Source organism: Agrobacterium larrymoorei, assembly GCF_013322225.1.
Classification (GTDB): Bacteria; Pseudomonadota; Alphaproteobacteria; order Rhizobiales; family Rhizobiaceae; genus Agrobacterium; species Agrobacterium larrymoorei_A.
In genome coordinates, this window is the sequence record NZ_JAAMFB010000005.1 from 57672 (window position 1) to 113792 (window position 56121).

Below are 56121 nucleotides of genomic sequence, written 5' to 3' on the forward strand. Positions count from 1 at the left end.
GACGGCGGCATCCTCGACGACGTCATGGACATCTCCATCAGCTCCGCGTCCACCCAGACGAACGTCGACAGCTTCCTTGACGACGTACAGACCGCTCTCGATAACCTGACCGACGGTGCTTCGGCTCTGGGCGCATTGTCCAAGCGCATCGACTTGCAGGAAAGCTTCGCAGGCAAGATTTCTGACGCTATCGAAAAGGGCGTTAGCCGCCTGGTCGACGCGGACATGGAAGAGGAATCGGCTCGACTATCTGCTCTGCAGACGCAGCAACAGTTGGCGATCCAGTCTCTGTCGATTGCGAATTCCAGCTCGCAGAACATCATGTCGCTGTTCCGTTAATTCGGTTTCAGAAGCTAAAAGGAGCCGGGTCGAAAGACCCGGCTTTTTTATTAATATAGTATTAATATCTTTTTTCTGAAATTAATTATTTATTTACTAAATATTTCAGCATCATTAACCTTAATGATGTTAGCTAAAATCATCGAAACGGCGGGCTGAAGATTTTTAACAAGCTCGGTAGGCATGAAGCTGACCGTCGTTTCCCCGGTACGTCCGGAATGTCCCTTCATTTATACTTGCCAAAGGGGCAATTAATACTATGACCAGCATTTTGACCAACACCTCTGCTATGTCCGCACTCCAGACGCTGCGGAACATCAACTCCAACCTTTCCCAGACGCAGGACCGCGTTTCTTCCGGTGAAAAGGTTGGTCAGGCTTCTGACAACGTTGCCTACTGGTCTATTTCCACGACGATGAACTCCGACAACAAGGCTCTGAACGCAGCTTCCGACGCTCTCGGCGTTGGCGCGGCAAAGGTCGATACGGCCTATGCAGCCATGGAAAGCGCGATCGACGTCGTCAACGAAATCAAGGCAAAGCTGACGACTGCCAGCGAAACCTCGGTCAACAAGGACCAGGTCAACCTCGAAATCGAAAAGCTTCAGCAGCAGCTGTCGGCAATCGGTAACGCGGCTTCCTTCTCCGGTGAAAACTGGACGGTTCAGTCCACCGGTTCCACCACGACTGTCGTTGACGGCTTCATCCGCAACAGCGACGGAACGGTTGAAATCACCACTGCCGAATTCGACTCCGGAACCTATGCGCTGTTCTCTTCGATGACCAACGGCACCGGCGACGGCGGCATCCTCGACGAAGTCATGGACATCTCCATCAGCTCCACATCCACCCAGACGAACGTCGACGGCTTCCTTGATCAGGTTCAGACTGCTCTCGATGAACTCACAGACGGCGCTGCTGCTCTGGGCGCTTTGAAGACTCGTATCGACCTTCAGGACACCTACTCCAGCAAGCTTTCCGACGCGATCACCTCCGGCGTTAGCCGCCTGGTCGACGCGGACATGGAAGAGGAATCGGCTCGACTGTCCGCACTGCAGACGCAGCAGCAGCTGGCGATCCAGTCTCTCTCCATTGCGAACTCCAGCTCGCAGAACCTGATGACCCTCTTCAGAGGCTAACAGGCACCAAGCATAGTTCCGCTGATGTGATATCACGGATACCGCAGGAAGCCGGGTCGCAAGACCCGGCTTTTCTGTTAACGGAGTATTAATATCTTTTTTCTGAAATTAATTGTTTTTTTACTAAATATTTCACTCTTGTTAACTATAATAATATTAAATGAAAAACATCGAAACGACGGACTGAGGGTTTCCAAAGAAGCTCGGTAGGCATGAAGCTGACTGTCGTTTTCCCGGTACGTCCGGAATGTCCCTTCATTTATACTTGCCAAAGGGGCAATTAATACTATGACCAGCATTTTGACAAACACCTCTGCTATGTCCGCACTCCAGACGCTGCGGAACGTCAACGCTAACCTTTCTCAGACGCAGGACCGCGTTTCTTCCGGTGAACGGGTTGGCCAGGCTTCTGACAACGTTGCCTACTGGTCTATTTCCACGACGATGAACTCCGACAACAAGGCTCTGAACGCAGCTTCCGACGCTCTCGGCGTTGGCGCGGCAAAGGTCGATACGGCCTATGCAGCCATGGAAAGCGCGATCGACGTCGTCAACGAAATCAAGGCGAAGCTGACGACTGCCAGCGAAACCTCGGTCAACAAGGACCAGGTCAACCTCGAAATCGAAAAGCTTCAGCAGCAGCTGTCGGCAATCGGTAACGCGGCTTCCTTCTCCGGTGAAAACTGGACGGTTCAGTCCACCGGTTCCACCACGACTGTCGTTGACGGCTTCATCCGCAACAGCGACGGAACGGTTGAAATCACCACTGCCGAATTCGACTCCGGAACCTATGCGCTGTTCTCTTCGATGACCAATGGCACCGGCGACGGCGGCATCCTCGACGAAGTCATGGACATTTCCATCAGCTCCGCATCCACCCAGACGAACGTCGATGATTTCCTCAATGACGTACAGTCCGCTCTCGATGAACTCACAGACGGCGCTGCTGCTCTGGGCGCTTTGAAGATCCGTATCGACCTTCAGGACACCTACTCCAGCAAGCTTTCCGACGCGATTACCTCGGGCGTTAGCCGCCTGGTCGACGCGGACATGGAAGAGGAATCGGCTCGACTTTCCGCGCTGCAGACGCAGCAGCAGCTGGCGATCCAGTCTCTCTCGATTGCGAACTCCAGCTCGCAGAACCTGATGACCCTCTTCAGAGGCTAATCGCTGCTCAAAAAGCATTAAGAAAGCCGCGTTTTTACGCGGCTTTTTTTATTTTCTGATTTTACAAATTTATCTATTATTAACAATAGTTTAGATGGTGTTAACAGCGCTTGTCGGCGTTAACCGGAACTTCATTTTAATGAAAATTTCCTTACCTTTAAAGTTTTGTTAACCATAAAGCTGTTTTCTGTGGTCATCGAAACAGCGCACCGAACGAGAAGATCGGTAAGCATGAAGCTGCCTGCCGCGTTTCCCGGCCTTAACCGGAATGTCCCTGCTTTAAGAATTGCCGAAGGGGCGAATTACGATGACGAGTATTTTGACGAACACCTCCGCGATGTCCGCCCTCCAGACGTTGCGCTCCATCAACGCCGATTTGTCCAATACGCAGGACCGCGTCTCCTCCGGTCAAAGGGTTTCGCAGGCCCGCGACAACGTTGCCTACTGGTCCATCTCCACCACGATGAACTCCGACAACAAGGCGTTGAACGCTGCTTCGGACGCTCTCGGTGTTGGCGCGGCAAAGGTCGATACGGCCTATGCGGCCATGGAAAGCGCGATCAGCGCCGTTAACGAAATCAAGGCAAAGCTGGTAACCGCCAGCGAAGAATCCACCGACAAATCGCAGATTCAGCTGGAAATCGGCAAGCTTCAGGAACAGCTTTCTGCGATTGCGCAGGGCGCCTCGTTCTCCGGTGAAAACTGGATGGTCCAGTCGGTAGGCTCTACGACCAACGTCGTCGATGGCTTCATTCGCGACAGCGACGGTAACGTCAAGGTCACGACCGCCGTATTCGATGCAGGCACCTATGCCATGTTCTCCTCCATGTCGGCGGATGGTGAAGGTCAGGGCGGCATTCTCGGCGATCTGATGGATATCGAACTGTCCAGCACTTCGGTTCAGGGCGATATCGATGGCTTTATGACGACTGTTGAAGGTGCGCTCAGTAACCTGACGAATTCCGCAGCGGCTATCGGTGCGCTCCAGACCCGTATCGACCTTCAGGACACCTACTCTGCCAAGCTTTCCGACGCCATCGAATCCGGCGTCAGCCGTCTGGTAGACGCGGATATGGAAGAGGAATCAGCCAAGCTCTCGGCAATTCAGACCCAGCAGCAGCTTGCGATCCAGTCGCTCTCGATCGCCAACTCCAGCGCGCAGAACATTCTCTCGCTCTTCCAGCAGTAAGCTTCGCTTTGAAGCGCCAGATAATCGCCGCGCCTTAACCGGGCGCGGCATTTCTATTTGAACGAGAATTTCGCGCGTTTTGCGCTGCCCAATCCAAGTTTACGCAAGCTTCGCCATAGGTTGAATGCGTAGGTTACAATCCGATGAGGTTCTTGCCGCGACCAGCGCGCATCCTGCCTCGATAGCACGACCTCTTCATGATGACAGAGGGTCTCGCCAGAACGTCTGGCATGCTTGTTTTCCCTGTGTAGATATCGGTGCCATGACAAAAATCATTTCCTCCGGCAGCATTCAAAGCGCGCTTCAGACCCTTCTTTTCACGGATGAAACCTTGAAGAAGACGCAGGAGAGGGTCACGACGGGAATGAAGGTCGGGGAGGCGGCTGACAATGCCGGTTACTGGTCGACAGCCAGCAATCTCCGCTCGGATGGTGTCGTGTTCAGCAATGTGGGAGATGCCTTGAACCTCGGTGCGTCCAAGGTGGACACTGCCTATGAAGCGGTAACATCGATGGTCGATATCGTTGACCAGATCATGGGGCAGCTGACCACCGCGCATGAGACCGGTACGGACAGAAATACCATAAATCAGGCGATATCCGGCCTGAGAAGCAACCTCTTTTCCGTTGCGCAGGCTGCCAGCTTTTCGGGAGACAACTGGCTTTTCAACTCCGCAGCGCAGGTCGCGGACACGAAATCCATTCCATATTTCTTCGAAAAGAGTTCAACCGGCGCCGTGTCGCTCAAGCATCTGAGCATCAACACTTCCGATCTGACGATGGTCGATACCAGCGATCCCGAGCGTGGTCTGCTGACCAAAGGTCTGGATGCCGGTGCTCTGAAGGGCGAGGCATCTGACCCATCGCGCATTTACAGCCTGATCGGAAACTCCGGAACGCCGATATCCGTCTCCGACTCTACGACACCTGATGAACTGGACGACATGGTTACGGTTGTTGGCGAAGTCGCCAAGCAGCTCAACCAGTTGGCCAGCTCTCTCGGCACGATGTCCGGCCGCATCGAGCAGCAGTCGACATTCGTCAGTGCATTGGGCGATTCCCTCGACAAGAGCGTCAGCCGTCTTGTCGATGCGAACATGGAAGAGGAATCCGTGAAGCTCGCAGCCTTCAAAACGGAACGGGATCTCGCGGTGCAGGTGGTGTCGATGGCGAATGATCATCGCAGAAGCCTGGCGCGTCTGTTTGGCTGATCCATCGCTGGAGCGCTCACCCGTTTCTGGAAGCGCTCCAAGGTTCATCCTCGCACAAGTTTGGCGCTCTAGTCTGATTTCCAAAGTGCTATCGTTGTTTCCTGTTTCGCCTTGCGGAGCGAAACGCGAAGCGTGCCATTTGCCTCGCGGGACATTCATGACGTTCTTGGATTTTAGAAAACAGTGGCTGTTGCCCAATGCCGTGTCCTTTGTCGGGCCCAATGGCGGCCCCCATGCAGGGATATGCTCATGAGCCAACCTTTAGCGAGATATCTCAAGGACTTCAGCCAGTTCATCCCGCCGGAAGAACCAGGCGCATCAACATCTGCGGATTTTCCATCGGCCGATTTCGATAGCGACTGGTTGTCTGAGCCGGAAGAAGCAGTCGATTTGGAGGAAGAGAAGCGAAAAGCCTTTTCCGAAGGCGAAGAGGCTGGCAGACAGGCCGCGGGCAACATGCATGCGGAAGAACTCGAGAGATTGCGGGTTCTTCACGCAGATGAGCTGAGCCGGATGAAGGCCCGGTACGAGGAAGAAATCGCGGGCCACCTCGCGACCTCCGTTATTTCCATGAAGCAGATGATATCGCAGCAGGTCGATACCGTTTGCGTGCGCCTTTTCGTTTCGATCACGGAAGAACAACTTGCTCGCAAGGCAGCGGCCGATCTTGCCGCCCAGATCATCCGTGAAATTGAAGGCGGCTTCGCGGGCATCATCAAGGTTCAGGGTCCCGAAACTCTGATTTCCACCATGCGGATGAAGCTTGAGGGCGTCGAAAACCCGATCGACTACGATGTAACCAACGATATCGATATCCAGGTGCAGTTGGATAATTCCGTCATGATGACGAGGCTGTCCGAGTTTTTCCAGAGTATAAGAGGGCTGGCAGATGAGTGAAAACGAAAATCACCATCACGGCAAAAACGAGATCATTATCGTCAAGCGGCACAAGGGCGACCACGATGGCGCACATGGTGGCGCGTGGAAGATCGCCTATGCCGACTTCATGACCGCAATGATGGCCTTCTTCCTCGTCATGTGGCTGGTAAATGCCGCCAACGAGGAAACGAAGGCATCCGTCGCCAGCTTCTTTAATCCCATCAAGCTCACGGATGAAAAGCCGGCCGATCGAGGGCTGAAGCAGCCAGCGAAAAAAGCGCAAGGGGAGCAAACCCAGCAGGAATCCGACAGCAAGCAGGACAAGCCGACGGAAGGGGCCGCTGCTGCAAGTGGCGATGACCAGACGTCTTCTGCCGGAGATCAGACCGCCTATTCGGAAGCGAACTTCTTCGAGAACCCCTATGCGGTGCTTGCGGAAATTGCCCAGGAAGTGGGCCAGCAGGCCAATGTCAGCGTCAAGGGTGAGGGCGGTGCAAGCGAATCCGGCCCATCGACCGGTGCGTCCGGCGGTGAAGCCTACCGTGACCCGTTCGATCCCGACTTCTGGAGCAAGCAGGTCGACGTACCGGAACAGACCGGTCGCGTCGCTGTGCAGGATACCTCGCTGCCCGAGAAAGAACAAAAACCGCAGGATGCCCAGACAGCCAGCGCCTCGCAGCAGGATATCGCAAGTGTCATCAGCGATGCCGAGCCAGCGGTCATTGAGAATGCGCAGAAGGCGAAGCCTTCGGAAAGCTCCGCTTCCGCGGATGGTTCAAGCAAGGAACTTGCCTCGAAAGAAAATTCTGCAAAACAGGCACCTGCGGACACTGCTGCAAAAGAAGACAGCACGACCGAGGAATTGCGCGACGAAATCGCCAAGCAGGTCTCGGGCGTTGCCGGAAAACTGGCTGAGGGGATCGTCGTGACACCCGCCGAAGGCGGAACTCTGATCACGATTTCCGAAAAGGCCAATACCGCTATGTTCAACATCGGCTCCGCCGTTCCCGAGCGGGAACTGGTGCTGGCCATGGCCAAAATCGGTGAGGTTCTCGGCAAGCAGCAGGGTGCGGTGATTATCAGGGGCCACACGGACGGACGCGCATATAGCAGCGGCGGGAAGGATAACTGGACTCTATCCATGGATCGTGCGCACGCCGCTTATTACATGCTCGTCCGGGGTGGTCTCGATGAAGGACGGATAAAGCAATTGTCCGGCTTTGCCGACCGCCGCCTCCAGACTGCGGACGATCCTCTGGCAGGCTCGAACCGACGCATCGAAATCCTTCTCGAGGATAGCTGAGGCACGGTATGATGAGAAAGACCGGCATCGCCGCCCTATGTTTTGGCTTTTCATGGATGGTGCTCCCTGATCTGGGGCGCGCGCAAAGCGATTTGCCGCCGGCAAAGATCGTGCGGTCCTTGCAGTTCGTTCAGGACTCCGTCGTGCGGGGTGACCATGCGGCGCGTGAGATGCAGAAATACCTGCTGGAAACGATCGACACATCTCTCAGAACTGCGGACACCTCCATTTTCTCCGACTCGAAGAATGCGGATGCGGCGCTGACCTACATCATGAGTGGCGGCAATCCGGCCACGCTCGATTATCTGCTTGCACGCGATGTTCAGGGTCACTTCGATTCGCGCATCACCAACGTGCTGCAAAAATATTTCAACGGGCGCGGGGCTCAGATCGAAAAGATCGTGGCGGACCTCATTCCCGAATACAGAAACGGCGTCCTTGGACCCTATCTCATGCTGATCGCTGGCAACATTGCCATCAATCGCGATCCCGCGCCATCATTGACGTTCTTCGACGATGCACGATTGTCGGCACCCGGCACCATCATTGAAGAGGCGGCGCTACGCCGGTCCATCGTTGCCACGATGCAGGCCAAGCAGCCTGAGAAGGCACTGATCTATCTGCGGAAATACGCGGTCAGGTTCATCCATTCTCCTTACGCCTCCCAATTCGCCGATCTCTTCGTAAGCTTTGCCGTCGACAATTACGGGGTGGCTTCAAACGACCACATTGCGGAAATCACCGCGCTGATGGACGACGAGCGGGCAGAGGAAATCTATCTCAGGATCGCACGACAGGCATCCTTGCGCGGACAGACCGAGCTTGCGCGTTTTGCGACGGAAGAGGCCCAAGCACTTTTGCCGCAAACAGGTGACGTTGCGCGCGCCTCTTTGTCCAAGCTCTATTCCGGCCTCGCTACGGTTTCGAGCGACGCCGTTTCGAGTGCGAGGGAATCCCTGGCGAACATCCCCAACGAAGAATTGTCGCCAAGGGATCTGGCGTTAAGGGATGCCGCCAAATCGATTGCGGACCAAATCATGCGTGAGCCGGTGGCGGGAGCCGCGGCCCCCGCAGATCCGGAAAGCCCTTCTGCCGATAGCGCCGCCGAGGCACCGATAGCCACCGCCGTTGCGCAAACCGGATCATCTGCGGATGCGCCGATGGTAGATTTTTTTGACAAAAGCCGAGCCCGTCTGAATGAAATCGACACTCTGCTGAAAAAGGAGGAGTAGTGGCTATGAATGTTGTGAGGACTCCCGTTTCGAGTAATTCCGAGCCGTTGAATCTGGCCAGTCGTCAGGACAGAAATGCATCCGGCAAGGGAGAAAATTCCGGTTTCGCGCAAACGCTCGAGGTAGTGGACAAGGCTGGCGCGACCAAGCAAAGCGGGTCAAGCGCACCCGCTGACCCGGCTTCGTCGCAAGCGGCCACCACGGAGGATGCGGCGGTAAACGAACGCGTGACGGGCGGTGCTGTCGTCGACCAGCAAAACGGCGCTGATCAGCAACAGGCCCTGACGATATCCGATCTGATCCCGCCGGCCCTGTCGGACCTGAACGGCATCGCAAACGCCGCTCTCGATAACGGCGTGAAAGTTCCGGGAGAAGATACCGAGGTTGCGGCTCAAGCGACAGACCTTGAAGCCATGCTGGAGACCCCGGAAGGGATGAAAGACCTGGTGGAACTGGTTCATGCGCTGACGAAGGGCCCATCCGAGCCAACCAGCAAGTCGGCAGATGCCAACCTTACGGACGACGCCGAAGCGGATGATGGCCAGACCGCGGATGGAAATCCGGCGGCAGACGCCGATCTCCTGACCCTGCTTGCCGCCAATGCCGCATTGAACGGCCAGCCTGCCGATACGCAAGCACAGCCCGCAGTCGGCAATGCTGCCATCAAGCCTGGAAACGCGGATGCAGTGGAAGCAGCAGGTGACGGTGTGCTCGATGCACCCAAGGCAAGCGCTCCCACGACGGTAAGGCTGGAAAAGCAGGATGCGAGCGGCATCGATCTGCATATCGACACGAATGAAGACGGCTCCATGAAGCTGGATGTCTCGGCAGCCTCCGGCAATGCCACCGACGTGGTTCAGGTCGTTGAGAGCAGACGCTACATCGGGCTCGCGCCCTCAACCAACGCCGCGACGGTGACTGCTGCCATGACGGGTGACCCCGACTGGTCGACGGCGCTGTCCAGCCAGACAACTGGCAAGCCGTTGATAACGAGTACGGGCGAAGTCGTTCACACATTGAAAATCCAGATGAACCCGGTCGAGATGGGGCATGTCACGGCTGCGATGAAACTGGTGGGCGATCAGCTCAGCGTTCATCTGACGGCCCATACCCTGAAAGGTTACGCAGAGCTCCAGAAGGACAGCTCAGCAATCCTCGAATCCCTGAAGTCTCAGGGCTTCATGGTGGAGCAGGTGACCGTCAGCATGACGAACTCTATCGAACGGCAGGACACGGGCGCTGGTAACAGGCAGCCGGCCGATCAGGGTCAGCAGATGGGTGCTCAGCAGGGCAATCAACGCGGCAACGGAGAGCGCTCACAGGAGCAGTCCTATCGTCAGCAGCAAACCGGTATCAGTGAGGAACTGACACGCCATGACAGCACGATTCAGTCTACGCCAGTTGCTGACGGCTCCGCTCCTCGTTCTGGTCAGCTTTATCTCTGATGCTGCCTATGCCGCATCGCGGATCGACTGTGAGCGGCAGATACAGGCTGCGGCCGGTCAGTATGCCATTCCCGAAGGTATTCTATATTCGGTTGGCCTGACGGAAACCGGTCGCAAAGGCTCTCTGAGCCCCTATGCGATCAATATCGAGGGCAAGGCATATTTCCCCCAAAGTCTGCCAGAAGCTTATCAGCTGGTGGAGCAGGCGCGGTCGAACGGTGCCAAGCTGATCGACATCGGCTGCATGCAGATCAACGTTTATTTCCATGGCGAGGAATTCAATTCCATTGCCGAAATGTTCGACCCTGCGAAGAACGTGGCCTATGCGGCCAAGTTTCTCCGACGCCTGCACGACCGCCATGAAACATGGACCATGGCAGTGGCGAGATATCACGCAGGCCCCAACAACGACCCTGCACAGCAGCGTTACGTCTGTCGTGTCATCTCCAATCTGGTCGCCACCGGGTATGGTCAGTGGACGCAAAATGCGCGGAACTTTTGTCTGAGTTAGCAATCACTGGTTGCGTTACGTCAGCCATTTTAGGCTTCAAAACAATGCGGCGAGATTCAGTCGAAATTTGTCAATCAAGTGGCAGGGCTAATTTATGAGAGTTTTCCACTGCAAAAAATATCCCATTTTGAGAATTGCTATACTAAATGTAGATCAAATCGGACCATTATGGTTAATCAATTATTAATTAATACCTGTGTTTTTCCGTAATTGTGAGGGATTCGTCCGATTCGTACATCCTCTAATGTAGGCAGGCTACACTGATTCGGAGGCGGACGAATGATCGTGGTAGTTGATGAGCGAAAGCTCGTTAAGGACGGGTACACAGCCCTTTTTGGGCGAGAGGGAATTCCCTCGACTGGATTTGATCCAGCAGAATTTGGCGAGTGGGTAAATACGGCTGCCGATGCTGACATCGCGGCCATCGAAGCATTTCTCATCGGGCAGGCGGAAACAACCCATGAGTTGCCGCGCACCATTCGCGATCGATCGCAGGCTCCTGTGATTGCGGTCAGCGACCAGCACTCGCTGGACGCCACACTCGCTCTCTTCGATTGCGGTGTGGACGATGTCGTGCGCAAGCCGGTTCATCCGCGAGAAATCTTGGCACGGGCGGCAGCCATTCGCCGCAGGCTTCAGGTCATCACGCACTTCACCGATGTCGGCCCGATCCGGGTCTTCTCGGACGGTCGCGATCCGGAAGTCAACGACGAGGTATTTCCACTTCCTCGGCGCGAGCGTCGCATTTTGGAATATTTAATTGCCAACCGTGGCCGTCGCGTTTCCAAGACGCAGATTTTCAATGCGATCTATGGCATTTTCGACGAGGAAGTCGAAGAGAACGTCGTAGAGAGCCACATCAGCAAGCTGCGCAAGAAACTGCGCAAGAAACTGGGCTTCGACCCAATCGATTCCAAGCGGTTCCTCGGATATTGCATCGACTGGAGCTGACGGCATCGCGGGCGAAAAGTCCCGCGAGGCGACCAGCACTCAAGATACTCAAAACATTGTTTTTGCAGAATGACCGGCGTTTCGCCGGTTTTTTTGTCTCTGGCTGACCGCTCGCTTTTCGCGCAAGATTTTCCATCGCGGGTGAAAACAGACAGCCTCACGCAAGGCCCGTATCCTACCTTCGGGGCACACAGGAACAGAGGATTCGAAATGAGCCTTTTTGGAACGATGAAAACCGCCGTGTCCGGCATGAATGCTCAGGCTAACCGCCTTGGAACCGTCGGTGACAACATCGCCAACGCAAACACCACCGGTTACAAGGGTGCGTCTACTTCGTTTTCGTCGTTGGTCCTGTCTTCCAATAGCGGCAGCTACAACTCCGGTGGCGTCAACACCAAGGTGAATTACGCCATTTCACAGCAGGGAGCGCTGCAAGCCACACAGTCTTCCACCGATCTTGCTATTCAAGGCGAAGGCTTTTTCGTCGTACAAGACGCTGGTGGCAATATCTTCATGACCCGTTCCGGCTCTTTTACGCCGAATGATGAGGGTGTTCTTGTAAACGACGCTGGCTTTACTCTGCTCGGTTACGAATACAACGGTACGACACCGACTACGGTGATCAACAGCTTTGATGGACTTGTCCCTGTCCAGATCGGTTCTAACGATTTGACGGCAAATCCATCCACGACGGGTATGCTCAAGGGAAATTTGAGTGACTCTGCCGCAGTCGTTGATCCCACTGATTTACCAAGCCAGAACCTTGCAGGCACCGAGGCAAACGGCACGAGTATTTTGAAGACCTCACTCACCGGTTACGATGCGCTCGGCAACTCGCTGAAATATGACTTCTACTTCTCAAAGACTGATGCCGGAGAGTGGGAAGTTTCAGTATACAACGCCGCAAATGCGACCGCGCCAGGAACATTCCCGTACTCATCCGGCCCTATCACCACAGCCACCCTTGAGTTCGCTGACGGACGTCTATCCGGTATCGACGGTGACCCGGACGCAACCACGATCAGCGTCGCTGGGATAACGATGGACCTGTCCGGAATGACCCAGTTCGGTACGCCGCAGTCATCGGTTTCTGAAGGCAGTGTCAACGGCAACGCAGCCGAAGCCGTTCAGTCCATTTCCATTAGCGCTGACGGAACAGTTTCCGCCACCTATGCGAAATCACCATCTCGTCCCCTGTTTCGGGTACCCCTTGCAGACGTCGCCAGCCCCGACAATCTCAGTGTGCTTTCAGGAAACGTTTTCCAGACCAGCGCCGAGTCAGGCGTCGTCACACTCGGCTTTGCGGGTAGCAACGGCTTTGGAAGCATCGCATCCAGCCAGCTTGAATCATCCAACGTCGATATCGCCAACGAACTCACGGAAATGATTCAGGCTCAGCGGAGCTACACTGCCAATTCCAAGGTCTTCCAGACGGGTTCCGACCTGATGGACGTCCTCATCAACCTCGTACGGTAAGGTCAGGGGACAGTTGAATGTCGCTTACTTCGGCGCTCAATACGACAAAGGCCACTCTTAGCAACACCGCGTTGCAGAGCGGCGTCGTATCAACAAACATCTCGAGCGCCAGCTCGTCGGATTACAATCGTCGCGCGGCGATAACCACCAGCAACAGCTCTACTGGGGCAATTACGGTAAAAATCGAACGCGCGGAAAATACGGCGTTGCTGAAGCAGACGCTTGCAGCAACGTCCGATGATGCGGGTAAGCAAAAATTTCTTGAAGGAATGAATTCGCTCAGCGTCGTGCTTGGTGGTCAGGAATATTCTGCTGCGCCTGCAACATATCTGTCTGCGCTGCAGACCGCGATGCAAAGCTACGCGGGCTCACCCAGTGACGTGACGCTTGCGTCGGCTGTCATCAGCGCGTCTAAAGATGTCGCCAACTCTTTGAATACCTCAACGTTGGCGTTGCAGCAGCTCAAAAGAGATGCGGACGATGAGATCACGTCGACGGTATCGAAACTGAACCAACTGTTGTCGGATTTCGAGCAGGCCAACAACGCGGTCGGCGCGGCAACTGCGGCTGGGACAGATCCCAATAATGCACTGGACAGGCGCGAATCTCTTCTCAAGCAGATTTCCGGCATCGTCGGCATATCGACTGCGGTTCGTCCGGGTAACGACATTGCAATTTACACGACTGACGGGACGACCCTGTTCGAGACGACGGCGCGAAACATCTCATTCGAAGCGCGTCCGGGTGGCTACGAAGCCGGAGCTAAAATCTATATCGATGGCGTTCCCGTTCGCCCAGGCGAGGGTAGCAATACCGACGCCAAGGGTACCCTTCCAGCACTCCTCCAACTGCGCGATCAGGTTTATCCAACTTATCAGTCGCAGTTAGACGAAATCGCGCGTGCTCTGGTCGTCAATTTCGCCGAGAAGGATGGCAGCGGTAATCCTGTTGCCGGTCTTTTCACCGTGCCGGCCACATCGGACATTCTCGATACGTTCGATTATGACCCTGCCGCACCGCAGCTTCTCACCGGTCTGGCAGGACTGATCACGGTTGCACCGGATGCCGCGGCTGATCCCAACAAGCTGCGCGATGGCAGCATTGCGGGCGTTACGCAGAACGCGGATGACTTCAGCGGATATTCGGACGTCCTGTACGGTTACATTGCAGGCATGAACAGCCAGGTCGCATTCGACCCGCGCGCAGGGACCTCGAACAACGTCACCTTGTTGAGCTTCGCTACCGACTCCGTTGGTTGGGTCGAGGAGTATCGCAGCAATGCGACGACTGCCGCCGAAACGACCTCTGCGATGCTGTCCAAGTCCAAGGAAGCCTATTCCAACGTCACGGGCGTCAATCTGGATGAGGAGCTGATCCAGCTTCTGGATATCGAACAGTCCTACAAGGCCGCTGCAAAACTGATGTCCACGATCGATGAACTTTTGAGGACACTGATGGAGGCCGCGAACTAATATGAAAACGACAGGGATTTCTTCTCTTTCAATCAGCACTTCAATGCAGCTGACAGTGTCCAACGCACAGACGGAAATTGCCAAGCTACAGAAGGAAGCTGTCACCGGTACCTTCGCGGATACGGGCATCGAGCTGGGAACGCGGACCTCGACGAGCCTGGATTACACGCGCGAGAGCACGCGGCTTCAGTCGATTATGGACTCCAACGCTCTTGCGGAACAGCGCATGGACGCCTCGCAGCTTGCGATGCAGAACATGTCCACCTCGGCCCAGAGCCTCCTGAATTCCGTCATCGCACTGAGCGGAAATACCGACGCGAGCAGCTTGAGCGTTGCCTCAACGACTGCCAACTCGGTGCTCGAAAACTTTGCAAGCTACGCGAACACGGCTGTCAACGGGGAGTATCTGTTCTCCGGCATCAACACCGATGCGCAGACTTTGAACAACGACTTCATCGCCGACGTGACGACCAATCTCAAGAATGCCTTCGATACCGTCTTTCCCGATCCATCATCGGTAACAGCCGCGGATATGAAGTCTTTCCTCGATGATTATGAAAGCAACTTCGATTGGTCAAACTGGAATAACGCTTCCGACCGGGTGATGAGCAGCCGCATTAGCACTTCGGAAACCGTATCGACATCGGCGAGCGCTACCGCGGACGGTTTCAAAAGCCTTGTCCTTGCGAGTGTGATATCGTCACAGCTGGTAAATACCGACCCCAGGTTGAGTGCTGCGGCGCTCGGTGAGGTTAACAGCAAAACGACCGCTCTCGCAGGCTCTGCGATTGCGGGCATCGATACCGAGCGTGCAAAGATCGGCCTTTCCCAGGAGCGTGTGGAAAAAGCCAACACATACATGAGTGCGCAGAAAACGATTATCGACACGCAGCTCACCGAGCTTGTCGGCGTCGACCCCTATGAAGCATCGACGCGACTGACGACCCTGCTCAACCAGGTGGAAACTTCCTATTCGATTACATCCAAGATCAGCGGATTGAGCCTCGTAAACTTCCTCTGATTGCCGCCGATGAAGGGCGGAAATGAAGCCATGAAGGAAAGATAAATGTTCCAGTTTTCGTATGCGGAGATAATGGAGGATGACCCCAATATCGCCCGCGATCGGGAAAGACAGATTTTAGAAAGATCGATTGAGCTTCTTAAAGTCGCCAAGGAGCGTGACAACTACGGCAAGGATGCCATCGAAGCGATTTTCTACACAAGACGCGTCTGGACGAGGCTCGTCGACGATCTCAAGCAGCCCGAGAACGAGCTTCCTGTAGAACTGAAAGCCAACCTTATCTCCATCGCTATATGGATTCTCAAGGAGTGCGAGCAGATACGCAAACGCAACTCCCGGAATTTCCAGGGCATCATCGACATTACCACCATCATCAAGGATGGATTAAAATGAAAAGTACGCTGCGGATCTCCCTCAAGTCTGGTGAAAAGATTTTTATCAACGGCGCTGTTTTGCGTGTTGATAGAAAGGTGTCGCTGGAGTTTCTGAACGATGTGACGTTCCTCCTGGAAAATCACGTGCTGCAACTGGAAGACACCACGACGCCTCTTCGGCAGCTCTACTTTATCGTGCAGATGATGCTCATCAATCCGGAAGGCAAGGAGCAGTCGCTCTCCCTGTTCCGCAAGTCGATCACAATGTTGCTCGCCACGTTCAAGAACGAGGAAATCCGTTCCGAACTGAAGCGCATTGACGCCACGGTTTCGTCCGGTCGCCCATTCGACGCGCTTAAGACCATTCGCGGTCTCTACGCAAAGGAAGAGGCCATCCTCAACAGTCACGAGATAACGCCTGCGGTCGTCAACGAGCTGAGAAGGGAAATTGCACCATGGTAGATTCCGTTACAGGCGCAACCGCTGCAGCCAACGCCGCGTCCACGACTTCCGCCTCGAAGACGGATGCGAAAAAAGCCACGCTGGATTACGACAACTTCCTTCAGCTTCTGATCGCCCAGATGAAAAATCAGGATCCGACGAACCCGATGGATGCCACCGAGCAGATTTCGCAGCTCGCGACGTTCTCCAACGTCGAACAGTCGATCAAGATGAACACCAACCTTGAAACGCTGATCTCGAATTCGTCACTGGCCAACGCTTCGTCTTATATCGGCAAGACGATTACCAGCGCTGATGGCAAGACATCCGGTACCGTCGAGTCCATTCAGGTGACGTCCAGCGGCTTGAGCGCGACGATAACATCGGGTGCGACCATCGCAATCGGCGAAGGCATCAAAATCTCTGCGCCGAAAGCTTAACGGCTGGCCTCGAATCGAGTATGAAGACATATCAAGCGCCATGAAACCGCCGATGATCGGTCGTTCGTGGCGCTTGTTAGATTGAGCGGACTGAAATGAACGAAGCTGACGCGCTCGACATTATGCAAAATGCGATCTGGACCGTCCTGATCGCCGCAGGCCCGGCCGTAATCGCCGCCATGGTCGTCGGGATCATCATCGCACTGTTGCAGGCGCTGACTCAGGTGCAGGAAATGACGCTCACCTTCGTCCCTAAGATCATCACGGTCATGGTGGCTATCGGCCTTTCCGCACCTTTCGTTGGCGCACAAATTGCCATGTTTACAAATCTGGTTTTTTCGCGCGTACAGTCCGGCTTTTAGCGTACTATGACGCCGTATTGGACCCCGCCGGTGGCAACCGGATAGCGGGGGCGGTCATAACCGCGCCAACCTCGGCGATCACGCCAGTCTCTCCGGTCGTTCCAGTCTCTACGATCGCCCCAGCGTCGATCATAGTCACGATAGTAACGATCACGGTCGTAGGTGCGGTAATAGACGCCGGTTGCATAATAACCGCCGCCGTAACCGCGGTCATCGACGCAACCGCTTAAGACACCAACTGAAATCAGGCAAATTGCTGCGGTCAAGAGCTTCATGATTTCGATCTCCCAATGACGGACTTCAACGTGCATTGACGTCGTCAGTTCCATTGAGAAGAGAATGTCGCTTCGCCAATTAACCGAAGCTGAACGCAGATCCTGAATACAGATATCCAACAAGCCGCGCTAAGCCGGATTAAGGTGTCAGCAACAGTGCGAAAATCATTTTTGGGAAATGGTGCTGCGAAAGAGGATTGAACTCTCGACCTCTCCCTTACCAAGGGAGTGCTCTACCACTGAGCTACCGCAGCATTTGTCGCCGAAGCGGTGCGCCTCGACATCAGGTGGGCGCCTATTGCCATAGGTTTTTGATGAGTGCAAGCCGCAAATGACGACTTCATCATTCCGTGGGGCAAAAATTCGCAATGGCTGTTGAAAAGCCGGAAATTCGGTTATGAGACCCTTCATGGACGATCTACACGAAAATTCCCCGCAAAAACCCGATGCAACGGCCCAGAGCGGGCCGGGCGAAAAAGCGAAGCAGCGCGAGGCCGAGCGCAAGGCGCGGGCGGCAAAGAAGCTGCGTGAAAATCTGGCGCGCCGTAAACAGCAATCTCGCGCGCGCCGCGCGGGCGATGCGGATGAAACAATCGGATTGCCTGCCGCAAAAACGGACGAATCGTCTCTACAAGAAACAAAAGACGAAATTTGAATTAGGACGGGGTTTCGTCTACTGCATGATTTAACAATTGTGCAGCATCATATCTTTTTCAGCGGCGCTGAGGGCGGCTTCCAGTCAAGCGCCGGTCAATGCTTCCGCAAAGGCATCAAGGAAAGGCGGGCAAAAGCCCGTAGGGACGCATGGATCGCATCAGAATTATCGGCGGGAACGAGCTTAACGGCGTCATCCCGATTTCAGGCGCAAAGAACGCGGCTCTGCCGTTGATGATCGCTTCGCTGATGACCAGCGATACGCTGACGCTGGAAAACGTGCCGCATCTGGCAGACGTCGAGCAGTTGATCCGCATTCTCGGCAATCATGGCGTCGATATTTCCGTCAACGGTCGCCGTGAAAGCCAGGGCGAAAGCTATTCCCGCACCGTGCATTTCACCTGCCGTACCATTGTGGATACGACTGCACCTTACGAGCTGGTCTCCAAGATGCGCGCAAGCTTCTGGGTCATCGGGCCGCTGCTCGCCCGCGAAGGCCGTGCTCGCGTTTCGCTGCCGGGTGGCTGCGCCATCGGCACGCGCCCGGTGGATCTCTTCATCGAGGGTCTGGAAGCGCTGGGCGCGAACATGGAAATCGATGGCGGCTACATCAATGCAACGGCTCCCGCCGGTGGCCTGATCGGTGCGACCTATACCTTCCCGAAGGTGTCCGTCGGTGCAACGCATGTGATGCTGATGGCGGCATCGCTGGCACGCGGCACGACTGTCATTCACAACGCGGCGCGTGAGCCGGAAGTTGTCGATCTTGCAGACTGCCTGAAGGCGATGGGAGCGAAGATCGAAGGCGCTGGCACCTCCACCATCACGATCGAAGGCGTCACCTCTCTTTCTGGCGCACGTCACCGCGTTCTGCCGGATCGCATCGAAACCGGTACCTACGCAATGGCGGTCGCAATGACGGGTGGTGACGTGGTTCTGGAAGGCACCCGCGCATCGCTGCTGGACAATGCGCTTGATACGCTGAAGCTTGCCGGTGCGTCCATCACCGAAACCGAAAGCGGCCTTCGCGTGGTGCGCAACGGTAATGGCATTCACCCCGTGGACGTGGTGACGGAACCTTTCCCCGGCTTCCCGACCGATCTTCAGGCCCAGTTCATGGCGCTGATGACGCGTGCGCAAGGCGTATCGCACATTACCGAAACCATCTTCGAAAACCGTTTCATGCACGTGCAGGAACTGGCACGCCTCGGTGCGAAGATTTCGCTGTCCGGCCAGATGGCTCGCATCGAGGGCGTATCGCGTCTTCGCGGCGCACAGGTGATGGCGACGGATTTGCGGGCCTCGGTGTCGCTGGTCATCGCCGGTCTTGTTGCCGAAGGTGAGACGATGGTATCGCGCGTCTACCACCTCGACCGGGGCTTTGAACGGCTGGAAGAAAAGCTCACCCGCTGCGGCGCGCAGGTCGAGCGCGTCAGCGACTGACGGGCTGGATGCTTATCGAAGCCTGTTGCAGAACGGGTCCTGACTGCCTATCTCCAGACCAAGGACTTCAAGCATGTCGCGCAACAGCGGCATGCGTCGGGAATTGTAACTGGACATAGCGGTTTGTCCGCAACATGAGGACATGGAAACGATGAGCGGCCTTAAATTAATGGCGCTGGACGGAGATGATCTCTCCGTCATTTCGACCCACATGCAGGACAGCGTCTTCAAGCTGAAGGACGTGTCTTTCGATGGCAAGCACCGGCAGTTCGTGCTGTCTGCCAACCGTTTCGTCTGGGAAACCGGAAACAAAAGGAACCATCCCGCCGAACGTTGCCGCAGCGCTCTGGCATTGAAGCGCGTTTCTGCCGTTCGCTCCAGCGGTATCAACCGCACGAATGGGGAAGAGGTGCACTCACTGCTTGCCGTTCGCTTTACCCAGAAGGACGATGGTCCGGATGGAACCGTTGAGCTGATCCTTTCCGGCGGCGGCTGCATCGCGCTCGATGTGGAATGCATCGAGGCGCAGTTGACCGACCTGAGCGGTGCCTGGGAAACTGAGTCTCGACCCCATCACCCGGCAGACTAAACACCAACCACATGCGGGCAGGGAATTGCCTTGCCCGCATGTTTGGATTTATGCCACATACCCATATGCCGACGATGTTTCCGGTCGGCAAAGCAGCTTTGCTCCGCATGATATGCGGGGCCATGAAGAGGGTAAGTGCAGTGGCAATCTGGCTGGAGCAGTCGTCATCCGATTTCGAACAGGCTTTCGCAGCGTTTCTGACGACCAAGCGCGAGGTTTCGGAAGACGTGAACGCGGTGGTGCGGGATATCATCAATGATGTCCGCGCGCGTGGCGACGAGGCCCTGGCGCATTACTCTCTGAAATTCGACGGGCTGGACTTTGCCAAGGTTTCGATGCGCGTGACCGAACAGGAAATCGACGCCGCGGTTGCCGCGGTCGAGCCCGCCGTTCTGGACGCCCTGAAGCTTGCAGCCCAGCGCATTGAAAAGCACCATGCGCGCCAGATGCCGAAAGACGATATTTATGAGGACGATATCGGCGTCGGCCTCGGCTCCCGCTGGACAGCCATCGAGGCTGTGGGCCTTTATGTTCCCGGCGGCACTGCGAGCTATCCGAGTTCGGTGCTGATGAACGCTGTTCCGGCAAAGGTCGCGGGTGTCGAGCGTATCGTCATGGTCGTGCCTGCCAACGGCGGCAGCATCAATCCCGCCGTTCTGGCAGCGGCGCGCATTGCGGGTGTGGAAGAAATCTACCGGATAGGCGGCGCGCAGGCTGTCGCGGCGCTGGCTTATGGAACGGAAACCATTGCGCCGGTCGCAAAGATCGTCGGCCCCGGCAATGCCTATGTGGCCGCCGCCAAGCGTCAGGTGTTCGGAACGGTCGGCATCGACATGATCGCCGGTCCGTCCGAAGTTCTCGTGATTGCAGACAGGAACAACAATCCTGACTGGCTTGCCGCCGATCTCTTGGCACAGGCCGAGCACGACGAAGGCGCGCAGTCCATTCTTATCACGGACGATGCGGAACTTGGACATGCCGTGGAAAAGGCCGTTGAAGGGCAGTTGAAACAGCTTTCACGTTCCAGCACAGCGACTGCAAGCTGGCGGGATTTCGGAGCGATCATTCTCGTTGATGACCTGGCAAAGTCGGTTCCGCTCGCAAACCGGATTGCGGCGGAGCATCTGGAGCTGGCCGTTGACGATCCCGATGCGTTGATGGTGGGTGTCCGTAACGCGGGCGCGATCTTCGTCGGACGCCACACCCCGGAAGTGATCGGTGACTATGTGGGCGGCTCGAACCACGTTCTGCCGACTGCGCGTTCGGCGCGTTTCTCGTCCGGTCTTTCGGTGCTGGAATTCGTCAAGCGTACATCCATCCTGCGGCTGGGGCCGGAGCAGTTGCGCAAGCTCGCGCCCGCCGCCATCACGCTCGCCAATTCGGAAGGGCTGGATGGACATGCAAAATCCGTTGCCATCCGTCTCAATCTGGAAGGATAGGATATGGCGGCTGGCGATTTCAGGCTTTGCGATGTGGTTCTGGACGAGAGCATCGGCCGGTCCACGCCGGATGTGGAGCATGAACGCGCCGTCGCGATCTTCGACCTGATCGAGGAAAACAGCTTCGAACCGCTGGGCCATGAAGGTGGCCCTTACAAGTTGGATATTTCTCTGGTCGAGGCGAAGCTCGTCTTTTCAATCAAGACCGAGGACGGAATGGATGTGGCGACCCACATTCTCTCCCTCACACCGTTCCGCCGTATCATCAAGGACTACTTCCTGATCTGCGAAAGCTATTATGAGGCTATCCGCTCCTCTACGCCAAGCCAGATCGAGGCCATCGATATGGGGCGGCGTGGCATCCATAATGATGGTTCGCAAACGCTGATGGATCGTCTCTCCGGTAAGATCAATGTAGACTTCGATACGGCACGTCGCCTCTTCACGCTCGTCTGTGTACTCTATTGGCGGGGCTGAAGATGGAGGCCACGGGTGTCGTTGACTTGAAAGACGCCGACTTGAAAGCGAAGGCACCCCGCGCCATATTGTTCATGTGTGGCATGAACTCCATTCGCTCTCCCATAGCCGAAGTCATTGCCAAGCAGCTGGTCGCGCCGGGCATCTATATTCAGTCGGCGGGCGTTCGCGCTGGTGAGCGTGACCCTTTCGTAGACGCGGTGCTAGACGAGGCGGGATTGACGCTCGGCAAACACAAGCCACGCACGATGGATGAGATCGAGGACGATTTCTTCGATCTCATCATTACGCTGACGCCTGAAGCTCATCACGCCGCGCTGGAGCTGACGCGTTACAATGCGCTCGATGTCGTCTACTGGCCGACCATGGACCCCACGGTTGAGACCGGAACCAGAGAGCAGCGGCTTGCCGCCTACCGCGAGGTGCGGGATCACCTCAAAAAGCTTATTTCCGAGCGCCTTCCACAGCGCGCGCAGCCATTTTCGGAAACGCTTTGAGACGAGCGACAATTTAGGTTCACAAATGTGCGGCGATTGTGTAGTTTCCGCGCAATTTTCCCGGATTGACAAAGTCCGGTACCATCAACAGGAAGAAAAACCTTACATGACAAAAGAAGAAGTCCTCGAATTCCCGGGCGTCGTCACCGAACTCCTGCCCAACGCGACCTTCCGCGTGAAGCTGGAAAACGAGCACGAAATCATTGCCCACACCGCTGGCCGCATGCGCAAGAACCGCATCCGCGTTCTTGCAGGCGACAAGGTGCTGGTTGAAATGACACCTTACGACCTGACCAAGGGCCGCATCACCTACCGTTTCAAGTAATCGCCCGACAGATCGGACGGCTGGCAGAGCATGACAGACCCAAAACAAAAGCTGATCCTTGCTTCCGGATCGCCACGCCGTCTCGAACTATTGCATCAGGTGGGCATCGAGCCCGCGAGACTGATGCCCATGGATATCGATGAAACCCCAGCGAGGCTTGAACACCCCCGCACGCTCTGCCGCCGCCTGTCTTTGCAGAAGGCGCAGGCCGCGCATAAGGCTGTAAAGGGTGAGCTTGCGTGGAAGGATGCCTATGTCCTCGGCTCCGACACCGTCGTCGCCGTCGGTCGCCGCATCGTTGGCAAGGCTGAATATATTGAAGACGCCTCCGCTGCCCTGCATCTGCTATCGGGTCGCAGCCACTGGGTTTATACGGGCGTCTGCCTGATCACCCCTGGCGGCAAAGTCCGCCAGAAGGTTTCCGAAACGAAAGTCCGCTTCAAGCGGCTGTCGCAGCACGAGATCGAAAGCTACATCGCCTCCGGCCAATGGCGCGGCAAGGCGGGTGCTTACGGGATACAGGGCATCGCCGGATGCTTCGTGCAGAAGCTGACCGGCTCATACACGAATGTCGTTGGACTACCCCTATACGAAACGACCGCGTTACTTGCCGGTGAAGGTTTCGAGGTGGCATCCGCCTGGCAGGAAGGTTGAAAATCCATGAGCACAGAAAACGGTGAAACGGCGAAGGTCACGCCTTTGCGCAAATCACAGCCATGCCCCGAATGCAAAAGGCCGTCGACGCGCGAAAGCTATCCCTTTTGCTCCGATCGATGCCGGGAACTGGACCTGTCGCGTTGGCTGACCGGGGCCTATGCCATTCCAGTTGCGGAAGACGAACAGAAAGCGGAAGGCGAATTCCGCTCGAGCGAATAGAGCATTTCCAGCGAAACTCGCAGCGGCAGCATCGTCATCTACTCAATGAATGCACTAAGGTAAGCCCTGTCAGGCTCTTGCACGCTCCATGCTTTAAATCCCGTCATTTGCAGGCGGTTTACATTACGGTATCCACCGCCGCTACGTTTTGCGTTGGGCTTCAGAGCCTCAGCGTGAAGAAAGCTGGGCCACGGCGAGCAGGGTGTCGGGATTGATCGATGCCCCTCCGTTCATGATCGAGAGAGCAGGGGATGCGGTCGAACTGTTCTGCAAATCGTAAAGCGCGGTGAACCGCTTCACCAGACTCGTGACGTAATCGGGGTCCTGAAGCCGCTCGACATCCATATACTTGCGCACGAGGTCGGCCTGCTTCGATACATCCATGTTGGCAATCGTCTGAGGCAGGCTATAGGCCGTTCTGAAAAATTCGAACAGGGCATCATCGCTCAAGATGGTGAAGGCGCTGCCGACAGTCGGCGCGGTCCGCTCGAAATAGAGTGCCAGTCGTACACCGGGATTGGTATTACCCTGCTGTTCTTCGAGCGTCTGCTGCGCGTAACGATTTGTCGTTTCCAGTACCGCGCCGCGCTGCTGAATGCCTTGCGCGGCGGTCTCGCTGACCGCGCCTGTCGCATCGAAGTTGAAGGACGCGACGATTTCCGCGAAGCGGCCATTTTCCTGCGTGTTCACAGAGCTTCTTGGATCGGAAAGATCGGAGGTGAACATGCGCTGCAAATCGGCAGTCGTCACACTTTCTGGATCTATGCCGTTGGCTTCGAGAACGAAGTTTTTCAACCGGTTGTCGGCGAGCATTTCGCGTGCCGATTTGACCGACAGCATCTGCTCCTTGAAATAGTCGACCTCAGTATTTGCCTTTTTGGTGGCGGCGTCGCGTTCCGGGCCGGTCAGGAAGCGGACCTTGCTGGCAACATAGTCTGTTGCGAAGTTATTGGTAATGCTCTCGGACTGCGCGATGACAGGCGCCCCGAGTTCGCCGCCCGGCGTGAAATTGAACGCCTTGACGAGATTGACGAAACGTTCGTCCCGCAGCGTATTGACGTAGCTGTTGCGATCGTTGAGGTCGCTGGAAAGTATTCTTTTCAGCTGAGACTGCGTGACCTGATCGGCGTCTATGCCGAAGGCCCGCAGCGCCACGTCCCAAACCTCGGTGACGTTATCGTTGTTCCTGTCCTCATCCCTGCGATTGGATATGAAGAAGTCATCCAGCGTCTTGACGCCTGCGATACGCGTTTCGTAATTTGAAATCGCGTCATCCACATCAGCCGTCTGACTGTCGGCGAACGATGTTCGGTAAAGGCCTGCCAGCCTTGCAAATTGCGTTGCGTCCTGCGCGGAATTTCCGTTGGCCAGCGTGCCATCGGATTCGAAATTGAAATAGTCCAGCAACTGGGTGTTGCCATACACGTTTGCGAAGTTCTCGCTGGACATGAGGCTTGCAACGCTGCCCGGCATGATCGTGTTGCTGAGCTTGAAAGCAGTCTTCACATAATCCAGCAGTCTCGGGTCGGACGTCAGTTCGCCTGCCGTAGTGACCTTGGCGACGTTCTTTTCCCAGTATCTCTGGTTGGAATCCCGCAGGAGATCGGATGGGAATGTCGACTTGTTGAAGACATAGTCCAGTCCAAGATCTTCCGTCTGGTCCGCCGTCTGCGCGGAGCCGTTGATGGAGCCGTCCGCGTTGAAATTGAACGCAGCAGTCAATTTCTTCCACGCCGGGTTCTGAGCCTGGTTCGCCACGCTGTTGGGGTCGTCGAGGTCGCTTGTCAGAACCTGCTTGAGGTATTCCTTGGACGTGAAGACAGGATCGAGCCCGACCGCATCCAGTACATAGGTGCGCAGTCGTGTGTTGTTGACCAGATCATCGACGTTACCGACCGACCCGATCTGGCGCTGGAAGAAATCCGACTCTGTTTCGATATTGGTTTGCTCTGTCGTAAAAGAAGCGCGGTACGCGTCCGTCAACTGTCCGGCCTGCGCGGAATTTTGCGCAGTCTTGGTGTCGCCGGAGAAATTGAATGCCTCGGCAAATTGCAGATAACGCTTGTCGGTCAGGGTGTTTGCAAAGCTGGAAGTATCCTTGAGATCGCTCTCCAGAACCCTTCGCATAAACGCCTTCGCATAGGTCATCTCTTCGAGACCATATGCTTTCATGGCGTAAGAATAGAGGCGGTAGTCGTCAAGAAAGTCGTCAACGGAGGTAATGCTGCCGATGCGCTCTTTGTAATATTCCGTATCGCGTGCGACCGCCGATTGATTCGCGACGGTTTGCAGGGACGACTTCATGTCCCTGTTGACCATCAGAAAGCCTGTATAAGTCGAAAAATCCGCAGCCATAACGAGCCTTGCATTGTCAGGCCTTCCCATGGCCGCTTTGCACGCTGTCATTGCGCGAAACACAACCATATCTCAACTCGATGAAAATCTCAACCTGTGACGCTTCGTGTTTATCGCGCGCCTGTGCCCGGAAACGACAGGCTTCATCCATTCTCGCGCAAGCTTGACCGAATAAGGCTGGGACGTCGATCTATGTCCGTTGGTCGGCAGGGCTATCCAATGACAGGAGGCCCGGACCCGCTTGCATATTCTCATGAAGAGATGGAGTTAGAATGGCGACGCCTCCGAGCACAATGCCCCTTCCGAAATTAGCGCCGGCTGGCCGCGATATCGGATTTGCCGTCGGCATCGTTGCCATCCTGTGCATCTTGTTCCTGCCCATCCCGGTTTTCATGATCGACATGGGGCTGGCATTTTCCATTGCCTTCTCCGTTCTCATCCTGATGGTCGCCTTGTGGATCCAGCGTCCTCTGGATTTCTCTTCCTTCCCGACAATTCTGCTGATCGCCACCATGATCCGTCTGGCGCTGAATATTGCGACGACGCGTGTCATCCTGTCCCACGGACACCAGGGTCACGACGCTGCCGGTGGCGTCATTGCGGGCTTTGCCAGCCTCGTCATGTCCGGTGACTTCGTTATCGGTCTGATCGTCTTTCTCATCCTGATCGTGGTGAACTTCATCGTCATCACCAAGGGCGCCACCCGTATCGCGGAAGTCGGCGCGCGTTTTACCCTCGATGCCATTCCCGGCAAGCAGATGTCCATCGACGCCGACCTTTCGGCGGGCATAATCAACGAGAAGGAAGCGCAGAAGCGTCGTCGCGAGCTGGAGGAGGAAAGCTCCTTTTACGGTGCGATGGACGGTGCCTCGAAATTCGTCCGCGGTGATGCCGTGGCCGGTCTGATCATCACCATGATCAACATCTGCGGCGGTATCATCATTGGCGTTTTCCGCCACGGCATGGGCGTGGGTGAAGCGGCCGACGTTTTCGTCAAGCTTTCTGTGGGTGACGGTATCGTCTCGCAGGTTCCCGCGCTGATCGTATCGCTTGCCGCAGGTCTCATCGTGACCCGTGGCGGGACGCAAGGTTCGACCGACGTGGCCGTCATCGGTCAGCTTAGCGGTTACCCCCGTGCGCTTTCGGTGGCCGCGGGCCTGATGCTGGTTCTGTCGCTCGTTCCTGGTTTGCCCCTTCTGCCCTTCATGTTTTTGAGCGTGATGCTGGCCGCTGCCGCCTGGATCATTCCAAAGCAGCTGGAGCGCGAGCGCGCAGCCGTGCGTGCCGAAGAAGAAAAGAACACCGCGAAGGTTCAGGAGACCGAGAAAGATACGGTCAAGAACGTTCTTCGCACCACCGAAATCGAGCTTGCGCTGGGCAAGCAGGTTTCGCCGCGCCTCCTGGGCGCACATCAGGAGCTTGGCTTCCGGGTCGGCAAGATGCGCAAGAAGTTTGCTGCCCAATACGGCTTCGTCGTTCCGGAGATCAAGGTCACGGACGATATTGCGATACCGGACAAGTCCTACCAGATACGAATTCACGGGACCACGGTTGCCGCAAGCACGTTGCGCGTGGGTGAAGTCCTCGTCATCACCGGCAAGGGCCGCAGGCCGTCCGTACCCGGAGACGATGTAAGAGAACCGGCATTTGGCATGCCTGCAGTTTCCGTGCTCGAAAACTTCGTGGAAGATCTGAAGCGCGAGGGCTTCCATCCGATCGACAATATTTCGGCGCTGCTAACGCATGTCAGCGAGGTCATCCGCAACAACCTGCCGATGCTTTTGTCCTATAAGGACGTGAAAATCCTCATCGACCGCCTTGATCCGGAATACAAGAAACTGGCAGACGAAATCTGCTCGTCGCACATGTCCTATTCCGGCCTGCAGGCGATCCTGAAGCTTTTGCTGGCGGAGCGTGTATCGATCCGCAACCTGCATCTCATTCTGGAAGCCGTTGCCGAGCTCGCACCACATCTTCGCAAGACGGAACAGATCGTGGAACATGTTCGCATCCGCATGGCGCAGCAGATCTGCGGCGACCTTTCCGACAATGGCGTGCTGCGCGTCCTGCGTCTCGGGACGAAGTGGGATCTCGCATTCCAGCAGGCCATCAAGCGCGATGGCAAGGGCGATGTCATCGAATTCGACATAGATCCGCGCCAGGTGGAGGAGTTCAGCAACGAGGCAAGCAAAGTTATCCGTGAATACATGGATGTCGGCCTGCCATTCGTACTTGTCACTCTGCCCGAAACGCGGCCATATGTACGCATGATCACGGAGCGTCTGTTCAGCACGCTTCCGGTCCTCTCTCACGTCGAACTGGCCAAGGGCACGGAAATCAAGATACTCGGCTCCATTTCATGATCTCAGACCCGCAGGGAACAATCATGGCGCTGTTTCTGGCATTTTGCCGGATCGGCGCCTGCGTCATGGTGATGCCCGGTTTTTCCTCGGCGCGCCTGCCTGTGCAGATCAGATTGTTTCTTGCCTTCGCCCTGTCGCTGGCCATCTTGCCGTTGCTTTGGGATACGATCTACCCGGTGGCCCGGGGCGATAACATCACCTTCTTCAGGTACATCCTGTTCGAATCGCTGATCGGCGCGACATTCGGGATGATCGCGCATCTCTATTTCCTCGGCATGCAATTCGCGTCGACAGCAATTGGAACCGCCATCGCGTTGAACGGTCCACCTGCGCAGGACGTGCTGGAAGGCACGTCCGAAAGCCAGCTAACGAGCATGTTGACCTATGGGACGCTGCTGCTGCTGTTCGTGCTGGATTTCCACCATGTCGTGTTCAGGGCCATCGTGGAGTCCTATTCCTCGATACCGCTGGGCGGCATGATCAGCATGCAGAGAATGCTGATCACCCTGACCGACACGCTGGTTGCGGCCATGAACACTGCGCTGAGGGTGGCAAGTCCCTTTATTCTTTACGGTTTTCTATTTCACGTCGCAGTCGGACTGATCAACAAGCTCGCACCGCAGATACCGGTTTACTTCATCTCCACGCCTTACGCGCTGGCCGGTGGCCTGTTGCTGCTCTATTTCGGTATCGGAGCGGTGGTCAACCAGTTCGTGAACGGCTTCTTCCCGATCTTCGCGAATATGTGAGGCACCATGGACCCGTTGAAATCCAAAAAGCTGGACAGACTGGCCAAGGTCCAGGGGCATCTGAAAAAGATGGCGGAAAACGAACTCGCCATCACCACGCGCGAGCGAAACGATCTTGCCGACAAGATAGAGACGCTGAGCGGCTACCTGACCTCTGGTGATCCGTTGCATCAGGAGTTTCTCAAGCATTACGTTGTCCGGCACGCCAGGCTCAAGACACGCGATATGCGTTTGGAAGCGATGCAGGAAGCACAGGAGATGCATCTCCTGAGAGAGACGAAAAAAGGCGAACGCCTGATCGACAAACGCGATGCTGCGCGTGACGACGAAATGCGCGAGCGTGAAGACAACAGCATCTACGAACTCATCGAACTTCAGATGAGCATCAAGTCCTCCAGCCTCCAGCAAGGTTGAAGCCGTATCGTCATCCGATCTAACCGGAAAAGGATGACGAAGTGGCCATTTCCCCTCCAAGCGACCTCGTACTCGATGTCGTCAATGCTGCCGACCCGATGCAGGTTTCTGCAGCGCGTGAGAAGTTGCGTGCAACGAGCGCGGCCAATGAGGCGGCGATCCTCACTGCCAGCAATGCGGGCTTTGAATCTGCGATAGGAAGCCTGGAAACGGCAGCAGGAAAGGCGGGGCTTCACAAGATGCAGCCACCTGCCGAACACGAAAAAATTCCAGAGACCTACCGGAAATTCGAATCCAGCATTCTTTCGACGTTCATCCAGAGCATGATGCCGAAGGAAAGCGAAGAGGTCTACGGCAAAGGGTCGGCAGGCGACTTCTGGAAGGGCATGATGGCCGAGCAGATGGCTGACGCCGTTTCCAAACGCGGTGGAATCGGTATCGCCGAGCAGGCTTATTCGCAGGCCCTGCAACGCCAGCGCGATGCTGCGCCAGTCACATCCGGCGATCAGGACCAGAAAGACCTTACGATGAGCATGGTGACCGACTTCCAGCGTCGCACCTTCTCGACCACAGACACGAAAGAAGCCGAAGGCTGATCAGGCGGAGCGCTGAGACACCCATGGAAATAGTGAATAACGACTACAGAATTCAGGCCATTCTCGGACGGCTGGAAACGGTGATCGATAACGAGAACGAGCGTATCGGCAAAGACCCGGAATTCGATCTGAAGCAGTCGAACGCCCACAAGAGCCGTTGCCTTTATGAACTCAGCATGCTGATGCGTGATGTTGACGGCAAGCAGATTGCCAGCGCCCACAAGCAGCAGCTTACCGATATCAAGGCGAAGCTGGCGGTCAATACCCGGCGCGTCGAGGCCAATCTCTTTGCAGTAAAGGCAGTGGTGGATCTGTTGAAGACTGCCGCAAAACGTGCGGAAGACGATGGCACCTACTCCATCCAGCAATTTGCCCGTGAAGCGCAATGATCAAACTTCTTGCCACAGGTCTCTGGATTCTGGTGATGACGCTCGGCGGCGTTTATGCCGCTGCGAAATTCGGGGGTGGGTCTGCGCAAAGCGAGGTCGCCGCAGCGCCGCCATCGCAATTCATCCAGAGTGAAACCGTCACGCTGCCGGTTCTTTCAGATGGTGCCGTGGCGGGCTACTTCCTAGTTCGCTCGACGCTTGTCGTCGATGAGGAGCTGCTCAAGCAGGTCCATGAGCCGGTTCCTGTCTTCCTGACCGACGAGCTTTATACATTGCTGGTCGGCGACAAGATCGTCGATATCAAGGATACAAACCAGTTCGATGTCGCCGGGTTCAAGGCGAAAATTCGCGATGGCCTCAATACCCGCCTCGGCAAGCCCCTCGTCAAGGACGTGCTGGTCGAGCAGATGGACTACATTACCAAGGACGATATCGAAGCGCGCGACCCGAACCGTCAGCCGCAGCATATCGTGGCCAATACCGACGCGCCACCGCCCAAGGCGGCTTCGGGATCGTCTCACTGAGTTTGTTGATGCAGCGATAAATCAATCGAAGCCTGGAACGTGAAGCGTTTCAGGCTTTGTCGTTTTCGAGCATGAGAAGGGCACTGCTGTCCGGTTTGATGTATTCAGCTGTCTATTATCATGGCGCTTTTTTTGACGGTGTTTTGCCATTGCTGACACCTGTTTTTTGATCTTTACGTAAAGCACTCTCTGGTCAGTCAATGCTTCGATCCGTTTTGAAGGCTATTTGCAAGATTTGACTGCTTCTGCCGCATTTCGCGTGCCGGCCAATTCCCGCTGACATGGATCATTCGCGAAGTCTTATCCGCCCTCATTCCTGTCCTTGGACAGGAATCCAGTCAGTCCAAGTCTTTGGGCTGAAAGAACTCTTCTCGCCGCGCAGAAGAGCGTTGGCTGGATTCCTGTAACAAGAACAGGAATGATGGTGGGGAGAGTTTTGCGTAAAACTGCTATATCGTTTGATATCGGAGAGCCGTGAAACAAGCCCGAGCATGACGGCAGGAGGCCGAGCTGTTGCGTGGATATGGCCGATCAGGGAAACCGAGAGGAGCACATATTTAAGAGAACGAGCGGACGAGCGATCCGACCAGCAGGTTCCATCCATCGATCAGAACGAAGAACAGAATCTTGAACGGTAATGAGATCGATGTCGGCGGCAGCATCATCATGCCCATCGCCATGGTAATCGTCGCCACGACCATATCGATGACGAGGAAGGGCAGGATGATGAGAAAGCCGATCTCGAAGCCGCGCCGGATTTCGGACAGCATGAAGGCAGGAACCAGAACGCGATATTGCGGCTGGGTGCCATTCAGCGTTTCCTGACCGCGTTCGGTCGCAAGGTCGACGAAGAGCGCCAGATCCTTTGGCCGTGTGTTGGCAATCATGAAAGTACGGAAGGGTTCTGCACCGCGCTCTACGGCCTGAGCTTCTGTAAGCTGGTTCTGGAGAAGCGGCTGTATGCCATCCTGCCATGATTTTTCGAAGGTCGGCGCCATGACATAGAACGTCATGAACAGCGCCATACTGGTGAGGATCATGTTGGATGGCGTCGTTCCAAGACCCATGCCGGATCGCAGGATCGAGAAGGCAATGATGAAGCGCGGAAAGCTCGTCACCATGATGAGGATGCCGGGCGCAATCGACAGAACCGTCAGCAGCCCGAATGTGCGGATGATCCAGCCCGCAGCAGAACCATCAAGCGGCAGATTAAGCAAATCCGCCGGTGATTGTTGAGCGAAGGCAAGCCCCGGTGTGAGGGCAAAGAACACCAGATAGGAAAGTTTACGAATCATTCGATCACAAAGGTTCTGAACAGAACCTTGGATACGCGCCCTTTTGATCTGAGGTCAACGATTTCTCTCAGGTCATCCCTAAGATATTGAAAGCCACGCGGCCCCTGCACCTGTTGCAGGGAAACGGTTCGCAGGTAACCCAGTATTTCCTGGTGCAATTCCTGCGCGATTGCGTCGTCGCCCGGGCCGGAAAATTGCAGTGCGAGTTCAAGCCTTATCCAGCTGTCCGTCGGATATCCGAGGTTCGTGACAATGGGCGGAAGGGTTATGAGGCTGGCTGCCGCTGCACCTGCCGCGCCATGTTCGCCACCGGCCGGTGCTGCACCGTGTTCGCCAGCGGCTGGTTCTGCCGCAGGCTCGGCCGCGGGGGCCTGCTCGGCAGGCGCAGCCGTAACCGCAGGTGCTGGAACAAGCAGTGTCTTGCCGACGAACCATCCGCCGCCGAGCCCGAGAAGCGACAGCACCGCGACGATGCCGATGGTCGCAATCGGCGACTGCTTCTTCTGAACCGGTGGATCGATCGCCGTCAAATTCGTTAATGCCATTTCTAGCGCCTGTAAAAGACTTGTGGTTCGGTCTCTGTTGACGAAGGGAGCGTCGCTCCCGCCGATCATCAGATCGGGGAGAACAGGTCCACGACCTGCTGGCCAACAGGTGGCTGCTGAACTTCCATCAGACGGCCGCGACCGCCATAGGAGATGCGTGCTTCGGCAATCTTGTCGTAGGAGATCGTGTTTTCGGAATTCACGTCCTGCGGACGCGCGATACCTGCGACGTTCAGAATACGGATCTCATGGTTGACGCGCACTTCCTGCGAGCCGGAAATCAGGAGATTTCCGTTTTCGAGAATACCTGTCACGACGGCTGCCACCAGAAGCGTCAGGCGTTCGGATCGGTTGATCGAGCCTTTGCCGTTGGCTTCACTGGTGTTGTCGAAGGTGAGCGACGAGTCGGCCCTGGGCTTCCAACCGAGGATCTGAGCGTCCGCGGTCCATGACGTGTCGCGGTTGTTTTCGCGCTTGCGATCCGTCTGGTTGTCGAACGAAGCCCGGTCGTTGATCTGAATGTTGACCGTCAGGATATCGCCGATATTGAGCGCACGGGCGTCTTTGAAAAGTGCAGCCTTGCTGTCGCTCCACAACGAATATCCGCTGGCGGTGCGCAGCGGCTGTTTCGGATAGGACGACAGTTGCGGCGCCTGGCTGAACTGGAGCCCGCTGCCGATGGGGCTCATTGCCGGTGCATTGCCGATTTCCTTGAGGGTCTGGCTTTCCGTCACACTCTTGCAGCCCGTCAGGATGCTGGAGGCGGCAAGAAGGAGAATGAGCGCTTTGTTCATGACGGATCTCTTGATGTGGTTCTATCGGTCGCGCTGGACATGATCGAGGCGACGAGGGCGGCCTTCTTGGCGTCCATCTCGCTGAGGATCAGGGCCGACTGGCGCGGGGGCAGCTTCATGATGATCGCAGCGGCGATACCGGCGTTGATTTCTTCCAGCTGCGGTGCGGCGGCATCGGGCTTCATGGCCTTGTAAACGTCGACGAGGTTGGCTTCCGCCTGCTGAAGAAAGTCATTGCGACGTTTCAGCCAGTCTTCGTATTCCGCCTTGCGCGCTTCCATCACCGTAATACGGTCATTGACGTCCTGCTGGAGCTTTTCGAGATCCTGCTTCTGCATCAGGTAACGCTGGTCACGCGCCTGATCGACGATGTTCGTGCAATATTGCTGGATTTCCTGACCGCTGGTGTCGCCGGAGGTGACGCGAAGCTGTTCCTGCGCGCGGGCGGAGGGCAGGGCGGCAGCCATGAGGAAGAGTGCGGCCAGCGTGCGGCGCGGGGTGAAGAGTTCAAGTGCTTTTGCTATCATTGCAATACCAACTCCGCTTGCAGGGCGCCTGCCGACTTGATGCCTTGCAGGATGGAGATGATGCCATCCGGCTTGACGCCGATGTTGTTCAGCCCGGCAACCAGCGAACGAAGGTTCGGTCCTTCGAGGATCGCAACCGGCCCGCCGCTATCCTGCGCCATGATATCCGTCTGTGGCTGGACTGCCGTTTGCCCACGGGAGAAGGGTGCGGGCTGGATGACCTGCGGCGTTTCGGTGACTTGAACCGTTAACGTGCCATAGCTGACCGCCACCTGGGAAATCCGCACATCCGCGCCGATCACGATGGTGCCGGTACGCTCGTTGATAACGACCTTGGCGGGCGTATCGGTTTCGACGGCAAGGTTTTCGATGCTGGCCATCAGCCGTGTCAGGTCAGCGGTTCTGGGCTTCTGGATGAAGATCACCTGCGAGTCCCGTGCATCGGCGATCGGTTCACCGAAGGAGGTACGGGCAAAGCCGTTGATCGCATCGGCAACACGGGTGGCTGTCGAGAAATCGGGATTGCGCAGTTGCAGAACGAGGTTGACCGAATCCTTGAACTGCGAAGGCAGCTCGCGTTCGATGATCGCGCCGCTCGGAACCCGCCCGGATGTGGTGACGCCCTGCGTCAACTGGGCTGCCTGTCCCTCGGCATTGAAGCCGGAAACGATGACGGAGCCCTGTGCGACGGCGTAAATTTGCCCATCGGCACCGGACATCGAGGTCATGATCAGCGTGCCACCGCGCAAGGAGGAAGCGTCGCCCAGCGAACTCACGTTTACATCCAGCCTGCTGCCGGGGCTTGCGAATGGAGGAAGGTTTGCCGTGACCATGACCGCTGCCACGTTATTGGCGCTGGTCTGGTTGCCCTGCATGGAAATGCCGAGGTTCTGCAACATGGCCCGCATCGACTGCTCGGTAAACGGCGAGGCGCGCATGCTATCGCCGGACCCCTGAAGACCAACGACGAGACCGTAGCCGATAAGCTGGTTTTCACGCCCCGCCTGCAAGGAAGCGATGTCCTTGATGCGTGCGCTCGATTGCGCCTGCACCGCTGGCGCTCCGGTAAACAATGTTGCGACGGTCAAGGCGGCAACGATCAGACCCTGGCGGAAACTCATCTTTCAAAAACCTCCACGGTTCCGTCCTGCATGGCGGTTCCGCTGATCGTTACGCCCGTGTCCCGATTGCGCACGCGCACCAGATCACCGGCCATCGCGTCTTCCAGCGCGGTCCCGGAGGCGGATAGTTTCATGCCGCTCTTGCTGTAGGTGATCCGCACGTTTGCGGCGCGCTGGATGGTGAAGGGATCGCGAAGATCGCCAAGCGGGATCGTACGTCCTGCGACCAGCGTCTTCTTCGAAACCTTGCCGATAACGGCTTCCACATTATCCGCATAGCCGGGGGCGATGTTGGGATTGGTGACCGGCACTTCGGTCACCTGATTGCGGGAGATGGGTTCGCCCGGAAAAATCATGGCTGTGGGAACAACGGCGTTTCTCTGTTGGGCAACAGCCGATTGCGGCGCAATTACCGCGATAGCGACCGTCACGGCAAAGGCCATGTTGCAAATGCTGCCAAGCACGATTTTCGGGCGAAACTTCATGTTACCCTACCTTCGGTTATTTCAGGTTCTGACTGACGATCTTCGCCATGTCGTCTGCGGTAGTGATGACCTTGGAGTTCATCTCGTAAGCGCGCTGCGCGGAGATCAGGTCGGTGATTTCCTTGACCGCATCGACGTTGGAGCTTTCCAGGTAATGCTGTTTGACGTACCCGTAACCTTCGGTCTGCGGCGTGGCGTCAACGGGAGCGCCGGACGCTTCGGTCTGCGCAAACAGGTTGTCACCGAGGGGACGCAGCCCGGCCTCGTTGGCAAAGTTGCTCATGCTCAGCTGGCCAAGCTGCGTCAGCGTATTGGCGTTGCCGATACGGGCCGCGACGTTACCATCCTGGCTGATGGTGACATCCGTCGCGTTGTTCGGGATGACGATGTTGGGCAGAACGCCATAACCGTCGATCGTCACCAGCCGTCCGGTTGCATCCTTGTTGAACGCGCCGGCGCGAGTATACAGGACTTCGTTGTTCGGACCTTCCACGCGGAACCAGCCCTTGCCGATGATCGCGACGTCGAGATCGTTTCCGGTCTGCGTCACTTCGCCCTGAAGGTGAAGCTTGCGGACGGCGGAGGTCTGTACACCGAGGCCGATATTCGCGCCTTCCGGCACGACGGACTGGTTTGCGCGGTTCATGACGCCCTGCGCGCGTTCCGTCTGGTACAGAAGGTCGGTAAACTCGGCACGGCCGCGTTTGAAAGCCGTTGTGTTGATGTTCGCGATGTTGTTCGCGATGACCTCAAGGTTCGTCTGCTGGGCATCCATGCCCGTTGCTGCGATAGATAGCGCTCTCATGTCTTCACGTCCTCAAGGGTCAAATCTGCATTTTCACGACGTCGAGATAGGCTGACACCAGTCGGTCGCGCAGAGCGACTGCGGTCTGAAGCGTCTGGTTGGCCTGCATGACCGCATCCACCACTTCACGCGTGCTGGCCTTGCCCTCGATACCGGCGAAGGAAAGCGCTTCACTCTTCTTCAGGCTGTCGACCGCATCCTGCGCGACGCCGCCGAGAACGCTTGCGAAGCTCGGGCCGGTGACGGCGGTTGCTGCGGTTGAGATAGCGCCGCTTGCAAGCGAATTCAGGCCACCGGAAATTTCCTTCAGGCCGTCGAGTGCGGAGTTACCGTTCAGCGACTTAACGCTGCCAAGAGGGTCGATGATCATCACGTAGCCTTCAACAGGTCGATGGTTGATGTAATCAGGTCGCCGCTCTGCTTGATGACCTGGAGATTGGCGTCATAGCCGCGGTTCGATTCCCGAAGATCGGCCATTTCGATCAGCATGTTGACGTTGGGCAGCTTGACCATGCCCTTATCGTCGGCGGCCGGGCTGTCCGGGTCGTACTCCATGGTGAAATCGGACCGGTCGACCCCGAGCTTCTTCACGCCCACCAGATTGGTGCCGGTTGCCCGGTCCAGCTCTGATGCGAAAGTAATCGTCTTGCGACGGTAGGGGTCGGCGCCGGGGGTGTCGCCTGTCGTGCGGGAGTTGGCGATGTTTTCCGAGACGATACGCAACCGCGTTGCCTGCGCTTCCATGCCGCTGCCTGCGATCTTCAATGAAGACGCGAGAGAATCCATCATTTGCCCACCACGCTCATCATCATCTTGTGAAAGGACCCGACGAGCTGCGTGTTCAGCTCGAACTGCCGCTTGATTTCGCCGGTCTTGGCCATTTCGGTCGAAAGGCCAACCGTGTTGCCGGATTCCTGCACGCCGATTTCATCGGCAAGCTTCGCGTCCTTGATTTCGACCTTGCCGCCACCCGCCACCGCAAGCTCGAAATGAGCAGGATTGGTGCGAGCCATCTGCATTCCCACCGATTTCATTTCGGCTTCGAATGGCAGAACGTCCTTAGCGCGATATTCTGGCGTACTGGCATTGGCAATGTTGGTGGCGACGACTTCCTGACGGACAGAAAGCCACTCCGCCTGCCGGGATGCCAGTGCAAACAGCTGAATCGGCTGCATGACAGTTCTCCGTGTTTAATCTGTCCCCGGTTTAGACCGACAATCTTGCGTGGGACTTACGGAAAGGCGCTTGAGCGGAAAGCGGAAAGGCGCAAACCAGCGGGCCGAAGACACGCTTTTGTTAACTATTTGTTTGCCATGTTGCTTTAGGGTTTGGTGATATTTCGGACCAATCCAGACGTCCATACAACCTTGCGAGTTTGCGATGGTTTTTGAGAAAGAAACGCTTCAGCTGCCGTCGTCCAAGAGGATTCGAGCGAAACTTCGTTCGCTTTCGCTGCGGCATAACCTGTTGTCTGCAGGCGTTATCCTCTCGCTTACGGGCGCGGGAGCGTTCCTGCCGGGCATCCTGCTGGATCAGGGACCGAAGGGGTATGTTTCGAACGCAACCATCGCCGTGTCTGCCTCGAACAGCAGTTCTTCAGAGGTCAGCCGCACGATTATGCAGGTGAGGGAAGCGGTTCTCTCCCCCATCAGCCTCGGTCTTGCCGTTTCCGATCTGCAATTGCAGGCCGAGGATGTCGGCGGCAGTCCGCAGGCAAGCCGAATGGGCTTCCTGATGGATATGCTTTTCGAGGATGAGAGCAATAGCGGCTCACCTGTCAATCCGGCAGAAAATGCCCTGCAAAAATCCATCGGCATTTCTGCATCCGATAACAGCATCGATGTCAGTGCTGTCGCGGCGACACCCGAGATGGCCCAACGTATCGCTGATTACGTCTCCAGCCGGATTATCAGGGAAGTCGGTATTCGCGGTCACGAACCTGGCTTGCAGGTTCTGGAGCAGGCAAGGAAGGGGCTCGACAACGCCGATGCGGCGCTGACCGGCTTCCAGATGCGGCATGGCGAAGAGACGATCTCCCGTATCAGGAGCTTGCAGCAGAGCAGGCTTGATACGGATGCCACCATCGCCGCGCTCTCGCGGCATTCGGAAGAGCTGAAAGACGCTGTCGCCACCGTTTCCGCCATGAAACGCGACGATATCCTGACGAAGAGCCTGCCGGCACTTGCCGCATTTGCGCCTGCGGAAGGGATGCGCCAGACCTACGACGCTGCCAAGCTGGCACTTGCCGAGGTCAATGTCGATCATGGCCCCAAGCATCCCCGTTCGATTGCAGCCCAAGGCGCAGTCGATGCTGCACGCACAGGCATGCTCACCGCCGCCCGGCAGGGGCTCGAAGCGGTGAAGCGGGAAGACAGCACCGTTACCGCGTCGCTCGACAAGCAGTCGGCAGATCGGACCGAACTCGAAAATCAGTTGGCCGCACTGGGCGATGCGCCTGCTGAATTGGCGCGACTGGAAGCTGCTCTTGGCAATGCCCGGCGCGATTATCTTGCAGCCAGCGAGAAGGTCGGTCCGTTTGCGCGTGCGCCCTACGTGACTGCTACCCTGCTGGAGAAAGCAGAGGCGGGAACGGCGCGTTACGATAATGCGAGCTCTGGCCTGATGGCCGCAGGGGGCGGGTTGCTTGGTTTCCTGCTTTCCCTCTTGATCCTCAGCTTCCGTCCTTCGGAGCAGATGGAGGAGGAGATTGTTCCGGACGCGGCAAACCATATTGCGGTTGGCGAAGGTGAAATCCTGCTGGAACCTGTTGTGGATGAGGCTCCCGTATTTGCCGAGCCAATCGAGATCGAACCCGGCCTGTTCGATGATCTGCAAAACGCGGACATTGAGACGGTACATGTTGCCGAAGTCCCGGCCTTGCACGATGAGGATCGTGCAGTCTTGGACGATGATTATCAGGAAGCTGCCAACGACGTGCCGCTGGATGAGCGGGTAAGGCAGGTTCTGATGGGTAATCTCGTTCGTCCTGAGGGTGCCTCTACTGCGCCAGCGCCATTCAGACTGCCACCCTTGCTGGCTGCCGCGTTGGCCGGTGACGCCGAACATGCTGAGGCAGAAACCGATGAGCTGAAACTTCTGCGTCAGGAGCTTGCTCTTTTGAAAGAGCAGCTTCGCGAACACAGCAATGCGGAAGACGCCTTGCGGAAAAGCGCCTGAGCGTTTGATTCCCCTTGCAATCCAGAAGGCCGCGAAGCATTACGGCGTGAGGTCGTGGTGACTGTCTCGCTTATGGGAACATCGGCGACGGTCGTCCGTTGGAAAAATTGCTGCCGGACGCTTATTCTTCTTCCGTTAAGACAACAACCTGTCGCGCGGAGGCAAGGGTTCGATCGTCACCGTGACCTAGATAGTCATCGAGTTCTCAGGAGGCAGGCTTATGGTGGTGATAATCGACGGCAAGGCCAAGGCGGTATCCGTTACGGATGCTGTTCGGGAAGCGTCCGAACGTCTGGAGCAACAGACAGGCACCAAGCCGGGACTTGCAGTCGTCATCGTCGGCGATGATCCGGCAAGCCACGCCTATGTCAATTCCAAGAGCAAGATGGCCAAGCAGTGCGGTTTCAATTCCATCCAGCACACCCTGCCGGAAGACACGAAACAGGAAGACCTGGAGGCACTGGTCGCGACGCTGAACGCCGATGCCTCGATTCACGGCATTCTGGTTCAGCTTCCGCTGCCGAAACATCTCAACTCAGATGCCGTCATCCAGTTGATCCTGGCGGAAAAGGACGTGGACGGTCTGGGCGTTCTCAATGCTGGAAAGCTCGCGGTCGGAGATCTCGAAACCGGCCTTATTTCCTGCACGCCCGCCGGAGCGATGCTTCTGGTGCACAGCATCCACGGTGATGATCTTTCTGGCCTCAATGCGGTCGTGATCGGCCGCTCGAACCTTTTCGGCAAGCCGATGGGCCAACTGCTTCTCAACGCAAATGCCACCGTCACCATGGCGCATTCCCGCACCAAGGATCTGGCATCCGTTTGCAAGGCAGCGGATATTCTAGTTGCCGCCGTGGGTCGACCGCAGATGGTCAAGGCCGATTGGGTCAAGCCCGGTGCGACCGTCATCGATGTCGGCATCAACCGTATTCCTGCGCCTGAAAAGGGCGAGGGCAAGTCTAGGCTGGTGGGTGATGTGGCCTATGAAGAGGCGAGTGCGGTCGCCGCGGCCATCACGCCGGTTCCCGGCGGCGTTGGCCCCATGACGATTGCCATGCTGATGGCCAATACTGTGATCGCAGCACATCGTGCGCTGGGGCAGACCGCGCCAAAATTCTAAGCATCAGCGTGGTGTGGGGCCTGTCGACGCTCGCACCACGAGTTCTGCCTTCCATAATTCCTGAAACGGCTCCATGCGCCCGGTCTTGATCTGCGCGATCAACCGTTCGGCCACGCGAAGTCCCGCAGCACGCAGCGATGACCGCGTCGTCGTCAGTGGCACGGAGAAATTCACAGGCTTGAGCAACGGCAAAACGTCGTCATGGGCAATCAGCGAAATATCGCGCCCGGGCTTTAAGCCTCGCTGGTTGAGCGAACGTATCGCCCCGAGCGCAAGTGCCGTGGAGGCGCAGAGAACGGCGGTCGGTTTCCTAGACTGGTCGAGCAACCGCTCCATCGTGAGGAACCCGGCCTCATCCGTCATCACACTATGGCTGACATTGTCAGGATCAAGCGAATGTCCCTGATCGGCAAGCGCCGATTTCACGCCGCGATAGCGCCGGAACGTGAAGTCATATCCTTCCGGCCCGTTCAAAAGCGCAATATTTTCATGGCCGAGCTGGAGCAGCAGTGACGCCGCATCGTGGAACGCACCCTCATTGTCCACATCGAGAAAGGGATAATCCGGCTCCACACCCCAGGACCGGCCATGCACCATGAAGGGGATCGAAAGGCTTTGCATCATCGCGATGCGGCTGTCGTTCTTCTTCATATAGGCGAGATAAATGCCGTCCACGCGCCCGCTTGCCGCCAGCTCCTTAAGTGCGCTTTCCTCGTCCTTGGGATCAGTCGGCATGATGACGAGGTGAAACCCTTCGCGTGCCGAAACCTCGCCAAGTCCGCTCAGAAACTCTCCGAAATGCACATCCGACTGATGTTCAGGGCCGGTTGGCATGACCAGGCCGATGGAGCCCACCTTGCCGGTCGCAAGCCGTTGCGCGGCAGCATTGGGGCGATAGCCGGTGCGCTGCGCGGCCTCGATGATCTTCTTTCGTGTTTCCGCGTTCACTTCGGGATAGCCGTTGAGGGCGCGGCTGATGGTTGTCTGAGAAATACCGAGTAACTGCGATAATTGCTTCAGGTTCACGTCGCAGCCTCCTCCACCATCGTTCTGAATTTTGCCGAGATCGGAAAAGGCTCCTCCTACCGTCTCCAAACCGCTTTGAACGCTATCAATTGTCTATCATAGTCACAATCTGAAAATGCTCGCCGCAGTGCAATTAATTTGTTTTGCACTGCGGAACCGACAAGAACAGGTTGTAGTTGATGAAGGCTCTTGACTCTCTTTGATCCTCAATGAGATGAATAGCCAGCCAAAGCGCTTTGAATTATGAAATTGCAAAGGCCAAGCCTTGTTCTGTGATGGGAGGTAGATCACATGAAAAAGACATTCTGGACAACAGTCGCTATTGCCACGCTTATTGCTGGCGGTTCATTCGCGGCAGAGTTGAAGTTCAAGCCGGGTGAAGACAGCAAGTTCAACTGGAAGAGCTACGAGGACTACAAAGCCGCCAATGCCAGCCTGAAGGGCGAAACGCTGACGATCTTTGGCCCATGGCGCGGCGAAGATGAGGCGCTGTTCCAGTCGGTTCTCGCCTATTTTGCCGACGCGACCGGCGTCAATGTCCGTTACTCCTCCTCGGAAAACTATGAGCAGCAGATCGTTATCGATACGCAGGCCGGTTCTCCGCCAAACGTCGCGATCCTGCCGCAGCCGGGACTTCTCGCCGATCTCGCAGCCAAGGGTCTGCTGACGCCGTTGGGCGATGAGACCGCGAACTGGGTGAAGGAAAATTACGGTGCCGGTCAGTCCTGGGTGGATCTCGGCATCTATCCAGGCAAGGATGGAAACAAGGCCTATTTCGCATTTCCCTTCAAGGCGGACGTGAAGTCGCTGGTCTGGTACGTGCCTGAAAACTTCGAGGAGGCAGGATACGAAGTTCCAAAGACCATGGAAGACCTCGTCAAGCTTTCCGACCAGATCGTTGCCGATGGCGGCACGCCATGGTGCATCGGTCTCGGCTCCGGCGGTGCGACCGGCTGGCCGGGTACGGACTGGGTGGAAGACTTCATGCTGCGCACGCAGCCGCTCGACGTCTACCTGCAATGGACCAAGAACGAGGTGAAGTTCAACGATCCGCGCGTGGTTGCGGCCATCGAGGAATTCGGCAAGTTCGCCAAGAACGACAAATATGTATCCGGCGGCGTCGCAGCCGTTGCCTCCACCGACTTCCGCGATAGCCCGAAGGGCCTCTTTGACATTCCGCCGAAGTGCTACCTGCACCGTCAGGCCTCCTTCATTCCATCCTTCTTCCCGGAGGGAACGAAGGTCGGTACGGATGTCGATTTCTTCTACATGCCGACATTCGCGTCGAAGCCTGAGCTTGGAAAGCCGGTTCTCGGTGCCGGAACGCTGTTCACCATTACCAAGGATTCCAAGGCGGCCCGCGCTCTGGTCGAATTCCTGAAGACGCCGATTGCCCATGAAGTCTGGATGGCGCAGTCCGGCTTCCTGACACCGTACAAAAAGGTCAATCTGGATACCTATGCCAGCGACCAGACCAAGCGTCAGGGTGAAATCCTGACCACGGCGACCAGCTTTGGCTTCGACGGTTCGGACCTCATGCCCGGCAAGATCGGTGCCGGTGCATTCTGGACGGGCATGGTGGATTTCGTCGGTGGCAAGTCTGCCCAGCAGGTCGGTGACGACATCCAGAAGGCTTGGGACGGCCTCAAGTAATCGAGACTTCCGCCCGGCAGTGGTCGCCATTGCCGGGCCGTTCCTCTGCAAATGCTTCGCTGAAGTCTTGAGTGGCGGGCATCGCATAAAAACGGAATACGGGGAGGGAATTATGATTACCCAGATCGTCTCGGCACTCGGCGTCGTGATCGTCGGCGTGTTTGCCTGCGCCGCCTATTACTGGCTGTCCGATAAAGCGCTTCAGCTCATCTTTCCGGTGAGGGATGGCGATGTCATCCACGCATCACGCAATCTGAACAGACGTGCGGCGGTGCGGCCATGGCTCTTCATCGGCCCGGCGCTGCTGCTTCTGGCCGTTTACCTCGTCTATCCCGTCATCGCGACCTTCATCCTGTCCTTCTATGACAGAACCGGCACAAATCCCGTCGGCCTCGCCAATTATCGTTGGGCGCTTTATGACGCCGGTTTCCGTCAGTCGATCTTCAACAACATTCTCTGGCTTGCGGTCGTGCCTGCCGCCTGCACCTTCCTCGGTCTCGTCATTGCCGTCATGACCGACCGCATCTGGTGGGGCAATATCGCCAAATCCATCGTCTTCATGCCTATGGCGATTTCCTTCGTCGGTGCCTCCGTTATCTGGAAGTTCATCTATGAATATCGCGGCGAGGGGCAGACGCAGATCGGCCTGCTGAACGCCATCGTCGAGTTCTTCGGCGGCACTCCGGAAGTGTGGATCTCCATGCCCTTCTGGAACAACTTCTTCCTCATGGTCATCCTCATCTGGATCCAGACCGGCTTTGCCATGGTCATCCTGTCTGCGGCGCTGCGCGGCATACCGGAAGAAACCGTCGAAGCTGCTGTGATCGATGGCGCAAACGGCTGGCAGATTTTCTGGAAAATCCTCGTTCCGCAAATCTGGGGCACCATCGCCGTGGTCTGGACGACCATCACCATTCTTGTCCTCAAAGTCTTCGATATCGTGCTGACCATGACCAACGGCCAGTGGAACACCATGGTTCTGGCCAACCTCATGTTCGACTGGATGTTCCGTGGCGGCGGGGATAGCGGGCGAAGTGCCGTCATCGCGCTCATCATCATGGCTGCCGTTACGCCGATCATGATCTGGAATATTCGCCAGGCAAACCGCGAGATGGAGGGCCGCTGATATGAGCATTGCAACCCGCATCCGCCGCATCGGCCTGCCGCGCCTCATCGTCCATATCAGCGTGCTTTTCGTCGTCATCCTCTGGCTTTTGCCGACGCTCGGCATTCTCGTCAGCTCTTTGCGCGACAAGGACCAGATCACTGTTTCAGGCTGGTGGACGGCCTTCTCCAGTTCCAGCCAGACGCAGGCCTTGCGCTTGGGCGATCCTTCTACCCAAACCCAGCAAGGCGACCGCTTCGTCATTGCCGGTAACGTCTTCGGCGAAGGCAAGAGCGGCAATGTCTCGGCTTTCGGCGTGCGTGTGCAGGAGCCGACCGCATTCGACGCTGGTGAAACCGCCGATCTGGGCGATGGCGAAACGCTGCTCGTCAACAAGGACGGCAGCTACCAGTACAGCAAAAATGCAAGCTTCGAAGGCTCGCGCGCCAAGCGCGTCTATGTGGCAGTTGCCACACCGCCGATCTTCACACTGGACAACTACCGCACCGTCCTGACGTCGGAGGGTATCGGCCAGTCCTTCGTCAACTCGCTGACGGTGGCGATCCCCGCCACGATCATCCCGATCCTGATTGCGGCCTTTGCGGCTTATGCGCTTTCGTGGATGAAGTTCAGCGGGCGCTCGCTGATGATCGCGCTCGTTGTAGGCCTTATCGTCGTGCCTTTGCAGATGTCGCTCATTCCGTTGCTTCAGCTTTATAACTGGATCGGCAATGTCTTCGGCGTCCCATCGAAAACCTATGCCGGTATTTGGCTCGCACATACCGCCTTTGGCCTGCCGCTCGCCATCTATCTACTTCGCAACTATATTTCCGGTCTGCCGAAGGAAATCATCGAGAGCGCGCGTGTCGATGGTGCAAGCGATTTCGAAATCTTCGTCAAGATCATCCTGCCGCTGTCCTTCCCGGCACTTGCCTCCTTCGCCATCTTCCAGTTCCTCTGGACGTGGAACGACCTGCTCGTCGCTATGGTCTTCCTCGGTACGCAGAAGGATGAGTTGGTGTTGACGGGTGCGTTGAATGCGCTGCTTGGTTCGCGCGGCGGCAATTGGGAAATCCTCACCGCATCGGCCTTCGTCACCATCGTCGTGCCGCTTTGCGTCTTCTTTGCGCTCCAACGTTACCTTGTGCGCGGCCTGCTCGCAGGCTCCGTCAAGGGAGGCTGATCGATCCCATGAATGTCCAGATGAATGCTCATACCCAACAGGATACTGCGATGACTGATAGTGTTTCCTCCGCTCTGAAAGCAGACAAGGACTGGTGGCGCGGCGCCGTCATCTATCAGATCTACCCGCGCTCCTATCAGGACTCCAATGGCGATGGCATCGGCGACCTGAAGGGCATCACGTCCCGCCTCGAGCACATCGCAAATCTCGGTGCGGATGCCATCTGGATTTCGCCTTTCTTCACCTCACCGATGAAGGATTTCGGCTACGACGTATCAAATTACGTCGATGTCGACCCGATGTTCGGCACGCTCGCCGATTTCGACGGGCTGATCGCGGAAGCTCATCGCCTCGGCATCCGGGTGATGATCGACCTCGTTCTTTCGCACACGTCGGATCAGCATCCATGGTTCGTGGAAAGCCGCTCCAGCCGCCAGAACCCGAAGTCGGACTGGTATGTGTGGAGCGATGGCAAGCCGGATGGCACGCCTCCTAACAACTGGCTCTCCATCTTCGGTGGAGCCGGCTGGCAGTGGGACCCGACGCGCATGCAATATTACATGCACAACTTCCTCACCTCGCAGCCGGATCTCAATCTGCATAACCCGGACGTGCAGGAAGAGCTGCTGAACATCACCCGCTTCTGGCTGAAGCGCGGCGTCGATGGCTTCCGCCTCGATACGATCAACTTCTATTTCCACGACGAGCAACTGCGCGATAACCCGGCCCTTGCGCCGGAGCGCCGCAACGCCTCGACCGCGCCAGCGGTCAACCCCTATAATTTCCAGGAGCATATCTACGACAAGAACCGCCCGGAGAACCTTGAATTCCTCAAGCGCTTCCGCGCTGTTTTGGACGAATTCCCGGATATTGCAGCGGTGGGTGAAGTGGGCGACAGCCAGCGCGGTCTGGAAATCGTCGGTGAATACACCTCCGGCGATGACAAGATGCAGATGTGTTACGCCTTCGAATTCCTGGCACCGGACGCGCTGACCCCGCAGCGCATCTCGGATGTTCAGGCAGCGTTTGCGCAGGCTGCGCCCGAGGGCTGGGCCTGCTGGGCGTTTTCCAACCACGATGTCGTGCGCCATGTCAGCCGCTGGGGCGAGATCGTCGATGACAAGGATGCCTTCGCCAAGGTTCTCGCCGCATTGCTGATGACCCAGCGCGGTTCGGTCTGCATCTATGAGGGCGAGGAGCTTGGCCTGACGGAAGCGGAGATCGATTTCGAGCATCTGCAGGACCCATACGGCATTCAGTTCTGGCCGGAATTCAAGGGCCGCGATGGTTGCCGCACGCCGATGGTGTGGGATGCAGGCCATGCACAGGCCGGTTTCTCCACATCGGATAAGACCTGGCTGCCAATTCCGACCGAACACAAGATGCGCGCCGTCAGCGCCCAGCAGGGCAATGAGGCCTCGGTCCTTGAACACTACCGCCGCTTCCTGGCGTTCAGAAAGCAGCACCCGGCCTTCGCCAAGGGCAAGATCGAGTTCCATGAGGCCGATGCCACGATTTCGAGCTACAGCCGCATTCTGGGCAATGAGACGATCCTTTGCCTGTTCAATCTCTCGGCATTGCCCGCAAAGGCCGAACTGCCGCAAGGCCGGTGGGACGTGCTGGATGGGCATGGCTTCAAGGCAGAATTGAACGACAACACAGTTGAACTTCCGGCATGGGGCGCATTCTTCGCCCGCCACGCGTAAATCGACAGGGAGGAACATCGCATGACTGGCCTTATTCTGAAGGACATCCGCAAAGCCTACGGTCAGGTGAAGGTCCTGCACGGCATCGATCTCGACATCAAACAGGGCGAGTTCATCGTTTTCGTCGGCCCCTCCGGCTGTGGCAAGTCCACCTTGCTCAGAATGATCGCAGGTCTGGAGGAAATCACCGGCGGCGAGATGTACATCGACGGCAAGCTGGTGAATGAAATCCCGCCATCGCGTCGCGGCATCGCCATGGTGTTCCAGTCCTACGCGCTCTACCCGCATATGACGGTCTATGACAACATGGCCTTCGGCATGAAGATCGCCAAGGAAAGCAAACAGGAGATCGACCGGCGCGTACGCGCCGCTGCCGACATTCTGCAGCTGACGCAATATCTTGAACGCCTCCCCAAGGCGCTCTCCGGCGGCCAGCGCCAGCGTGTCGCCATCGGTCGCGCCATCTGCCGTAACCCGAAAGTCTTCCTCTTCGACGAGCCGCTGTCCAACCTCGATGCCGCTCTGCGTGTCGCCACGCGCATCGAGATCGCCAAGCTCAGCGAGAAAATGGCCGATACCACCATGATCTACGTAACGCACGATCAGGTGGAAGCCATGACGCTGGCAGACCGCATCGTCGTGCTGAATGGCGGCAAGGTGGAGCAGGTGGGTGAACCGCTGGAGCTTTACGAGAACCCGGCAAACCTCTTCGTTGCCCGCTTCATCGGCTCTCCGGCTATGAACATCATTCCCGCCACGGTGCGCCGTGCAGGTCAGGAAACTGCCATCGAATTGTCAGGTGGAAAGACCCTGACGCTGGCCATCCCCACGGTCGAGAGCGAGGTTGGCAAGGCAGCGTCCTTCGGCGTGCGCCCGGAGGATCTGACCATCGTATTGGGTGATGACTACCTGCTGGAGGGCAAGGTGTCTATCGTGGAAGCCCTCGGTGAAGTGACCCTTCTCTACCTTGAAGCGCCGAACGGGCAGGAGCCGATCATCGTCAAGATACCGGGCATCGTCCCAGTAAAGAAAGGTGATGTTCTTCGTTTCGCTGCACCGGCTGAAAAACTGCATCTCTTTGATGCGGAAGGGCGCTCCTACAAGAACTAGGCTGTGGAAAGTCACGCATTCTTAACCCTGGCTTCAAGCAACAGGAAATCCGCCAGAAACTTTTACGCCACTGTTTTGTTGATAAATCAGCCGTTTGAACACCCGGGCGGCTGATAAAACAAGGCATTCCGGTATGCCCTTCAAAGCTGTATCCGATGTGTTTCATATCGAAACGCGAAGATGAATTGTTAATGACTCCAGGCGTAGTATTTTCATCGAAATGTTAGGGGAGTCAGGCCGTGAACGCCCGCGCAAGCATCGGTAAAGCAACGTATCTAAGCAAGGAAGAATCTTTCATGTATGACCGCGAAGCGCGGTTCAAGATGGAAGATACCGCCAATGGTGCGCGTATCGAGTACACCGAAAAAGCAGTCATGAACATGGCCTCGCGCCGTTGCGACGTCATCAAGATTTCGCAGACCGAAGCAGTTCTCGCGCTCCTGACACAATTCGAACTTCCGAAACAGTTTTACCTCGACATTCCGGATGCCCGTATCAACAAGATCGGCTGCGTGGTGATGAGGGTCAACGCCAACAACACTATGCAGGTCCGTTTTTTGCGGATGCTGACGCCAAAGGAGCTGGACAGGATTTTTGTGTTCAGCACCCATCCCGCCCACAGGGATCGCAAGCTCAACATTCGCGCCTGGTGAATGTCACAAATATCAAGAAGGCCGCGTTTCCATCGAAACGCGGCCTTTTTGTTTGAGCTAACCTCAGTGAAATACGCTCGCACCCTGATCGGCAGGACCGGCGTTGCGGCGGAAGGTGGCGAAGAGTTCGCGGCCCATGCCCCATTCATTGTGGGAAAGATCTGCGCGCGCAGGCTCGCGCTTGGAAAGCTCCGCCGCTGAAACCAGCACCTCCAGCGTGCCGGAAATCGCGTCCAGACGGATGATGTCGCCATCGCGGATGAGGGAGATCGGGCCGCAGTCGGAAGCCTCAGGCGTCACGTGGATGGCAGCAGGCACCTTGCCCGAAGCGCCGGACATACGTCCGTCCGTTACCAGCGCAACCTTGAAACCGCGATCCTGTAGAACGCCAAGCGGCGGGGTAAGGCGATGCAGTTCCGGCATGCCGCACGCCTTCGGGCCTTGAAAGCGGACAACGGCGATAAAGTCGCGGTTCAGCTTTCCGTCCTTGAAAGCATCCTGAAGCTCCTGCTGGTCGTTAAACACAAGGGCAGGCGCTTCGATGATGTGGCGCTCCGGCTTGACGGCAGAAATCTTGATAACGCTCTTGCCGAGATTGCCGGTCAGCATCTTCAGGCCGCCGGTTGGCTGGAATGGCGTTTCGATGCGGGCGAGAACCTTGGGGTCATGGCTTTCTTCAGGCGCGGCATCCCGAATGATGACGCCGTCTTCACCAAGCTTGGCGTCGATGGTGTATGCTTCCAGGCCGTGGCCGAAGACGGTGCGAACATCGTCATGGACGAAGCCCTGCTTGAGTAATTGCTTGATCAAATAACCCATGCCGCCTGCGGCGTGGAAATGGTTCACATCCGCCAGACCGTTCGGATAGACGCGGGCCAGGAGCGGCACGGCGTCCGAAAGATCGGAAATATCCTGCCATGTGAGGATGATACCGGCTGCCCGCGCCATGGCGATGAGGTGCATCGTGTGGTTCGTAGATCCGCCTGTCGCATGAAGGCCAACGACGCCGTTGACCACGGAACGCTCATCGATCATCTCGCCCGCCGGTGTAAATTCGTTACCCTGCGCGGTAATCGCCAGCGCGCGTCTCGTCGCTTCCTTCGTGAGCGCGTCGCGCAGCGGCGTGTTCGGGTTGATGAAGGAAGAACCGGGCATATGGAAGCCCATGATCTCCATCAGCATCTGGTTGGAGTTGGCGGTACCGTAGAAAGTGCAAGTGCCGGGGCCGTGATAGGATTTGGATTCCGCTTCAAGCAACTCCGCACGACCGACCTTGCCTTCCGCATAAAGCTGGCGGATGCGCGACTTCTCGTCATTGGGCAGACCGGAGGTCATAGGACCAGCGGGAATGAAGACGGCAGGTAGGTGGCCAAAGGAGAGGGCGGCAATGACGAGACCGGGAACGATCTTGTCGCAGACACCGAGATAGACAGCAGCATCGAACATGTTGTGCGAAAGCCCGATGCCTGCCGCCATGGCAATCGCATCGCGCGAAAACAGCGAAAGCTCCATGCCCGGCTGGCCCTGCGTTACGCCATCGCACATGGCCGGAACCGCGCCAGCGACCTGCGCAATACCGCCCGCTGCCTTTGCCGCATCGCGGATGATGGCGGGATAGGTTTCGTAAGGCTGATGCGCCGAGAGCATGTCGTTATAGGCCGTCACAATGCCGAGATTGGGAACCCGGTCGCCGGCAAGGATATCCTTGTCGGCGGGGGAACAGACAGCAAATCCATGCGCAAGATTTCCGCAGGAGAGAACGGACCGGTGAACGCCTTTGGAAACCTGCAGGCGAAGCCTTTCGAGATAGGTCTCGCGGTAGGGTTTCGAGCGTTCGACGATGCGGTCGGTAATGGCTTGAATACGTGAATCGGCAGCCATGGGCGTTCATCCTGTCTTGCTTTGAGATGTCGGTCTCGCGCTTGGGACGCCGGGACCGACGATCATGTTGCTATTGCTGTACCGGACATCGCTCTTTAAACGAGCGAACTGAGATTACGGTGCCCAGTAGATATTGACCGGCGAATCCGCCCTGTTCAGCACGGCGCGAATGGGCATCTCGTCCTCATCCAGATCGGCCTGTGCCTTTTCCAGCGTTTCCTTCTTGGCCGCCCCCTCGATGTGAAGCACTAGGAAGCTCGCATCGTGCAGAGCGGAAAGATTGAACGTCAGCCTTTCCTCGCCAGCGCCCTCTGCTTCCATGGGCAGAACCGCCCGGGGCTCATCGAGGTCGAGTGCCTCTTCGAGATTGTCGCCGCCTGGAAAGAACGAGGCCGTGTGTCCGTCCGTTCCCATTCCAAGGATCACAACGTCGAAAGGATCGCAGATATCCGCAGTCTTCACCGTTGCCAGCGTGGCCGCGTCTTCGGCGGAAGCGGCTGACTGATAGAGGGGCAGAAAATAGGCTGCCGCCGCTTCGTTTTGCAGCAGGTTGTCAGCCACCAGCTTGTGGTTGGAGCGGTCACTATCGGCGGGAACGAAACGCTCGTCCACCAGCGTCACATTGACCTGACCCCATGCAAGCGGATGCTTCGACAGCGCCTGAAAAAACAGCTTGGGGGTGGAGCCGCCGGAAACGGCAATGCTTGCCGTCCCGCGTTCCTCAAGTGCCTCTTTCAGCCGTTGGGCAACGTCGCCAGCAAGCTTTTCCGCCAGTTCCGGGCCATTTGCGAAGACGTGCATCTGAGCTTCCATCCGCATCTCCTCAGTCGGCGTCGTGCCAGGTGCGACCATCGCGCTCGATCAGCGCGATCGCACCGCTTGGACCCCATGTGCCGGAGGTGTAGCCCTGCACGCCCTGACCGACAGCCTCCCAGCTTTTCAGGATCGGATCGACCCACTTCCATGCCGCTTCCACTTCGTCGCGGCGCATGAACAGCGTCTGGTTGGAGCGGATCGTATCCATCAGCAGGCGCTCGTAAGCATCCGGGCTGCGAACATTGAACGCTTCGGCAAAGCTCATGTCGAGCGATACCTGGCGCAGGCGCATACCGCCCGGGCCGGGGTCTTTGATGAGCAGAGACTGCTTCACGCCTTCGTCCGGTTGCAGGCGGATGACCAGCTTGTTTGCCTCGACCTTGCCAGCCGCATCATCGAAAATCGAGTGCGGAATCTGCTTGAAGGTGACGACGATTTCGGAAACGCGGGTTGCAAGGCGCTTGCCGGTGCGGATGTAGAAGGGGACGCCCGCCCAGCGCCAGTTGCCGATCTCCGCCTTGATGGCAACGAAGGTCTCGGTATTGGAAACACCGCCTTCGAGCTCTTCCAGATAACCCTTGACCGGGCCACCGGCGGAAGCGCCAGCACGATACTGGCCGCGAACGGTGTTTTTCTCGACATTGCTTTCGTTGATAGGCTTCAGCGCACGCAGCACCTTCAGCTTCTCGTCGCGAACCGCTTCTGCATCCATCGACGACGGAGGCTCCATGGCAACGAGGCAAAGCAGTTGGAGGATGTGGTTCTGCACCATGTCACGCAGCGCACCGGCCTTGTCGTAGTAACCGGCTCGACCCTCGAGGCCAACGGATTCGGCGACCGTGATCTGCACATGATCGATGTGCGCGGAGTTCCACAGCGGCTCGTAAAGCGCATTGGCAAAACGCAGAACCATCAGGTTCTGAACGGTTTCCTTGCCGAGGTAGTGGTCGATACGGAAGATTTGCTCTTCCTTGAAGACATTACCCAGCGTGTCGTTGAGTTCGAGCGCAGAGGCGAGATCGCGGCCAATCGGCTTTTCCACCACGATGCGGGTGGATTTGGTGATCAGTTTGTGATCCCGAATCTTGGAAGCGATATCGCCGAAGATAGCCGGTGCGACGGCGAGATAGAAAGCACGGATACGATCCTTGCCCTCATCCAGCAGCTTCTTCAGCTTGTCCCAGCCGTCCTCGGTCTTTGCATCCACCGGGATATAGAACAGGCGGGCGCAGAACTTGGCGACCTGTGCTTCGTCATACTCGCCCTTTTTCAGGTGTTCCTTGAGCGCGTCTTCGGCGAATTTGCGATATTCGTCATGCGTCATTACCGAGCGCGACGCACCGATGATGCGCGTCGGTTCGGAGAGCTGGTTCTCCACCTGCCGGTGGTAAAGGGCTGGCAGTAGCTTGCGCTCCGCCAGATCGCCAGTGCCGCCGAAGACGACGCAATCGAAGGGCTCGACTGGAATGATTTGACTGCTCATACCGATTCTCTTGCTCTTTACGGGTTTGGGGCATCCATAATCTAATCGATTTAAAAATGCCAGACTTGTTATGCAGAATTATGATCTTCGCTGGATATGGTGCCTATGCTTTGATCATGCGTGTCTCATTCGACCTCTGCTTTTCGAACTAGAATCTGTCGCGGAGTGCAAACCATGATAGCGCCAGAAACAGCAGCGGGGACCTGAATTTCGCTCCACCGGGAAATGAAGGTACATCAAGCGCAGAAAACTGCTCAAGCGCTTTATCTCTATTCACCACCATGTCGGCATACAGCTTGCCGCAATAATTCGACAACATCACCCCATGGCCGGAATAGCCGCCGATGGACATGACGCCCGGCATCACCTCGCGCACGAATGGCTGACGCGGCATGGTAATGCCCACCGAACCACCCCAGGCATGGGTCATTTCGATGTCGTGTAGGGCCGGATAGATTTCCGCGATCTGCTTGCGGATATGGACGGAAATATCGCGCGGAGAATCTGCGGTGTAGGCTTCGCGCCCGCCGAACAGCAGGCGGTTGTCCCGTGTCTTGCGGAAGTAACGGACCACGAAACGGGAATCCGCCACAGCTTCCTGTCCGGGAATGACTTGCGGGAAATCATCCAGCGGAATGGTTGCGCCGATAAAGGAGCGGATCGGCATGATATGCGCTGCCGTTACCGGCTCCAGATTGCCGATATGCGCATTGGTGGCGATCAGCACGCGGCCTGCGGTAATGGTGCCGCTCGCTGTTTCGATCAGCGTCTTGCCTTGGGCCTGCCTGATGGATTTGGCGGGCGTCATCTCGAAAATGTCCGCACCTGCATCCCGTGCAGCTTTCGCCAGGCCGACGAGGAGCTTCATTGGATGGATGTGGCCGGTGCCGGTATCGCGCACGCCGCAATAATAATGGGTCGAGCCCAGCCTTTCAGCGGTTTCCGCACCTTCCATGAAGGAGATATGCGGGTAGCCGTAACGGCTGGTCATTGCATCCACGCTTTTGCGATAGTCTTTCGCATAAGCCTTTTTATGCGAGACATTGAGCTGCCCCGGCAAAAATTCCATGTCGATGCCTTGGTCGCGGGCAAAATCCAGCAGGTAGTGCTTGGCCCCTTCGGCGATATCGAACAAAGCCTTGGAGCGCTCGAAGCCGATTTCGTCTTCCAGATCATCGGGCCAAGCACGCTGGCCGGTGCCGAACTGACCGCCGTTGCGTCCCGAAGCGCCATCCCCGAAACGATTGGCATCTATCAGGGTGACGGACACGCCCGCTTTGGCGAGATTGTAAGCCGCCTGCAAGCCGGTGAAGCCGCCACCGATAACGGCGACATCAACGGTACGCGATCCATCCATCGCCGCATATTGCGGTCGGTCTCCGACGGTATTTTCATACCAGGAGATACTCGGCGATATCGGGCTCTGCCACGCCATCATCGCGCCCTCACACGTTCAGCAGCAGGAACTCGCGCTCCCACGGGCTGATGACCTGCATGAAGGTCTCGAACTCGCCACGCTTCAGGCCTGCGTAGAGGCCGACGAATTCATGGCCGAAGACGCGGTCGAATTGCGGTTCGCCTTCCAGAAGGGCTACAGCCTCCAGCAGCCCGCGGGGTAGCTCGATGGAACCTTCGTTCGCCGTCTCATAAGTCGGCTCCGTAGGCTCGATATTGTTCATGATGCCGAGCCAGCCGCAGCCGAGTGATGCCGCAAGGGCAAGATAGGGGTTGGCATCCGAGCTCGGCAGACGGTTTTCCACGCGCCGCGCCGCTGGCCCGGAAATAGGCACTCGGAACGCGGTGGTGCGGTTGTCGTAACCCCAGGCATTGTTGACCGGGCAGGCCATATCGGGCGTCAGGCGGCGGTAGGAGTTCACATAGGGCGCAAGCATCACCAGCGCATTCGGCACATAACGCTGCATACCGCCGACAAAGGAGAAAAATTCCTTGGAAGGGCTGCCATCCTTGTTCGAAAAGACATTTTCGCCCGTTTCGATATCGACCACCGACTGGTGAATATGCATGGCAGATCCCGGCATACCCTGCATCGGCTTGGCCATGAAGGTGGCGTAGATGCCATGCTTCAGCGCAGCTTCGCGTATGGTGCGCTTGAACAGGAACACCTGATCGGCAAGCTCGATAGGATCGCCGTGGCGCAGGTTGATTTCCAGCTGGGCCGGACCTTCCTCATGGATAAGCGTGTCGATTTCCAGACCCTGCTTTTCCGAAAAATGGTAGATATCATCGATCAACTCGTCGAACTCGTTGATACCGGCAATCGAATAGCTCTGCCCACCGACGATGGAACGACCGGAGCGGCCCTTCGGCGGATGCAGCGGGTAGTCGGGGTCGTCGTTCATGGCAACGAGGTAGAATTCTATCTCGGGCGCGACGACCGCCTTCCAGCCCTTTTCCCTATAAAGGTCAAGGACGTTTCTCAGTACGTTGCGTGGCGTGTAGGGAACGAACTTGCCGTCCTGATCCACCACATCGCAGATGACCTGTGCGGTCGGGTCGCTTTCCCACGGAACAACGGAGAGTGTTGAGAGATCAGGCACCAGCTTCAGATCGCTATCGCGCGGCTCATAGCGAAAGTTCGCCGTCTCATCCGGGTAGTCGCCGGAAATCGTGTGGCGATAAAGCGCGGAGGGCAGGGCAAGCGACGTATCGCCGGTAAATTTCGAGGTCGGCATCATCTTGCCGCGCGGAACGCCAGCCAGA

General features: G+C 56.9%; 59 protein-coding genes and 1 tRNA gene (2 of these 60 running past the window's edge). 41 read left to right on the forward strand and 19 right to left on the reverse strand.

All coding sequences use genetic code 11. The features are described 5' to 3' along the window. The 18 genes from G6L28_RS01880 to fliQ form a co-directional block, all read left to right on the forward strand. Positions 1 to 339 carry the 3' portion of a flagellin gene (locus G6L28_RS01880; protein WP_174062088.1) on the forward strand. It extends 537 nt beyond the left edge of the window, so the window shows 339 of its 876 coding nt (coding positions 538-876); the start codon falls outside the window, past its left edge; the stop codon is at positions 337 to 339. A 259-nt stretch (positions 340 to 598) separates the two neighbouring features. Beyond that, the gene (locus G6L28_RS01885) at positions 599 to 1477 is read left to right on the forward strand and encodes a flagellin (RefSeq protein WP_174062089.1); all 879 of its coding nucleotides are present in this window, start codon (positions 599 to 601) and stop codon (positions 1475 to 1477) included. 288 nt (positions 1478 to 1765) lie between these two features. Beyond that, positions 1766 to 2644: a flagellin gene (locus G6L28_RS01890; RefSeq protein WP_174062090.1), complete on the forward strand. Its 879-nt coding sequence runs from the start codon at positions 1766 to 1768 to the stop codon at positions 2642 to 2644. A 307-nt stretch (positions 2645 to 2951) separates the two neighbouring features. Further along, positions 2952 to 3833: a flagellin gene (locus tag G6L28_RS01895; RefSeq protein WP_174062091.1), complete on the forward strand. Its 882-nt coding sequence runs from the start codon at positions 2952 to 2954 to the stop codon at positions 3831 to 3833. A gap of 262 nt (positions 3834 to 4095) precedes the next feature. Beyond that, positions 4096 to 5043, forward strand: coding sequence for a flagellin (locus G6L28_RS01900; RefSeq protein ID WP_174062092.1), 948 nt, complete (start codon positions 4096 to 4098; stop codon positions 5041 to 5043). Between the two features lie 249 nt (positions 5044 to 5292). Further along, positions 5293 to 5940, forward strand: coding sequence for a hypothetical protein (locus G6L28_RS01905; protein ID WP_174062093.1), 648 nt, complete (start codon positions 5293 to 5295; stop codon positions 5938 to 5940). After that, positions 5933 to 7225: a MotB family protein gene (locus G6L28_RS01910; protein WP_174062094.1), complete on the forward strand. Its 1293-nt coding sequence runs from the start codon at positions 5933 to 5935 to the stop codon at positions 7223 to 7225. The genes G6L28_RS01905 and G6L28_RS01910 overlap by 8 nt, the downstream gene beginning before the upstream one ends. A gap of 8 nt (positions 7226 to 7233) precedes the next feature. Further along, entirely contained in the window at positions 7234 to 8457 is a 1224-nt protein-coding gene (locus G6L28_RS01915; protein WP_174062095.1) for a chemotaxis protein, read from the forward strand. A gap of 5 nt (positions 8458 to 8462) precedes the next feature. Next, complete coding sequence (locus G6L28_RS01920) at positions 8463 to 9902, forward strand: flagellar hook-length control protein FliK (RefSeq protein WP_234902444.1); 1440 nt, start codon at positions 8463 to 8465, stop codon at positions 9900 to 9902. Beyond that, positions 9832 to 10413 carry a transglycosylase SLT domain-containing protein gene (locus tag G6L28_RS01925; protein ID WP_174062097.1) on the forward strand — a complete coding sequence of 194 codons (582 nt, stop codon included), beginning with the start codon at positions 9832 to 9834 and terminating at the stop codon, positions 10411 to 10413. Before G6L28_RS01920 ends, G6L28_RS01925 begins: the two co-directional genes overlap by 71 nt. 279 nt (positions 10414 to 10692) lie before the next feature. Beyond that, entirely contained in the window at positions 10693 to 11364 is a 672-nt protein-coding gene (locus G6L28_RS01930) for a response regulator transcription factor (RefSeq protein ID WP_174062098.1), read from the forward strand. 210 nt (positions 11365 to 11574) lie between these two features. Continuing rightward, positions 11575 to 12840, forward strand: a complete 1266-nt coding sequence (locus G6L28_RS01935; protein ID WP_174062099.1) for a flagellar hook protein FlgE — start codon at positions 11575 to 11577, stop codon at positions 12838 to 12840. Positions 12841 to 12857: 17 nt separating this feature from the next. Next, on the forward strand, positions 12858 to 14312 hold the full coding sequence (flgK, locus tag G6L28_RS01940; RefSeq protein ID WP_174062100.1) for a flagellar hook-associated protein FlgK: 1455 nt from the start codon (positions 12858 to 12860) through the stop codon (positions 14310 to 14312). 1 nt (position 14313) lies between these two features. Beyond that, complete coding sequence (locus G6L28_RS01945) at positions 14314 to 15333, forward strand: flagellar hook-associated family protein (protein ID WP_174062101.1); 1020 nt, start codon at positions 14314 to 14316, stop codon at positions 15331 to 15333. 45 nt (positions 15334 to 15378) lie between these two features. Continuing rightward, positions 15379 to 15726 carry a flagellar biosynthesis regulator FlaF gene (flaF, locus tag G6L28_RS01950; protein WP_174062102.1) on the forward strand — a complete coding sequence of 116 codons (348 nt, stop codon included), beginning with the start codon at positions 15379 to 15381 and terminating at the stop codon, positions 15724 to 15726. Further along, complete coding sequence (gene flbT / locus G6L28_RS01955; RefSeq protein WP_174062103.1) at positions 15723 to 16169, forward strand: flagellar biosynthesis repressor FlbT; 447 nt, start codon at positions 15723 to 15725, stop codon at positions 16167 to 16169. The genes flaF and flbT overlap by 4 nt, the downstream gene beginning before the upstream one ends. Next, positions 16163 to 16588: a flagellar hook assembly protein FlgD gene (gene flgD, locus G6L28_RS01960; RefSeq protein ID WP_174062104.1), complete on the forward strand. Its 426-nt coding sequence runs from the start codon at positions 16163 to 16165 to the stop codon at positions 16586 to 16588. The genes flbT and flgD overlap by 7 nt, the downstream gene beginning before the upstream one ends. Positions 16589 to 16683: 95 nt before the next feature. Continuing rightward, complete coding sequence (gene fliQ, locus G6L28_RS01965) at positions 16684 to 16950, forward strand: flagellar biosynthesis protein FliQ (protein WP_174062105.1); 267 nt, start codon at positions 16684 to 16686, stop codon at positions 16948 to 16950. Here the strand turns inward: fliQ and G6L28_RS01970 are convergent. Continuing rightward, positions 16947 to 17225, reverse strand: coding sequence for a hypothetical protein (locus G6L28_RS01970; RefSeq protein WP_174062106.1), 279 nt, complete (start codon positions 17223 to 17225; stop codon positions 16947 to 16949). The genes fliQ and G6L28_RS01970 overlap by 4 nt on opposite strands. A 179-nt stretch (positions 17226 to 17404) precedes the next feature. Beyond that, positions 17405 to 17479 (reverse strand) — tRNA-Thr (locus G6L28_RS01975). Between the two features lie 155 nt (positions 17480 to 17634). Here G6L28_RS01975 and G6L28_RS01980 point away from each other — a divergent pair. The 9 genes from G6L28_RS01980 (at position 17635) to yacG (ending at position 23525) form a co-directional block, all read left to right on the forward strand. Then, positions 17635 to 17880 (forward strand): hypothetical protein, encoded by a 246-nt coding sequence (locus G6L28_RS01980; protein ID WP_174062107.1) that lies wholly within the window; start codon positions 17635 to 17637, stop codon positions 17878 to 17880. 149 nt (positions 17881 to 18029) lie between these two features. Next, complete coding sequence (gene murA, locus G6L28_RS01985) at positions 18030 to 19322, forward strand: UDP-N-acetylglucosamine 1-carboxyvinyltransferase (protein WP_174062108.1); 1293 nt, start codon at positions 18030 to 18032, stop codon at positions 19320 to 19322. A 151-nt stretch (positions 19323 to 19473) separates the two neighbouring features. Then, entirely contained in the window at positions 19474 to 19911 is a 438-nt protein-coding gene (locus G6L28_RS01990) for a DUF2948 family protein (RefSeq protein ID WP_174062109.1), read from the forward strand. Between the two features lie 140 nt (positions 19912 to 20051). After that, positions 20052 to 21350: a histidinol dehydrogenase gene (hisD, locus tag G6L28_RS01995; RefSeq protein WP_174062209.1), complete on the forward strand. Its 1299-nt coding sequence runs from the start codon at positions 20052 to 20054 to the stop codon at positions 21348 to 21350. 3 nt (positions 21351 to 21353) lie between these two features. Then, positions 21354 to 21827 carry a UPF0262 family protein gene (locus G6L28_RS02000; protein WP_174062110.1) on the forward strand — a complete coding sequence of 158 codons (474 nt, stop codon included), beginning with the start codon at positions 21354 to 21356 and terminating at the stop codon, positions 21825 to 21827. A gap of 74 nt (positions 21828 to 21901) precedes the next feature. Continuing rightward, positions 21902 to 22324 (forward strand): low molecular weight phosphatase family protein, encoded by a 423-nt coding sequence (locus G6L28_RS02005; protein ID WP_174062210.1) that lies wholly within the window; start codon positions 21902 to 21904, stop codon positions 22322 to 22324. Positions 22325 to 22430: 106 nt separating this feature from the next. Further along, on the forward strand, positions 22431 to 22649 hold the full coding sequence (gene infA / locus G6L28_RS02010) for a translation initiation factor IF-1 (protein ID WP_027673809.1): 219 nt from the start codon (positions 22431 to 22433) through the stop codon (positions 22647 to 22649). Between the two features lie 30 nt (positions 22650 to 22679). Further along, entirely contained in the window at positions 22680 to 23303 is a 624-nt protein-coding gene (locus G6L28_RS02015) for a Maf-like protein (protein ID WP_174062111.1), read from the forward strand. Between the two features lie 6 nt (positions 23304 to 23309). Continuing rightward, positions 23310 to 23525 carry a DNA gyrase inhibitor YacG gene (gene yacG / locus G6L28_RS02020; RefSeq protein ID WP_174062112.1) on the forward strand — a complete coding sequence of 72 codons (216 nt, stop codon included), beginning with the start codon at positions 23310 to 23312 and terminating at the stop codon, positions 23523 to 23525. Between the two features lie 168 nt (positions 23526 to 23693). On the opposite strand, the gene G6L28_RS02025 is transcribed toward yacG, so the two are convergent. Further along, positions 23694 to 25910: a DUF1217 domain-containing protein gene (locus G6L28_RS02025; protein ID WP_234902438.1), complete on the reverse strand. Its 2217-nt coding sequence runs from the start codon at positions 25908 to 25910 to the stop codon at positions 23694 to 23696. A 242-nt stretch (positions 25911 to 26152) separates the two neighbouring features. Here G6L28_RS02025 and flhA point away from each other — a divergent pair, with 242 nt between their 5' ends. From flhA to G6L28_RS02055, 6 genes are read left to right on the forward strand one after another with little or no spacing between them, the layout of a single operon-like run. Continuing rightward, a complete protein-coding gene (gene flhA / locus G6L28_RS02030; RefSeq protein WP_174062113.1) occupies positions 26153 to 28243 on the forward strand; it encodes a flagellar biosynthesis protein FlhA in 2091 nt (696 codons plus the stop codon). Further along, complete coding sequence (gene fliR / locus G6L28_RS02035; protein WP_174062114.1) at positions 28240 to 28992, forward strand: flagellar biosynthetic protein FliR; 753 nt, start codon at positions 28240 to 28242, stop codon at positions 28990 to 28992. Before flhA ends, fliR begins: the two co-directional genes overlap by 4 nt. Positions 28993 to 28998: 6 nt before the next feature. Then, entirely contained in the window at positions 28999 to 29406 is a 408-nt protein-coding gene (locus G6L28_RS02040; RefSeq protein WP_174062115.1) for a hypothetical protein, read from the forward strand. 41 nt (positions 29407 to 29447) lie between these two features. Next, the gene (locus G6L28_RS02045; RefSeq protein ID WP_174062116.1) at positions 29448 to 30002 is read left to right on the forward strand and encodes a rod-binding protein; all 555 of its coding nucleotides are present in this window, start codon (positions 29448 to 29450) and stop codon (positions 30000 to 30002) included. Between the two features lie 23 nt (positions 30003 to 30025). Beyond that, entirely contained in the window at positions 30026 to 30391 is a 366-nt protein-coding gene (locus G6L28_RS02050; RefSeq protein WP_174062117.1) for a hypothetical protein, read from the forward strand. After that, entirely contained in the window at positions 30388 to 30915 is a 528-nt protein-coding gene (locus G6L28_RS02055) for a hypothetical protein (protein ID WP_174062118.1), read from the forward strand. The genes G6L28_RS02050 and G6L28_RS02055 overlap by 4 nt, the downstream gene beginning before the upstream one ends. 557 nt (positions 30916 to 31472) lie before the next feature. Here the strand turns inward: G6L28_RS02055 and fliP are convergent. From fliP to flgB, 10 genes are all read right to left on the reverse strand, one after another. Further along, positions 31473 to 32210 (reverse strand): flagellar type III secretion system pore protein FliP, encoded by a 738-nt coding sequence (gene fliP / locus G6L28_RS02060; protein WP_174062119.1) that lies wholly within the window; start codon positions 32208 to 32210, stop codon positions 31473 to 31475. Beyond that, complete coding sequence (locus G6L28_RS02065) at positions 32207 to 32755, reverse strand: flagellar basal body-associated FliL family protein (protein WP_174062120.1); 549 nt, start codon at positions 32753 to 32755, stop codon at positions 32207 to 32209. Before G6L28_RS02065 ends, fliP begins: the two co-directional genes overlap by 4 nt. Before the next feature lie 68 nt (positions 32756 to 32823). Then, positions 32824 to 33549, reverse strand: coding sequence for a flagellar basal body L-ring protein FlgH (gene flgH, locus G6L28_RS02070; protein WP_174062121.1), 726 nt, complete (start codon positions 33547 to 33549; stop codon positions 32824 to 32826). After that, positions 33546 to 34076 carry a MotE family protein gene (locus tag G6L28_RS02075; protein WP_174062122.1) on the reverse strand — a complete coding sequence of 177 codons (531 nt, stop codon included), beginning with the start codon at positions 34074 to 34076 and terminating at the stop codon, positions 33546 to 33548. Before G6L28_RS02075 ends, flgH begins: the two co-directional genes overlap by 4 nt. Further along, entirely contained in the window at positions 34073 to 35197 is a 1125-nt protein-coding gene (locus G6L28_RS02080) for a flagellar basal body P-ring protein FlgI (protein WP_174062123.1), read from the reverse strand. The genes G6L28_RS02075 and G6L28_RS02080 overlap by 4 nt, the downstream gene beginning before the upstream one ends. After that, the gene (flgA, locus tag G6L28_RS02085) at positions 35194 to 35682 is read right to left on the reverse strand and encodes a flagellar basal body P-ring formation chaperone FlgA (RefSeq protein WP_174062124.1); all 489 of its coding nucleotides are present in this window, start codon (positions 35680 to 35682) and stop codon (positions 35194 to 35196) included. Before flgA ends, G6L28_RS02080 begins: the two co-directional genes overlap by 4 nt. Positions 35683 to 35698: 16 nt before the next feature. Further along, entirely contained in the window at positions 35699 to 36487 is a 789-nt protein-coding gene (flgG, locus tag G6L28_RS02090; RefSeq protein ID WP_174062125.1) for a flagellar basal-body rod protein FlgG, read from the reverse strand. Between the two features lie 19 nt (positions 36488 to 36506). Then, positions 36507 to 36854, reverse strand: a complete 348-nt coding sequence (locus G6L28_RS02095; RefSeq protein WP_174062212.1) for a flagellar hook-basal body complex protein FliE — start codon at positions 36852 to 36854, stop codon at positions 36507 to 36509. Positions 36855 to 36856: 2 nt separating this feature from the next. Beyond that, positions 36857 to 37273, reverse strand: a complete 417-nt coding sequence (gene flgC / locus G6L28_RS02100; protein WP_174062213.1) for a flagellar basal body rod protein FlgC — start codon at positions 37271 to 37273, stop codon at positions 36857 to 36859. Further along, positions 37273 to 37662: a flagellar basal body rod protein FlgB gene (gene flgB / locus G6L28_RS02105; protein WP_174062126.1), complete on the reverse strand. Its 390-nt coding sequence runs from the start codon at positions 37660 to 37662 to the stop codon at positions 37273 to 37275. Before flgB ends, flgC begins: the two co-directional genes overlap by 1 nt. 205 nt (positions 37663 to 37867) lie before the next feature. On the opposite strand from flgB, the gene G6L28_RS02110 reads away from it, so the two are divergent. Together G6L28_RS02110 and folD are read left to right on the forward strand one after the other, a co-directional pair. Next, on the forward strand, positions 37868 to 39664 hold the full coding sequence (locus G6L28_RS02110; protein WP_174062127.1) for a hypothetical protein: 1797 nt from the start codon (positions 37868 to 37870) through the stop codon (positions 39662 to 39664). A 220-nt stretch (positions 39665 to 39884) separates the two neighbouring features. Continuing rightward, the gene (gene folD / locus G6L28_RS02115; protein WP_174062128.1) at positions 39885 to 40784 is read left to right on the forward strand and encodes a bifunctional methylenetetrahydrofolate dehydrogenase/methenyltetrahydrofolate cyclohydrolase FolD; all 900 of its coding nucleotides are present in this window, start codon (positions 39885 to 39887) and stop codon (positions 40782 to 40784) included. A gap of 3 nt (positions 40785 to 40787) precedes the next feature. On the opposite strand, the gene G6L28_RS02120 is transcribed toward folD, so the two are convergent. After that, entirely contained in the window at positions 40788 to 41810 is a 1023-nt protein-coding gene (locus G6L28_RS02120; protein WP_174062129.1) for a substrate-binding domain-containing protein, read from the reverse strand. 291 nt (positions 41811 to 42101) lie between these two features. Here G6L28_RS02120 and G6L28_RS02125 point away from each other — a divergent pair, with 291 nt between their 5' ends. From G6L28_RS02125 to G6L28_RS02150, 6 genes are all read left to right on the forward strand, one after another. Then, complete coding sequence (locus G6L28_RS02125; RefSeq protein ID WP_174062130.1) at positions 42102 to 43463, forward strand: ABC transporter substrate-binding protein; 1362 nt, start codon at positions 42102 to 42104, stop codon at positions 43461 to 43463. A 112-nt stretch (positions 43464 to 43575) separates the two neighbouring features. After that, positions 43576 to 44589 carry a carbohydrate ABC transporter permease gene (locus G6L28_RS02130; RefSeq protein WP_174062131.1) on the forward strand — a complete coding sequence of 338 codons (1014 nt, stop codon included), beginning with the start codon at positions 43576 to 43578 and terminating at the stop codon, positions 44587 to 44589. 1 nt (position 44590) lies between these two features. Continuing rightward, positions 44591 to 45751 carry a carbohydrate ABC transporter permease gene (locus G6L28_RS02135; RefSeq protein ID WP_174062132.1) on the forward strand — a complete coding sequence of 387 codons (1161 nt, stop codon included), beginning with the start codon at positions 44591 to 44593 and terminating at the stop codon, positions 45749 to 45751. A gap of 50 nt (positions 45752 to 45801) precedes the next feature. Next, complete coding sequence (locus tag G6L28_RS02140) at positions 45802 to 47457, forward strand: alpha-glucosidase family protein (RefSeq protein WP_174062133.1); 1656 nt, start codon at positions 45802 to 45804, stop codon at positions 47455 to 47457. Between the two features lie 21 nt (positions 47458 to 47478). Then, positions 47479 to 48567: an ABC transporter ATP-binding protein gene (locus tag G6L28_RS02145; RefSeq protein ID WP_174062134.1), complete on the forward strand. Its 1089-nt coding sequence runs from the start codon at positions 47479 to 47481 to the stop codon at positions 48565 to 48567. A 296-nt stretch (positions 48568 to 48863) separates the two neighbouring features. Beyond that, on the forward strand, positions 48864 to 49220 hold the full coding sequence (locus G6L28_RS02150) for a hypothetical protein (RefSeq protein ID WP_174062135.1): 357 nt from the start codon (positions 48864 to 48866) through the stop codon (positions 49218 to 49220). Between the two features lie 63 nt (positions 49221 to 49283). Here G6L28_RS02150 and edd read toward each other — a convergent pair whose 3' ends face one another. From edd to G6L28_RS02175, 5 genes are all read right to left on the reverse strand, one after another. Continuing rightward, positions 49284 to 51101, reverse strand: coding sequence for a phosphogluconate dehydratase (edd, locus tag G6L28_RS02155; RefSeq protein WP_174062136.1), 1818 nt, complete (start codon positions 51099 to 51101; stop codon positions 49284 to 49286). Positions 51102 to 51215: 114 nt separating this feature from the next. Beyond that, positions 51216 to 51914: a 6-phosphogluconolactonase gene (gene pgl / locus G6L28_RS02160; RefSeq protein WP_174062137.1), complete on the reverse strand. Its 699-nt coding sequence runs from the start codon at positions 51912 to 51914 to the stop codon at positions 51216 to 51218. A 10-nt stretch (positions 51915 to 51924) separates the two neighbouring features. Then, a complete protein-coding gene (gene zwf, locus G6L28_RS02165; protein WP_174062138.1) occupies positions 51925 to 53400 on the reverse strand; it encodes a glucose-6-phosphate dehydrogenase in 1476 nt (491 codons plus the stop codon). A 148-nt stretch (positions 53401 to 53548) separates the two neighbouring features. Beyond that, on the reverse strand, positions 53549 to 54835 hold the full coding sequence (locus tag G6L28_RS02170) for an NAD(P)/FAD-dependent oxidoreductase (RefSeq protein ID WP_174062139.1): 1287 nt from the start codon (positions 54833 to 54835) through the stop codon (positions 53549 to 53551). A gap of 10 nt (positions 54836 to 54845) precedes the next feature. Continuing rightward, on the reverse strand, positions 54846 to 56121 hold the 3' portion of the coding sequence (locus G6L28_RS02175; protein WP_174062140.1) for a glutamine synthetase family protein. The gene runs 161 nt beyond the window's last position; 1276 of the gene's 1437 nt are visible here — the last part of the coding sequence; its start codon lies off the right edge, out of view — the gene reads right to left on this strand; the stop codon is at positions 54846 to 54848.

Bases quoted from the DNA above. Each gene is read 5' to 3' on its own strand.
- G6L28_RS01885 (WP_174062089.1), top strand. From the start codon at position 599: ATGACCAGCATTTTGACCAACACCTCTGCTATGTCCGCACTCCAGACG.
- G6L28_RS01890 (WP_174062090.1), top strand. From the start codon at position 1,766: ATGACCAGCATTTTGACAAACACCTCTGCTATGTCCGCACTCCAGACG.
- G6L28_RS01895 (WP_174062091.1), top strand. From the start codon at position 2,952: ATGACGAGTATTTTGACGAACACCTCCGCGATGTCCGCCCTCCAGACG.
- G6L28_RS01900 (WP_174062092.1), top strand. From the start codon at position 4,096: ATGACAAAAATCATTTCCTCCGGCAGCATTCAAAGCGCGCTTCAGACC.
- G6L28_RS01905 (WP_174062093.1), top strand. From the start codon at position 5,293: ATGAGCCAACCTTTAGCGAGATATCTCAAGGACTTCAGCCAGTTCATC.
- G6L28_RS01910 (WP_174062094.1), top strand. From the start codon at position 5,933: ATGAGTGAAAACGAAAATCACCATCACGGCAAAAACGAGATCATTATC.
- G6L28_RS01915 (WP_174062095.1), top strand. From the start codon at position 7,234: ATGATGAGAAAGACCGGCATCGCCGCCCTATGTTTTGGCTTTTCATGG.
- G6L28_RS01920 (WP_234902444.1), top strand. From the start codon at position 8,463: ATGAATGTTGTGAGGACTCCCGTTTCGAGTAATTCCGAGCCGTTGAAT.
- G6L28_RS01925 (WP_174062097.1), top strand. From the start codon at position 9,832: ATGACAGCACGATTCAGTCTACGCCAGTTGCTGACGGCTCCGCTCCTC.
- G6L28_RS01930 (WP_174062098.1), top strand. From the start codon at position 10,693: ATGATCGTGGTAGTTGATGAGCGAAAGCTCGTTAAGGACGGGTACACA.
- G6L28_RS01935 (WP_174062099.1), top strand. From the start codon at position 11,575: ATGAGCCTTTTTGGAACGATGAAAACCGCCGTGTCCGGCATGAATGCT.
- flgK (WP_174062100.1), top strand. From the start codon at position 12,858: ATGTCGCTTACTTCGGCGCTCAATACGACAAAGGCCACTCTTAGCAAC.
- G6L28_RS01945 (WP_174062101.1), top strand. From the start codon at position 14,314: ATGAAAACGACAGGGATTTCTTCTCTTTCAATCAGCACTTCAATGCAG.
- flaF (WP_174062102.1), top strand. From the start codon at position 15,379: ATGTTCCAGTTTTCGTATGCGGAGATAATGGAGGATGACCCCAATATC.
- flbT (WP_174062103.1), top strand. From the start codon at position 15,723: ATGAAAAGTACGCTGCGGATCTCCCTCAAGTCTGGTGAAAAGATTTTT.
- flgD (WP_174062104.1), top strand. From the start codon at position 16,163: ATGGTAGATTCCGTTACAGGCGCAACCGCTGCAGCCAACGCCGCGTCC.
- fliQ (WP_174062105.1), top strand. From the start codon at position 16,684: ATGAACGAAGCTGACGCGCTCGACATTATGCAAAATGCGATCTGGACC.
- G6L28_RS01970 (WP_174062106.1), bottom strand. From the start codon at position 17,225: ATGAAGCTCTTGACCGCAGCAATTTGCCTGATTTCAGTTGGTGTCTTA.
- G6L28_RS01980 (WP_174062107.1), top strand. From the start codon at position 17,635: ATGGACGATCTACACGAAAATTCCCCGCAAAAACCCGATGCAACGGCC.
- murA (WP_174062108.1), top strand. From the start codon at position 18,030: ATGGATCGCATCAGAATTATCGGCGGGAACGAGCTTAACGGCGTCATC.
- G6L28_RS01990 (WP_174062109.1), top strand. From the start codon at position 19,474: ATGAGCGGCCTTAAATTAATGGCGCTGGACGGAGATGATCTCTCCGTC.
- G6L28_RS02000 (WP_174062110.1), top strand. From the start codon at position 21,354: ATGGCGGCTGGCGATTTCAGGCTTTGCGATGTGGTTCTGGACGAGAGC.
- G6L28_RS02005 (WP_174062210.1), top strand. From the start codon at position 21,902: ATGTGTGGCATGAACTCCATTCGCTCTCCCATAGCCGAAGTCATTGCC.
- infA (WP_027673809.1), top strand. From the start codon at position 22,431: ATGACAAAAGAAGAAGTCCTCGAATTCCCGGGCGTCGTCACCGAACTC.
- G6L28_RS02015 (WP_174062111.1), top strand. From the start codon at position 22,680: ATGACAGACCCAAAACAAAAGCTGATCCTTGCTTCCGGATCGCCACGC.
- yacG (WP_174062112.1), top strand. From the start codon at position 23,310: ATGAGCACAGAAAACGGTGAAACGGCGAAGGTCACGCCTTTGCGCAAA.
- G6L28_RS02025 (WP_234902438.1), bottom strand. From the start codon at position 25,910: ATGGGAAGGCCTGACAATGCAAGGCTCGTTATGGCTGCGGATTTTTCG.
- flhA (WP_174062113.1), top strand. From the start codon at position 26,153: ATGGCGACGCCTCCGAGCACAATGCCCCTTCCGAAATTAGCGCCGGCT.
- fliR (WP_174062114.1), top strand. From the start codon at position 28,240: ATGATCTCAGACCCGCAGGGAACAATCATGGCGCTGTTTCTGGCATTT.
- G6L28_RS02040 (WP_174062115.1), top strand. From the start codon at position 28,999: ATGGACCCGTTGAAATCCAAAAAGCTGGACAGACTGGCCAAGGTCCAG.
- G6L28_RS02050 (WP_174062117.1), top strand. From the start codon at position 30,026: ATGGAAATAGTGAATAACGACTACAGAATTCAGGCCATTCTCGGACGG.
- G6L28_RS02055 (WP_174062118.1), top strand. From the start codon at position 30,388: ATGATCAAACTTCTTGCCACAGGTCTCTGGATTCTGGTGATGACGCTC.
- fliP (WP_174062119.1), bottom strand. From the start codon at position 32,210: ATGATTCGTAAACTTTCCTATCTGGTGTTCTTTGCCCTCACACCGGGG.
- G6L28_RS02065 (WP_174062120.1), bottom strand. From the start codon at position 32,755: ATGGCATTAACGAATTTGACGGCGATCGATCCACCGGTTCAGAAGAAG.
- flgH (WP_174062121.1), bottom strand. From the start codon at position 33,549: ATGAACAAAGCGCTCATTCTCCTTCTTGCCGCCTCCAGCATCCTGACG.
- G6L28_RS02075 (WP_174062122.1), bottom strand. From the start codon at position 34,076: ATGATAGCAAAAGCACTTGAACTCTTCACCCCGCGCCGCACGCTGGCC.
- G6L28_RS02080 (WP_174062123.1), bottom strand. From the start codon at position 35,197: ATGAGTTTCCGCCAGGGTCTGATCGTTGCCGCCTTGACCGTCGCAACA.
- flgA (WP_174062124.1), bottom strand. From the start codon at position 35,682: ATGAAGTTTCGCCCGAAAATCGTGCTTGGCAGCATTTGCAACATGGCC.
- flgG (WP_174062125.1), bottom strand. From the start codon at position 36,487: ATGAGAGCGCTATCTATCGCAGCAACGGGCATGGATGCCCAGCAGACG.
- flgC (WP_174062213.1), bottom strand. From the start codon at position 37,273: ATGGATTCTCTCGCGTCTTCATTGAAGATCGCAGGCAGCGGCATGGAA.
- flgB (WP_174062126.1), bottom strand. From the start codon at position 37,662: ATGCAGCCGATTCAGCTGTTTGCACTGGCATCCCGGCAGGCGGAGTGG.
- G6L28_RS02110 (WP_174062127.1), top strand. From the start codon at position 37,868: ATGGTTTTTGAGAAAGAAACGCTTCAGCTGCCGTCGTCCAAGAGGATT.
- folD (WP_174062128.1), top strand. From the start codon at position 39,885: ATGGTGGTGATAATCGACGGCAAGGCCAAGGCGGTATCCGTTACGGAT.
- G6L28_RS02125 (WP_174062130.1), top strand. From the start codon at position 42,102: ATGAAAAAGACATTCTGGACAACAGTCGCTATTGCCACGCTTATTGCT.
- G6L28_RS02130 (WP_174062131.1), top strand. From the start codon at position 43,576: ATGATTACCCAGATCGTCTCGGCACTCGGCGTCGTGATCGTCGGCGTG.
- G6L28_RS02135 (WP_174062132.1), top strand. From the start codon at position 44,591: ATGAGCATTGCAACCCGCATCCGCCGCATCGGCCTGCCGCGCCTCATC.
- G6L28_RS02140 (WP_174062133.1), top strand. From the start codon at position 45,802: ATGACTGATAGTGTTTCCTCCGCTCTGAAAGCAGACAAGGACTGGTGG.
- G6L28_RS02145 (WP_174062134.1), top strand. From the start codon at position 47,479: ATGACTGGCCTTATTCTGAAGGACATCCGCAAAGCCTACGGTCAGGTG.
- G6L28_RS02150 (WP_174062135.1), top strand. From the start codon at position 48,864: ATGTATGACCGCGAAGCGCGGTTCAAGATGGAAGATACCGCCAATGGT.
- edd (WP_174062136.1), bottom strand. From the start codon at position 51,101: ATGGCTGCCGATTCACGTATTCAAGCCATTACCGACCGCATCGTCGAA.
- pgl (WP_174062137.1), bottom strand. From the start codon at position 51,914: ATGGAAGCTCAGATGCACGTCTTCGCAAATGGCCCGGAACTGGCGGAA.
- zwf (WP_174062138.1), bottom strand. From the start codon at position 53,400: ATGAGCAGTCAAATCATTCCAGTCGAGCCCTTCGATTGCGTCGTCTTC.
- G6L28_RS02170 (WP_174062139.1), bottom strand. From the start codon at position 54,835: ATGGCGTGGCAGAGCCCGATATCGCCGAGTATCTCCTGGTATGAAAAT.